We start from the raw sequence: 57,671 nt of genomic DNA, 5'->3' as shown, positions 1-57,671 counted from the left end.
CTATCTTCAGGATCGCCGGCAAGGGGATTGCAACGATTGATATTTACCCCTATCCCGTACTCTTTGGCCACCCTCTGGATGGTAGCTAAATTCTTCTTGTCGACGGATTCATGTTGTATTTGATAATAATAATTTCTTTTGTAGCGTGAACTTCCCATTTGAGTCTGAGGAATCAAGGGTATATTGCCGTTAAGTAGAACATTATAAATTTCATCGACTTTCCCCTTATTAAATTCTTCGATATTAATCTGCGAATGCCAATCAGGATCACTTTCCAAAAAGTTATTTTCCGAGAAATAGGTGATTTCGGTGCCTAAGTCGCTGGCAATAAAATGTGGGAAAAACCTGAATCCACCTTTTTCCATTTTATGTAATATTGATTCGATACTACTCCCAGTGACCCAGCCAAAGATAAGTTCTTCATCCATGCTTTTTGCTTCTAAGTAATTTTCAAGCTCATATACATCTTCCTGTCTCTCGTGACTCATGGAATGAGGATAATAGGTCTCATCGAAATCACAGAATACAATGTATTTTGGGTCTTCAACCTTTGGCAATGACTGAAACCCGCCCTTTTTTTTCAAAAACATAGCAATCCCTCCATTCGCTAAAATATAACTTTTTAAAAATACAACTCAGAAAAATTTTGATAATATATTAGGAACGGTTTAATCATAACTTCTGAAATCGATAACATGTCAACCACTTATTACAAGGATGGGATTAAATGACGAGAATTAGCGAGATAGCCAAGATATGTAATGTCTCAAAAACAACGGTATCCAGAGTCTTAAATAATCATCCATATGTATCGAAAGAAAAAAGGGAACAAATCTTAAAGGTCATGGAAGAGCTTGATTATGCACCAAGTTCACTAGCCCGGAATTTTAGGACAAATAAAACCCAAACCATTGCAATATCAGTCCCAAGTTTCGATCATCCATTCTTTGCCCAATTGGTTAAAGGAGTATCTCTAGCAGCATTGGAAAATGATTATAAGGTTCTTATTTTTCAAACCTTTTATGATTCGAAAAATGAATTGGATGTTATGGGGAAATTAAAGAATAGAGAAGTAGATGGGGTTATTTTAGGAGCGTTAGAAAATGAATGGAATGTAATCAAGCCTTATTTGAAATACGGCCCAATTTTACTGTGTAATGAATACCATCATTCCGCTTCTATACCGATTATTGGATATGACGAATTCGAAGCGACATACAAAGCTGTTAATCATTTAATAGAAAAAGGCCATAGGAAAATAGGTTTTTGCTACGATACTTCTTATAGTCAGGCCCAGGGTCAAAGAAAAGAGGGGTTTTTAAAAGCTTTAGCGGATAATGATTTACTGCATAATGACGATTGGATATTTGGGCATGGATTTAGTATTAAAGATGGATTCCGTATTTGTGATGAAATAGTAAAATTAAAAGAAAAACCTACTGCCTTATTTACTGGAAATGACCAGGTAGCAGCAGGAATTATTAAAAAGGCAACTGCGTTGGGCTACAAAATACCGGAATGCCTAGCCATAGTTGGTTATGATAATCAATCTATTTGCCAAGTCACAACCCCTACCATAACCACAATCGATATACCGATTATGGAACTAGGACAACGCACTGTAATAGAATTGATAAAATATTTAAATGAAGATTTGAAATTAAAGCGCGACATTATTAAATTGCCTACAGAACTTAAAATCAGAGAATCGACCTAACCTTCATAAAGATATAAAAGCTCCTTATTCAGTTCATTATCCTTTCAGACAGACACTAAAGAAATTCTAAGGGGAATAATTCTTCCTACCCCGGGAATAATCTGACCAACCCCCAGAATGATTCGACTTTCCCGGGAAATAATTCACCTAAACTCAACATAATTCGACTTACCACGGTATGATCCTTTCTGTACAAAAATCCGCTATTCATCTAAAGTATTCATTCTAGTTCTAGGCACCAATCATTGCATTTCATAAAGCTCCCTGGCGGGTATTCGAATTCACATTCGGAGATGAGATTGAAGCCGAGCTTGCGGCAAATTGCGTTAGATGCAGGATTAGTGATCGAAGGGAATGCGTGAATGTATTGGTAATTTCGTTCGGCTTTGATTTTCTCTATCAGTACCTTCACGGCATGAGATGCGATTCCTTTTCCTTGAAAGGAAGGGAGGACGCTCCAACCGATTTCGTAAACGAATTCATCGTTCCACACTTTTTGCCAGTAGCCAACGGAACCGGCTGCCTTTGCCTCTGGAAACGGGATGATGCTAAACATGCATCCCTTATCCCCAATCTGTAGATACCGCTGATGACGCTTCAGGATTTGTTCATTACTTTCTGGTCCGCCAAGATGTTCCATCATTTCTGGGGCATTTAGTTGAAATAGTAATTGAAGGTCTTTATCTTCCCACGGTTTAATTTCCAATCTAGTTTCCGAAATCCGACTCACCCCTGAATTTTATATTTTCTCTTATAATCTTCTTGGCTTAATGCGAGATTCCTTTATTTGACCTTATTATTCTATTACCTTTGTACTGAAGTTTGAATTAAATAAGAATAAAGAGATGAATGTTTCCCATTAAATGCTATAATTTACAGGTGATTCTATCAAATGACAGAGAACGGAGATGAAGAAATGAAATCTTCAGTAAATCAGTTTTCCACTCAATTTGAATGGATATTGAATGTGATCAATGTGGGTGTCCATATTGTGAATAAAGATGGGGATACGGTTTTTTACAATGAAATGATGGCGCATATCGACGGGCTGGATCGGGAGCAGGTGCTGGGGGAGAATATTTTTCAGCTTTATCCTTCATTGACTGATGAATCCAGTACGCTGCATGTGGCCTTGGAAAAAGGCAATGAAACGATTGAGTCCATTCAAACATATGTCAATTTAAAGGAGAAAAAAATAACGTCGATCAATAGTACGTATCCTTTGTATGAGGATGGTGAAATTATTGGGGCAGTGGAAATCGCAAAGGATATTACAAAGGTCATGAATATGTATGACCAAATTGTCGATTTGCGTTCCCAGCTGGCAGAGACGCATAGGAAAAATAAGTTTTCTGAAGGGACGGCGACCTATCATTTTAGTGATTTGATCGGCAATAGTCCTGCTTTTAAGCAAGCGATTTCCTTGGCGAAAAAAGCGGCCCGTACACATTCCCCAGTCATGATTTATGGACCAACAGGGACAGGGAAGGAACTGGTCGCGCAAAGTATACATAATGTAAGTGCTCAGCGAAATCAGCCTTTCATCGCGCAAAACTGTGCGGCCGTTCCAAAGGAATTGATGGAGGGGCTGCTGTTCGGCACGACGAAAGGGGCTTTTACCGGAGCGATGGATCGCATGGGCATTTTTGAACAGGCAAATGGCGGTACTCTTTTCCTTGATGAGCTGAATAGCCTCGACCTCGGTCTGCAGGCAAAATTGCTTAGGGTGCTTCAGGAAGGTGAAGTGCGCCGTGTTGGAGGTTCGAAGGAGCAAAAGATTAATGTGAAAATCATTGCCGCGATGAACATTTCTCCGGAAGAGGCGTTGGAGCGGGGAATCATTCGTTCGGATTTGTTTTTTCGCCTCAATGTCGTAACGATCCAGATGCCTTCTCTTTCCGAGCGTAAAACGGATATTCCGGAAATCGTCAATCACTTTATTCAAAAATTCAACAAATCATTTTTTACGGAAGTGCGCGGGATCAGTCAAAGGGCGATGCAGCGGCTTCTTCAATATCCATGGCCCGGGAACATTCGTGAACTGGGACATGCCATCGAGTTAACCTTTAACGTCATGGACGCTGGGGAAGATTTGATTGATGAACATCATCTTCCTGCTTATCTTTTCCCTTCAGGAAATTATGCTGCAGCAAATGCGCAGAGCCAGCCTTCCCCATTGAAAAACAGGATTGATTTACCTGTCGTTCTTGAAGAAATGGAAAGGGAAATGATCATCAATATGTTCGAGAAATATAACGGGAATATCAGCAAAACGGCAGAAGCCCTCAATATTAAAAGGCAGGGATTGCAATATAAGTTAAACAAGTACGGCATTGAAAAAGTTTATACGGCAGGGTCGAAGGAATCCAAGTGAATTCAGGTTTTTTGGAAACGCTGTCACTGTCATATCATGATGTAATCTAAAGAGACTTTCAGAATGTAGACAAGCTCGATGAAAATCGAGTTCGTCTACATTTTTTTTGCTTGTACAAATTTGGACGTTGATTGGAACGTAGGGTACTCGCTTTCCGCGGGCGGTCCGCCCTCGGCGCACTTACCTTGGACCCGCTATTCCCGCAGGAGTCTCGAACACCCGCTCCAATCAACTATGTTTAAAAATTTGGATAGAACTCCTTTTGTCTACAAACTGGAGGGCTCTTGTGTAAAGAGAGCCTCTTTTTTTTATTGCTTGGCGCAAAGAATTCGGCTGCAAAAAATTATGCATAATGAAAAATATCTTGCGATTTTAAGCTCGGTTTACCCCCATTTGCTTATGATTTCCTTGTTATCAATGTTGGCATCATTCTTGCGAGAGTATATAGATAAGTTCTTATAAAAAGGGGGCATTATTAATGAATTTGATGGGAATGGATGTAAAACATAAAGAATACCTAGGTGGACGCAGGCATTATAATGATATCGAATTGTGGAAGGATGTAACGGAAGAGCAGTGGAATGATTGGATCTGGCAATTGACCAATACGATTAAATCACTGGATGATCTGAAAAAAGTCGTCAACCTGACACCTGAAGAAGAGGAAGGAGTCCGGATTTCGACTCAAACGATTCCGTTGAACATTACGCCTTATTATGCTTCTTTGATGAATCCCGATGACCCTCGCTGTCCGATTCGTTTACAGTCTGTACCGCTTTCGGCAGAAATGAACAAGACTAGATATGATTTGGAGGATCCGCTCCATGAGGATGAGGATTCCCCTGTTCCAGGATTGACGCATCGTTATCCGGATCGCGTTCTATTCCTTGTAACGAACCAATGCTCCATGTACTGCAGATATTGTACGCGACGCCGTTTTTCAGGTCAGGTTGGCATGGGTGTTCCCAAGAAACAGCTTGACGGGGCGATTGAATATATCCGGAACACTCCGGAAGTGAGGGACGTCCTGATCTCTGGCGGTGACGGCCTGTTGATCAATGATAAGATCCTTGAATACGTATTGAGTAACCTACGCGCCATCCCGCATGTGGAAATCATCCGGATCGGCACACGTGCACCGGTCGTTTTCCCGCAGAGGATTACAGAAAATTTATGTAATATTCTGAAAAAATACCATCCGGTTTGGTTGAATACGCATTTCAATCATTCACTTGAACTGACGGATGAAGCGAAAAAGGCATGTGATATGCTCTCGATGGCAGGGGTGCCGCTTGGTAATCAGGCAGTCATCCTCGCTGGTATCAACGATAGTGTCCATATCATGAAAAAGCTTATGCATGACTGTGTTAAAGCAAGGGTAAGACCTTATTACATTTATCAATGTGATCTATCTGAAGGGATTGGCCATTTCCGGGCGCCGGTTTCAAAAGGACTGGAAATCATTGAAGCACTGCGCGGCCATACATCAGGATATGCAGTGCCAACCTTTGTGGTGGATGCTCCTGGCGGTGGCGGAAAGATTGCCTTGACCCCGAATTACCTTCTTTCGCAAAGTCCGGATAAAGTCGTTTTACGGAACTTTGAAGGAGTAATCACAAGCTATCCGGAGCCGAAGAACTATGTTGCCGGCAGTGCGGATGCTTACTTCGATGAAGTGTATGGTACTGCGGATAGGAAAGAAGCCGTCGGGATTTCCGCGCTCATGACGGATGAGAAATTCAACTTGGTGCCAGAGGGCCTTCGTCGTCTTGACAAGAGAAAAGCGTATGAAAGCACTGATGAACATGCTTCCTTGAAGGATCGCCGTGATAAACGGGATGAAATGAAGGAAAAATTAAGGTTGGCCCAAGAAAAAAAGAATGCCTTGGCCGCTAGTGGCTCGGTGAAATCTGATGGCAAGGAGGAATGAAGATGGACTGCTTATGGTGCAATACCCCAAACGTAGAAGAAAGCGAAAAGAAGGATTGCTACTGGATCATGCCTGACGGGAAACGTTCAATAAAAGTCCTTCAAGTTCCGGCCATAAACTGTCCTGAATGCGGAATCTATGTGTCTGATTCGATGAATCAAAAGGTTGATGAAGCCTTATCCATATATGATGTGACTGAATATCCTGATGAGTTTACGTATGAACAGCTTCTTCAGGCACCTGTCAAAAAATTATTCAATTGGAAATAGAATGCCGGGAGAAGCGGATGATAGGCATCTCTTCTCCCGAATTCTTTAAATAAGGGGGATACATGATGCCTGTTCAAAAGCTGCCTTTTTTCACCCAAATGGAGACCGGGGATTGTTATACGATGGAGCTCTATCATGATCATGCCAATCAGCGCTTGCGCATGGATGATTATCGGGGAAATATCAAAAAAGCGATCGATCGGGCCCTTGCCATCGCAAAGGAGCAGGGCTTTACAAAATTGATACTTAAAGCAAGGAATGAAGATTTATCAGCGGCGTTGGGTCAAGGATTCATGCTGGAAGGAATATTGAGCAAGTATTTCAAAGGGAATGATGCCTATTGCATGGCCTTCTATTTAACGGATGAAAGGCGGACTAGCGACTTTTGGGTCAAGGAAGATATGGTCATCCAAGATGTTACCACAGTTCCTAGACCGATTGCATCCCAGCAAATACCTGACGGTTATATCCTCCGGTCTGCTACGGAGAAAGATGCACAAGAGCTGGCGAAGCTATATGGTGCCATTTTTGAAACCTACCCTACACCGATGAATGATGAACGATATATCAAGAAAGTGATGGAGGAAGGGACGATCTTTAGTGTTATCGAATATGAAGGAACCATCGTGAGTGCTGCATCCGCTGAAGTGAATGAGATGTATCATAATGCTGAAATTACGGACTGTGCAACAATTCCCCAGCATCGAAAGCATGGTTTCATGAAGGTGCTCATTTCCGCATTGGAACAAGAATTGTACAGGAAAAACATTTATTGCTCTTATTCATTGGCCCGTTCATTGTCAATGGGCATGAACGCCGTCTTTCATCAGCTGGGATATGAATATGGCGGCAGATTAACGAAGAATTGCAATATTTGGGATAAGTATGAGGACATGAATATTTGGGGTAAAGATTTATCCCTCAAGTAGGAGGATTTTCTATGGCTAAATACACATGGGTTGATAAAGAAACGTGCATTGCGTGCGGGGCGTGCGGTTCAACAGGTCCTGAGATTTATGACTATGACGATCAAGGGATCGCTTTCGTCATCCTGGACGATAATCAGGGAATTGCCGAAGTTCCTGAAATCCTGCATGATGACATGCAAGATGCCATGGAAGGCTGCCCTACGGAATCCATCCTGATTCAGGATGAGCCTTTTAGTCTTTTAAGAACGTAATAGATTAATAGATAATGTGTACGAATGTTAAAAGGAGAGATGAAATGGAACGAAATCATTTGATTAAGCCTACTTTAGATCTGGACTATCCCACTATCTCTCATGGGAATGGAATTTATCTTTATGATACAGATGGAAAACAGTATATAGACGGCTCATCAGGAGCGGTCACGGCAAGTATTGGACATGGTGTATTGGATATTGTCGAGGCCATGACGGAGCAGGCCCGCAAGGTTTCTTTTGCATATAGGTCTCATTTTACGAGCGGAGCCGCAGAGGCATTGGCCAAAAAGCTAAGTGAGCTGGCTCCAGGGGATCTGAATTGGTCATTTTTTGTGAACAGTGGATCGGAAGCGACCGAAACGGCAATGAAGATCGCGATTCAACATTGGCAAGAAAAAGGGTTTGAGCGAAAAAATCGCATAATCTCCAGGTGGACCAGTTATCACGGGATCACGATGGGCGCTTTATCGATGTCAGGCCATGTACCAAGAAGAAAACGTTTTGTGCCGCTATTGGAGGATTTTCCTAGCATATCTGCTCCTTATTGCTATCGCTGTCCTCATAATAATGAACCTTCAGGATGCAAGCTTAAGTGTGCAGACGAACTGGAGACAGCCATTCAAAGGGTCGGCTCCGAGAATATCGCAGCCTTCATCGCAGAACCGATAATCGGGGCATCCGCTGGTGCTGTAACACCGCCGGATGGCTACTATCAAAGGATTAAGGAAATCTGCGAAACCTATGACATTCTTTTTATCGCCGATGAGGTAATGACGGGAATCGGCCGTACAGGAAAAATGTTCGCAATGGAACACTGGGGAGTCACCCCGGATATCATCGCATTGGGTAAAGGAATGAGCGCCGGGTATACTCCAATCGCAGCCACGATGATTACTGACCGTGTCATGGAGCCGATTTTAAAAGGCTCGAAATCAATCATGGCCGGACACACATATAGTGCAAACCCTTTATCGGCAGCCGTTTCATTGGAAGTGCTTTCCTACATTGAGCGCAATGACCTGGTTCGGGCAGCGGAAGAGAAAGGTCAATATCTGTTTAAGAAGCTGCAAAACTTGGCTGAGAAATTCGACATCATCGGTGATGTTAGAGGGAAAGGGCTTCTCCTTGGTCTTGAGTTTGTCTCAGATCGGGTGTCAAAAACGCCATTCGACTTGCAAATCGGCCTGACTCCTAGGCTTGTCAACAAGGCTTTTGCGAAGGGGTTGATAATCTATCCTGCTGCAGGTGCGATTGAAGGAATCGCTGGTGATGCGGTTATCATATCTCCGCCATTAATCATTACGAATGAAGAAATCGATCGCCTCGTCAAGATACTGGAAGCTTCCCTCGAAGAGTTGCAGCAAGAATTGCACGCGGAAGGTTTGATTGAAGACATGCAGGCTATTTAGGAGGAACGGTATGAAGCAGGTCATTACGAAGAAAAGCAAAATTGTGACCATGGAAGAAGCGCTGGAGCATATTTCCGATGGATGCACACTCATGTATGGCGGATTTGGCGGAGTGGGGACTCCTCCGACGCTTGTACAGGGTATCCTTGACAAGGGCGTTAAGGAATTGACCTTGATTGGCAATGATACTGGATTCCCTGATATCGGCATTGGCCGGCTTGTGACAGCTGAAAGGGCAAAGAAAGTGATCGCCTCGCATATCGGATCCAATCCTAATGCCGGCAAGCTCATGACTGAAGGAAAGCTGCAAGTCGAATTTTCACCGCAGGGTACATTAGCCGAACGGATTCGTGCCGGCGGTGTAGGCTTAGGCGGGATTTTTGTCGATGTCGGGATTGGTACGATAGCCGAAGAAGGCAAGGACAAGATTGTGATAGAAGGAAAAGAATATTTGGTGGAAACCGCTTTGACGGCAGAGGTCAGCATCGTCCATGCTAAAAAGGCCGATTCACTTGGGAATTTAGTGTACGACAAGACTGCATGTAATTTCAATCCACTGGTAGCGATGGCAGGGGCCTTCACGATTGCGGAAGTGGAGGAAATCGTTCCTGCAGGCGAATTGGATCCGGAATGTATTGCCACACCAGGCATTTATGTAGATATGGTGATTCCGACAAAAGGGGTGAATTGGAAATGGGCATGGCAGTAGATTTACGAAATCGCATCGCGAAACGTGCCGCCAAGGAAATCCATGACGGATTGATCGTAAATTTAGGCATCGGCATCCCTACCTTGGTGGCAGATCATATTCCTCAAGATATCCATGTGCTGTTCCATGCAGAAAATGGAGTTCTCGGTACGGGTCCAAGTCCTGATCCCGGAAAAGAAGATCCTGCCCTCTGTAATGCGGGAGGTTTCCCGATCACCACTGTAATGGGAGCTTCTTACTTTGACAGTGCAACGGCATTTGGGATGATCAGGAAAGGATACATCGACATCACCATCCTTGGGGCCCTGGAAGTCAGTGAAAAAGGGGATTTGGCGAATTGGATCGTCCCAGGAAAGCGGGTGCCGGGTATGGGCGGGGCAATGGAGCTTGCCCAGAAAGCCAAAAAGGTGATCGTCCTGATGAATCATGTGAATAAGCAGGGTGAATCTAAGATCTTGAAGACATGTACGCTGCCATTGACGGCAAGAAAGAGTGTGGATTTAATCATTACGGATATGGCTGTCATGGAAGTTACAGAAGAGGGATTGGTGCTTAAGGAAGTTATGGCGCCATATACCGTGGATGATGTGATAAGGAATACAGAGGCATCATTGAAAATCCATGCTGCCGTCAACACCATTGAATAGGTAAGAGGAGGAAAAAAGCTTGAATGAGGTTGTCATCGTTGCTGGGGCGCGAACTGCAGTTGGATCCTTTGGAAAATCACTCAGGAATGTTAAAGCTACCGAATTGGGCCGACAAGTATTGGAAGGTTTAATGGAGAATTCCGGTTTGGGTAAAGAAAAAGTCAATGAAGTGATTTTCGGACACGGCTATGTCCACGGAGGCGGACTTAACTCGGCACGAATTTCGTCGCAGCTGGCATGTTTCCCACACAGTGTCCCAGGACACGTTGTAATCAAAGCATGTGGATCAGGTTTAAAGGCCATTACCAACGCCGCTTTAACTATCGCTGCTGGTCAAGAAGACGTCATTATTGCCGGCGGAGTGGAGAGCATGAGCAATGTGCCTTATATCGTGAAAAATAGATGGGGCGGTAAATTTGGAAACTTAACGATGGAGGATGCCCTGCTGGCAGATGGATTAATATGTTCCTTGGAAAATGATCATATGGGAATCACTGCCGAGCGCTTGGCTGAAAAATATGGTATCCGTCGTGAAGAACAGGATCAATTTGCTTATCAAAGCCACAAGAAGGCTTGGAAAGCTATAGAAGAGGGTCGCTTTAATAGAGAAATTATTTCGCTTAAAATCAAGGGTCGAAAAGGGTTTCAAATCTTCAACCATGACGAAGGGGTACGCGAGGACATTCATCTAGATCAACTAGCCAATCTTCAGGCAGTATTCAAAAATGAAGGAACCATTACGGCAGGAAATGCCTGTCCTATGAATGATGGGGCTGCAGCTGTACTTTTAATGTCCAAGCAGCAAGCAGAAGAAAAGGGATTAAAACCGCTCTTGAAAATAAAGGCTTTTGCCAGTGCAGGAGTTGAACCTGGAGTTATGGGGATTGGACCAGTACCCGCTACTCGAAAGGCATTGGAAAAAGCAGGTCTATCGTTAGGGGATATCGGACTGATTGAACTTAATGAAGCATTTGCTGCCCAAGCACTTGCAGTGATCAAGGAATTAGATTTGAATCCGGATATTGTCAATGTCAATGGGGGGGCAATTGCACTTGGTCACCCTGTAGGAGCAACAGGTGCAAAATTGACAGTCACACTGATGCATGAAATGTTGCGTTCACAAGTTAAGTACGGAATGGTAACGTTGTGTATGGCAGGCGGAATGGGACTTTCAGTAATCTATGAGAATATGTGTAATTAAGGAGGATAATCGTGCCGGATATACAAAAACGGATAAACCAATGGATCAAGGATCATCGGGAAGAAGGAACGAACCTATTGCAAAAAATGGTACAAGCCCCGAGTACACAAGGAAATGAAGCGGGGGCACAGGCCATCGTCGCCCAAAAGCTGCAGGAAATGGGTTTGCAGATCGATAGTTGGGAACCAAACGGCAGCGAGCTGAAAAAGCATTCTTATTTCTATTCTCCGCGCAGTGAATTTTCCAACAGCCCCAATGTGGTGGGTATCATGAAAGGGACTGGAGGCGGACGTTCCATCATCTTGAACGGACACATCGATGTCGTTCCGGACGGAGACCGAGATCAGTGGGACGACGACCCATATAGCGGAGCGATTAAGAATGGAAGAATGTTTGGACGCGGCGTAACCGATATGAAGGGTGGAAATGTATCGCTGATCCTGGCGATGCAGGCTTTGAAGGAAAATGGCATCCAATTAAAAGGAGATGTTATTTTTCAAAGTGTAATTGAAGAAGAAAGCGGCGGTGCCGGAACATTAGCGGCTGTCCTTAGAGGGTATAAAGCCGATGCCGCCCTGATTCCTGAACCGACGAATATGAGGATCTTCCCGAAACAGCAGGGTTCGATGTGGTTCCGAATCCATGTTAAAGGCCGGTCAGCACATGGCGGAACAAGGTATGAAGGCGTTAGTGCGATTGAAAAAAGCATGACTGTCATCAATCATATTCGTGCCTTGGAAGACAAGCGAAATGCACGTATCAGTGATCCGCTTTATCAGAACACGCCTATTCCGATTCCGATCAATCTAGGTGTCATTGAAGGCGGTAATTGGCCGTCATCCGTTCCCGACCTTGTGAAAGTCGAAGGAAGGATGGGTGTTGCGCCGGAGGAAACGATGGAGCAGGCGAAAGACGAAATGGCTGCCTGGTTATTGCAGCTCGGGGAAGCGGACCAATGGTTCAAGGAAAACCCGCCCGTATTGGAATGGTTCGGGGCACGCTGGGTTCCAGGGTCAATTGATGTCGAGCACGAACTGATGAATGCACTTGTTCATCAATATCGGCAAGTTGCCGGACAGGACCCGGTCATTGAAGCCTCCCCATGGGGAACGGATGGGGGATTGCTGACACATGTCGGTGAAACGCCAGCTATCGTGTTCGGACCAGGAGTAACCGAGGTTGCCCACTATCCAAATGAATACATCCTGCTCGACAACGTGTTCTCCACAGCCGAAATCATTGCGCTTACTCTAATTCAATGGTGTGGAATGGAGACTGAGCAGGATGGGGTCACCCAATCCGGGACTAGGGAGACGATACCGGGAAATGGCAATTAAACTGGATGTCATCCCAGCAAGTGAAGCGAACGATTAAGTCTTTCACAAAGCGGTTGTTAAAAAACTCTTTTATTCTTGAACTTTTAACTTTAAAAGAAAATGAGGTAGGAACCTTATGGATATGAATCTCATTGATAATGAAGAACCGACAGTTAAAAGGAATCCCATTGATAATCAAGAACCGACAGTTAAAAGGCAACTGAAAGCAAGACATATGACCATGATTGCCATTGGCGGTTCAATAGGAACCGGATTATTCCTGGCGAGCGGGGCAACCATCCAGAGCGCAGGGCCCGGCGGTGCCCTCGCTGCCTATGCCTGCATTGGGATCATGGTTTATTTCCTGATGACGAGCTTAGGGGAAATGGCGACATATATGCCTGTGTCGGGATCCTTTTCCACCTATGCCACACGCTTTGTTGATCCCGCATTCGGCTTTGCACTTGGCTGGAATTATTGGTTTAACTGGGCAGTCACCCTTGCCGTGGAAATAGCTGCAGCAGCCATCATCATGAAATTCTGGCTACCTGATGTACCCAGCCTGATATGGAGTGCCTTATTTCTTGGAATCGTCTTCACCCTCAACGCCCTATCCATTAAAAGCTATGGTGAATCTGAATATTGGTTTGCACTAATAAAAGTCATTGCCATCATTTGCTTCATCATTATTGGTTTATTGACCATATTGGGGATTTTTGGCGGAAAGGTGATCGGATTTGAAAACTTCACCATGGATGAGGCACCATTCAAGGGAGGATTTTTATCGATCATCTCAATCTTTCTAATCGCGGGATTTTCTTTTCAAGGCACAGAACTGGTGGGTATTGCTGCCGGGGAAAGTGAAGAACCCGAAAAAAACGTTCCGAATGCAATCCGCCAAGTATTTTGGCGCATCCTATTATTTTACATCGGGGCCATCCTGATACTTGGTCTCTTAATACCGTATACGAGTCCAAGCTTGTTGAACGGAGATGTCGAAAACATTTCTGTAAGCCCTTTCACACTTGTCTTTGAACGGGCAGGGCTGGCATTCGCTGCATCCGTCATGAATGCAGTTGTGTTAACTTCCTTACTGTCCGCCGGAAACTCAGGGCTATATGCATCAACGCGGATGTTATGGTCGATGGCAAAAGATCATCAAGCTCCCAAATTCCTGGCCAAAGTCAACCGCAGGGGGATCCCGATGAATGCCTTGATCATGACATCCTTAATTGGAGGATTCGCCTTCTTGACCTCCATTTTCGGGGACCATGTATTTACATGGCTATTGAACGCATCTGGGCTGACTGGCTTCATCGCCTGGATTGGAATCGCCATAAGCCATTATCGCTTTAGACGTGCCTATGTTGCACAGGGTGGTGACCTAAACGAACTGAAATATAAAGCAAAATGGTTTCCATTCGGTCCGATTCTTTCATTCACCCTGTGCATGCTCGTCATAGCAGGACAGAACTATGGAGCATTCCTAAGCGGCAGCATCGACTGGTATGGCGTCGCCGTCTCCTATATCGGATTACCGATATTCCTGGCAGTCTGGCTAGGATACAAGATTTATCACAAGACCAAATTAATAGCATTGAAAGATTGTCAATTCGATAAATCAGATGTGGCTTGATACCAATGGAAAAAACCTGAGCTCCCCTTTGGGGACTCAGGTTTTTTTATGAAGATTTGTAACGAAATCCGGTTATATCTGCGAAAATCGGAATATATCTACGGAAAACCAATTATATCTCCGAAAATCGGAATATATATCTGCGAAATCCAGTTATATCTGCGAAAATCGAATTATATCTCCGAAACGGCAATTATCTCATCTTAAATCATTTTTTAAAGCTGAATAATTGGGTAAGTGGTGCAATATTATTCTATGTACGATTATACTGTGTACGAAAGGAAACTGATGATGAAAGAGGCGTTTCGCGGTTCTGGAATTGGAGTCATTTTCATGGCGGTCTTCGGAACACTGTGGGCGGGTACCGGTGTAATGGGATTGCAGGGGTGGGGGTTTCCCTACGTGGAACTCGCAGCCATATTCGTGGGAATCATCATGGTTATCGTTGGCATTTCATTAATACATGCATCACAAAAAATGTCCAATCAAGTTTCAGATGATGGGGCAAGACGTCTTAAGCGTATCGGATTTTTGTTTAATATGGTCTTCATTGCCGAAGGTTTGCTGATTGGGATTGCCATTGCCATCTGTAACTTGATCAATCAGACCGATCTTATACCGGGAGTCATCGCCATTATTGTAGGGATTCATTTTTTACCATTGGCGTCACTTTTCCAAATCAAGGTTTATTATGCAACAGGTGTGCTTCTCTGTTTATTGGTGCTTATTACATGGCTGATTGTGCCAGACACCGTCATGGTTGGGAAGCATCAAATCCTTGCACCGTTATCATTGCTCGGCTTTGGATGCGCGCTAATACTCTGGACCACTGGACTTACGCTATGGCTTGGAATAAAGAATTCAAGCCGAACGATAGCCGATGAAGAATGAATCAATGAAAAAACCCGTCATGGCGAACGGGTTTTTTCATTTAATTTTTCATCCAGGTCAAGAGCCTGACAATTTGAAATGGTTCATTCCAAACGAGAATGAAACTTAAAAGAAAGAATGCAGCCACAGCCAGAAATTTCGACAGTCCTCTTTCATTTTATACATGGCCCCTAAGCTGCATAACATACCAATTAGCAACGCACCGAATCCTGAAATCATAAGCAGCTCGGAGGATTTTGAAAAAGCAAGGGAACAGCAAAATGATAGGATACCAATCACTGCAAATACGATTGACCAATTGCTTAAACGTTTCATAGAGACTCCTTTTTTACTAATTATACCAATTTGGTATTATTAATGGTATGAAAAAAATTGAGGTTGTCACTTATGGGAATATATTGTAATATATATAACAATATAAAATTTTAGAAGCATTGATAAGGACATGAATCATTTTTACGGTCTGCAGAGAGGGAAGGGCAGCTGCGAACTTCCTGGCTTAGGAAACTGATTTACCGCCTTTGAGCTATATCGGTGAACAAGAGTAACTGATATCGTCTAAGCTGCGTTACAGCTCCAGAGCCATGAGTATTTTTTGCTTATGGGAAATTGGGTGGAATCACGGGTAAACGCACTCGTCCCTTACATAGGGATGGGTGCGTTTTTTATTATTATAATTATTGCCATGATAAGGACATGAATCATTTTTACGGTCTGCAGAGAGGGAAGGGCAGCTGCGAACTTCCTGGCTTAGGAAATTGATTTACCGCCTTTGAGCTATATCGGTGAACAAAAGTAACTGATATCGTCTAAGCTGCGTTACAAGCTCCAGAGCCATGAGTGTTTTTTGCTTATGGGAAATTGGGTGGAACCACGGGTAAGCGCACTCGTCCCTTGCATAGGGATGTGTGCGTTTTTTTCTATATAAAAATATGGCGATGATAAGGACATGAATCATTTTTACGGTCTGCAGAGAGGGAAGGGCAGCTGCGAACTTCCTGGCTTAGGAAACTGATTTACCGCCTTTGAGCTATATCGGTGAACAAAAAGTAACTGATATCGTCTAAGCTGCGTTACAAACTCCAGAGCCATGAGTGTTTTTTGCTTATGGGAAATTGGGTGGAACCACGGGTAAACGCACTCGTCCCTTGCATAGGGATGTGTGCGTTTTTTTATTATTAAAAAGGGGTGTTTATGTGATGGGTGAAAAAATGATTAAAGTACAATTCCCGGATGGGCAGCAAAAGGAGTATCCGCAAGGGATCACAGTGGAAAGTGTGGCAAGCTCAATCAGCTCAAGTTTAAGGAAAAAGGCAGTAGCTGGAAAACTGGATAAGCAACTGGTTGATCTAAGTCACAAGCTTAATAAGGATGGAGAACTGTCGATCTTGACTCTCGATTCGGATGAAGGATTACAAGTATTACGGCATACAGCGGCGCATGTTTTGGCACAGGCTGTAAAAAGATTATACAAAAATGTGGAATTAGGGATAGGACCAGTCGTGGAAGACGGTTTTTACTATGATTTTAAGTTAGACCATCCTTTGAGCTCAGAAGATCTGCAAGCCATTGAAAAAGAGATGGAACATATCATAAGTGAAAATCTGGAAATTAAAAGGATCGAAGTGACATATGAAGAAGCTGTGAAGTTATTCGAGGGCAGAGGGGAGTCATTCAAGTTGGATATAGCCAAGAACATCCCCAATGGTGAAAAATTAACGCTCTATCAACAGGGGGGATTCATCGATCTTTGCAGAGGGCCGCACCTTCCATCCACATCATTTGTAAAATCATTCAGATTGACTCGTGTATCTGGTGCCTATTGGCGGGGAGACAATCAAAATGAAGTTCTCCAAAGGGTGTATGGCGTGGCTTTTCGAAAGAACAAGGATTTACAGGATCATTTTAAATTCCTGGAAGAAGCGGCCAAACGCGACCACCGTAAATTAGGGAAGCAGTTGGAGTTATTCATGTTTTCGGAGGAAGCCCCTGGAATGCCATTTTATTTACCGAAAGGACAAATCGTTAGAAATGAATTGGAGAAGTTCTCGCGGGAGCTTCAGACTGAAGCTGATTACGACGAAGTTCGGACTCCTTTCATGATGAACCAGCGGTTATGGGAACAATCGGGCCACTGGGATCATTATCACGAGAATATGTACTTCACTGAGGTGGATCAAACAAAATTCGCGATGAAGCCAATGAACTGTCCGGGTCATATGCTTATATTCAAAAACAGTCTGTATTCTTACAGGGATTTACCCATCCGGATGGCCGAATTCGGTCAAGTCCACCGGCATGAATATAGCGGTGCATTGAACGGGATGCTGCGTGTCCGTACATTTTGTCAGGATGATGCCCACATCTATGTACGGCAGGATCAAATCGAAAGTGAAATTAAACAAGTGTTTCATCTGATAGATAAGGTGTATCGCACTTTTGGATTCGAGTATTCCGTGGAGCTCTCGACTCGTCCGGAGGATTCAATGGGCGATGAATCCCTTTGGGAAGCTTCTGAAACAGCTCTGAAAAATGTTCTGGAAAGCATCGGGATACAATATCAAGTAAATGAAGGGGACGGGGCATTTTATGGACCGAAAATTGATTTTCATATTAAAGATGCATTAAAACGAAGCCACCAATGTGCAACAATCCAACTTGATTTTCAAATGCCCGACAAATTTGATCTGACTTACATCGATGAAAATAATGAAAAAGTCCGTCCGGTCGTCATTCATCGTGCCATCTTTGGATCGATCGATCGATTTTTTGGAATCCTCATAGAACATTTTGCCGGTGCTTTTCCAGTATGGCTCGCCCCGGTGCAAGTACAGATCATCCCTGTCTCACAAGTTCATCTGGATTATTGTTTACAGGTTCAAAAAGCACTGAAGAATCAAGGCATAAGAGTGAAAATCGATGATCGGAATGAAAAGCTGGGGTATAAAGTCAGGGAAGCACAAATGGGGAAAATTCCATATATGCTGGTCCTTGGAGATAATGAAGAAAAAGAAAATGAAGTAAATGTCCGGAAATACGGGGAACAAAAATTTGAAAATGTCACAATAGAAACGTTCATCAAGAAAATGGTCCAGCAAATAAAAGCACGCAGCATCTAACAAGAAAGCAGCTTAAATTGGAATTCACGAGTAAAAGGCCGGAATTCACGAGTAAAAGCGAGAAACTCACGAGTAAAGCGCAATTCACGAGAAAAGCGAGAAACTCACGAGTAAAAGCGAGAAATTCACGAGTAAATGGAATAAAAAAAGACAGCCGAATAAATCGGCTGTTTCTTTTTATCTACAAATCCATACCCAGCCAACACCCGGAATGAACTGCTGAAAACAGTTACCCCCCCGGGCCGCCTTGTCCGCCGCCACCGACAGGGCAGGTTAATCCTAGGTATTGTAATCCAACTATATCTGTATGATGTACCTCATTTGGTATGCCACCTTCGAGTATCTGTACGATTCCAGTAGTATTATTTATCCCCATTAAAATAAAGGTGTGCTGGGTGTTACCCCAAAAAACTCTGAAGCAATGACCTTGCCGGCCTGCGTTTAAATGGCTCTGAATAGTGGCCACTGGAACCAGTGTTTGTACTGGCAGTCTGTCATCATAATAAGGCAAATTAGCATAAGAATCATCGAAAATATGGAGCAGTATAATATGGAACATTATAAGAGTAATAGCCGTAATTATACATTCAAGAAATCCTCCCTTTGTGTTTACCCTTTCAGGCTATGAACAATGAGGGATAATAAAATAGGCGGCCTATTTTATAAAAGAAATTTATTCGAATTCACGAGTTAATGCTCAACTTCTTATGTAAATAAAACCTTGGCTGCCTGGATGGCAAAGTATAGGCCGATTCCTATAAGGGATATCCCCGAAATGATCGAGATGCCCATTAGAATGGGTTTGGATAAAAAGCGTCTGAAGGTGCTGGCGATGATGGCCATTACGAAATCCCAGGTTAAGAGGCCGACAAGGATTCCTGAGCTGTATAAAAGTAAATCATCCATATCATATTTGGAAGCGGAGTTTGCGAGAATGGATCCGTAAATCCCCAGCCAAAACAATATGGATAAGGGATTCGAAAGGGACATGATGAATCCTGTCAGGAATGAAGAAAAAAGGGAATCTTTCGCTTTTCGTGCATTCACTTCAATCTTGCCTGCACTTAGCAGACTTTCGATTCCGGTATAGGTCAGGACGAAAAATCCAAAAAGCCATAAAAATGTCTTCATGAAGGAGTTGTCCAAAAAGTGGACGACACCGAAAAAGACGAGGGCTATAAAAACAAAATCCGCTAAAATGGCACCCCAGCCAAATACCCAGGCATGCCAAAAACCCTTCTTGATTCCTTTGTCCAATTGAGCAGCGTTTATGGGACCGATAGGAGCCGCCAGTGATAAACCTAATAATACAAAGCTGAAAAAAACACCCAATTCATCACCTCATCGTTTATACATCTTCGCTTATTTGAATGTATTCAAACATTTGGACTTGTACCACCTTTTTAGTCCTATTTTTTGAGTTTAGTCCGCCTTGTCTGACCTGGTATTTTTGTAACAACACAGAAAATTCCTTCATAATGTAATTTAGTCAAATGGAAAGACGCCAATTTTAGTGCATGCGCTATTCAAAGCGGAATTGGAGGAGAATTATGCCTGAATTATCGATGCCGAATAAATATAAAACAATTCTTGATATCATGCATACTGATATTGCAATAAATGAAATGAAGGATCATTTTGAAGAAGGACTTTCAAATGTTTTAAACCTTATTAAAGTATCAGCCCCTTTTGTTTTACATGAAGGTAATGGTATCAATGACAATTTAAATGGTGTGGAGCGGATTCTTACCTTTGATGCTCTGGATATTAAGAATAAACATATAGAAGTGGTTCAATCTTTGGCAAAGTGGAAAAGAATCACTCTTTCAAGGTATGGTTTGGCTTGTGATAAAGGCATTTACACAAATATGAATGCAATAAGACGTGATGAAAAACTGGATCATTTACACTCGTTATTTGTGGATCAATGGGACTGGGAGAAAGTCATAACGAAAGAACAACGTAACGTGGATACATTAATATCTGAAGTGAAAAAAATATATAGTGCCATTAAATCGACCGAACGTTATATGTTTGAATTCCATCATCTGCTTAAGCCTGTGTTACCTGAGGTCATTCACTTCATTACGACCCAGGAGTTGGAGGATTTATACCCGGATCTTACTCCGAAGGAAAGAGAGAACGAGGCAGCGAAGAAATATGGTGCAATTTTCATTGTGAAAATTGGCTGAGCGTTACAATCAGGGGAAAAGCATGATGGACGTTCACCGGATTATGATGATTGGGATCTAAATGGAGATATCGTTTTATGGAACCCACTCTTGGAATGTGCTTTTGAGGTTTCTTCAATGGGCATTCGAGTAGATGAAAAGTCATTGTTAAAACAATTAAGATTATCCAAAAACGAAAATCGTAAGGTACTCGATTATCATAAGGCCGTATTGGAAGGAAAGCTTCCGTATTCAATAGGCGGGGGAATAGGGCAATCCAGATTATGCATGTTTTTGTTGAAGAAAGCACATATTGGCGAGGTTCAAGTTTCGGTATGGAATGACCAAATAATAGAGGAATGTGAAAAAAGGAATATTATTCTTTTATAAAGACGAAAGCGGGAAACCCATTTTTAAACAGAATGGTTAGACTGTAGGCAAAAGGAGTTCTATTCAAATTTTTAAACATAGTTGATTGGAGCGGGTGTGCGAGACTCCTGCGGGAATAGCGAGTCCAAGGGAAACACCACAGTTGCAAGTGCGCCGAGGGAGGACCGCCCGCGGAAAGCGAGTGCCCTACGTTCCAATCAACGTCCAAATTTGTACAAGCAAAAAAAGATAGACCATTCTTAAAAAGTATGGTTTTTTTGTTTTAAAAGGAATAGGGGTAATTTTGGGAGAAGCGCAACTGAATAAATGTTTCTGCACTATAACATAATAATTTAAGACATCTAATATATGATGCAAAACAAATTGGTTTCACAAATGGTTACCTTTTATGCAATAAGTTGCTTTTATAATGGATGAGGAGTGTAAGTATGGAAGGTCATGAGAAGCAAAATAAAGATGTAAGCGTGTGGTGCTTGATCAGTATGGCATCGATTCCATTGGTTATGACACTTGGAAATTCAATGCTTATCCCGGTTTTGCCCATTTTCGAGGAAAAGGTGGGGATATCTTCATTTCAATCAAGTATGGTGATAACAAGCTATTCCGTTGCATCCATCTTTTTAATTCCCATAGCTGGTTATTTATCAGATCGATTCGGACGGAAAAGGGTCATTCTGCCAAGCTTGATCCTAGCCCTTATTGGTGGCTTGATAGCTGGTTATGCATCATGGAAAATGGAAAATCCCTATACATGGATCATCATTGGGAGGGTATTGCAAGGGATTGGGGCGTCTGGGGCCTCGCCCATCATTTTGCCTCTCGTGGGGGATTTATACAAAGATGATGATGAAAAAACGAGTTCTTGTTTGGGTATCATAGAAACCTCGAATACATTTGGGAAAGTGCTTAGTCCAATATTAGGTTCCCTGTTTGCTGCATTTATCTGGTTTTTACCATTCTTCTCGATTTCATTCTTCAGTTTAATATCTATTGTTTTGGTCTTTTTCTTTATAAAGGTACCAAAGGAGAAGGATGAGCCGAAGAAATTCAAAGAATTCTGGCATGATACGAAAAAAATATTCAAGCAGGAAGGAAAATGGTTATATACGGTTTTCCTGATTGGTGTCTTTGTCATGTTGGTTTTGTTCGGTGTTCTTTTCTTTTTGTCTGATAATCTGGAAAAAATCCATGATTTGCATGGAATCAAAAAAGGTTTAGTGATAGCGATCCCGCTATTTTTTCTTTGCGTATCTTCTTATGTTGCAGGGAAAAAAATCAAGGGGGAATTACCAATCATGAAAAAGATCATCATGATCAGTTTAGCTGTCCTTTCAATCAGCCTTGTATTTGTCGGTTTTACTAAAAATAGGGTCGTCCTTCTATTGGTTATAACAAGCTTGGTGGGCATAGCAATTGGTGCGTTATTGCCGACACTCGACGCAATCATCACTCAAAATATAAAAAAGGAACAGCGGGGGACGATAACCTCCTTCTACATGTCATCAAGGTTCATCGGCGTTGCGGCAGGCCCTCCGGTCATGTCCCTTGTCATGAAAAATCATATCAATTTGACCTATATCATTTCAGGGATCATTGGTATAGGCATCGTATTGGTTGTTATGAAATTCATTAGTTCAGACAAAAAAGAAGCTGCTGCCTAATCGGCTTCAATACATCTCCAAAAAGCCTGGCTTTCCCACGGCTTTTTTTGTGAATCGGGAAATTTTTTTGACATGTGGTTATAGGCAGAGGGGTGTCACATAAAATGTACAAGTCATGAACTAGCTCGAAGGAGTGATGCTTTTTGAGTGTACATTTACTGCTAAGTTACTTTTTCTTAGGACTTACCCTTGCAGCACCGATCGGTCCGGTGAACTCCGCTCGTATCGATAAAGGAATCAAGAACGGGTTTTGGCATGCCTGGATCGTTGGGGCAGGGTCGATGATTGCGGATGCCTTGTTCATGATTTTAGTATATATAGGAATGGTAAGGTTTTTAGAAATCCCGATCGTCCAGATATTTCTTTGGCTTTTTGGCGGATTTGTGCTTATTTATTCCGGGGTCGAAAGTGTATTACGGGTTAATACTATACTATTAAATGAATACAGGAATAGAGATTCTTTAATTTCCTGTTTTTTGACTGGGTTCATCATGTCCGTGACCAGTCCATTATCCATTTTATTTTGGTTGGGAATATATGGATCAGTTTTAGCTAAAACGGCTTCAAGTTATGGGACATCCCAACTTTTCATTTATAGCGGGATGATCTTTCTTGGTCTTACCTGCTGGGATTTTTTTGTAGCGGCATTAACGAATGGATTTCGCAGGTTCTTAAATGAAAAAAGCTTAATGGCCATTTCGATCATCTCTGGATTATCATTGGTCGGTTTTGGGGTTTATTTTGCTTACCAAGGCATTGATGCCATCCTATCATAAAGCAGAATGTATCAGATTATTACATAGGGTATTTGAAAACTTCTTCCTTGCATAATTCATTGTGGCATCATCAACACTATGAATGATGGAAGGGGGTAATGTTATGACAACAAAAGCCAATTGCAGTTCAGCGAAAGGAAAGGCTGTCCAAGATTCCAATGCATCGGGTGAACAACAGGGCGACATGAAATGGTGGCAGCTATCATTGGTCGGCGTAGGCTGTACGATCGGGACAGGGTATTTCCTCGGATCGACCATAGGGATTAAAACGACTGGGCCATCCATTGTATTTTCATTTGTATTGGCTGCACTGGGTACCTATATCGTTTATAATCTGCTTGCCAAGATGACGGCTGCCGATCCTCAAGAAGGCTCTTTTTGTTATTATGCCAATAAAGCATTTGGAAGATGGGCGGGCTTTAGTTGTGGCTGGAATTATTGGTCCTCCAATATATTGATCATGGGAAGCCAGCTTACTGCGCTTTCGCTATTATCTCAATTTTGGTTCCCGAAAGTGCCGCTTTGGCTATTTGCATCCGGTTTTGCCATTGTTTCAATCGTGGTGGTATTGCTCGGAACAAAAGGGTTCGACAGGGTGGAAAACATCCTTGCTGTAATTAAGACAGCAGCTATCGTAATGTTTATCATCATTGCAATATGTGCCGTTTGCGGCTGGTTCGGTCTTGCTGGAGCGAAACCGCCATCATTTCCGAATACGTACAATGAATTATTCTCCAAAGGGCTAAAGGGGTTTTGGACATCCCTTATCTATGCCTTTTATGCGTTTGGCGGCATTGAGGTCATTGGATTGATGGCGATGCAGCTTAAAAAGAAAGAAGATGCACCAAAGGCAGGGACGATCATGCTCTTGGTCCTTACCATCATATATGTGGTTTCATTGGGGTTAGCCGTAACCATGATTTCGTTAGGGGCATTCAGTGAAAAAGAAAGCCCATTCGTTTCGGCATTGGACAGTTATCACCTGACATTTTTCCCGCACGTTTTTAATGGTGCGATCATCATTGCCGGTTTCTCGACGATGACCGCTTCACTATTCGGTGTAACCAATCTATTGGTAACGCTATCCAATGATGGGAATGCACCCGCATTATTCATGCAAAAGATCAAGAAATTCAAAGACCTTCCGCTGCCTTCACTGGGTCTTGGAGCCTTAGGACTTTTAGGATCAATCATCACTGCCTTGCTCCTGCCAGGCAAGATTTATGAATACATTACAACATCTGCTGGTATATTGCTTTTGTATAACTGGGCATTCATCATTCTTTCTTCATTCAAAATCTTGGAAAATAAGATGTGGAGTAAGATTACGGCCGTTTTCGGACTTCTTTTAATTTTAGCGGCCGTAAGTGGCACACTGCTTGAAAAAGAGATACGTCCAGGATTTTTCATCAGCCTTTTATTCATTGTGATCATCGGTCTTGCAGCCGTTTTCATGAAGTTCAAGGTATGGAATAAGAACAAGGCAATGGCCGCAAAAGCGAGTAAATCAGGACTTGATTGAAAAAAGGAACTCGACTATACAAAGTTGAGTTCCTTTCGAGTTGGCGCTAAATTTCAATGATTATTGGAAGGATCATTGGTTTTTTCTTCGTTTGATTAAAGAGATATTGCCCCAGTTCCTTCTTAATGGTTTGTTTAATGATGTTCCACCGGTATATTTTTTCACTTTGTAAGTCGTTGACCGTTTTCGTGACAATACGATTCACATTCTTAAGGAGGTCCTCGGAATTTTGAACATATACAAATCCACGGGAAATGGTATCGGGTCCTGATACTATTTTTCTTTCCGTCTTGCTTAGTGTAATGACGATCACGAGCATTCCATCTTCGGAAAGCTGCTTACGGTCCCGCAGAACGATTTCTCCAACATCCCCAACGCCAACACCGTCGACAAAGGTATTGCCGGCAGCCACCTTTCTTGTTTGACGGGCAACGGAGTTTTCAATATCCACCACATCGCCATTATTGATGATGAAAGTATGGTCCTTCTCCACCCCTACAGACTCAGCTAACAATCGATGCTGGTGCAGCATCCGATACTCACCGTGAATCGGGATGAAATACTTAGGTTTCATCAGGGTAAGCATGAGCTTTAACTCTTCCTGATATGCATGTCCGGATACATGCATGCCCGTTACAGTCCCAGAACCGTAAATGACTTTGGCACCCAGTTGAACCAGGTTGTCGATGATACGTGAAACATCCCGTTCATTTCCTGGTATTGGTGTGGAGGCAAGAATCACTGTGTCATCAGGCAATATGCTCATATCCCGATAATTCGAACTGGAAAGGCGGGAAAGGGCGGCAAACGGCTCTCCTTGACTTCCTGTACATAATACCGCGACCCTTTCCGGAGCATAACTATCGACTTCTTGTGGTTGGATAAGCATCCCATCAGGAACCTCGAGATAGCCGCGTTCAATGGCAACGGTTACGACGTTCACCATGCTTCGTCCAATCAGGGCTAGTTTCCGGTTTGTCTTCTGTGCAGCGTTCACAACTTGTTGAACACGATTGACATTTGAAGCGAATGTCGAAAGGATGACTTTCTGTTTTGCCTGCATGAAGGCCTCTTCAATATGGCTGCCAACCAGATGCTCCGAGGGACTGGAGCCGGGACGCTCTGCGTTCGTGCTTTCCGATAGTAAAACGAGGACACCTTCACTCCCGATTTTGGCCATTTTATGAATATCGGGATACTGATCATTCATCGGAGTCAAGTCAAACTTGAAGTCCCCTGTATGAACGACCGTGCCTTCCGGCGTATGCATGGTGACTCCGAGGCAATCGGGAATACTATGATTCGTTTTGAAAAAGTCCAGAACCATTTCCCCGAATTCCAGCTTTGAATCCGAATTGATCTGGATTAATTCCGTATCACCCAAAAGGTTATGTTCTTTTAACTTCAATTCAATCAAACCAAGTGTTAAACGTGTGGCATAAATGGGTACATTCAATTTTTTCAAGAAATAGGGGATACCGCCGATATGATCTTCATGCCCATGAGTCACAATCAAAGCGCGGATCTTCTCCTTATTCTCCTGAAGAAAGGAAATATCAGGAATGATCAAATCGACTCCTAATAAACTTTCATCAGGAAACTTTGCACCACAATCAATAATGACGATATCGTTAGAATATTGAATCACATACATGTTTTTACCGATTTCATTCACTCCGCCCAGAGCCAATATGGACAAAGCATTCTCTTTCACACTCAAGTAGATAGACCTCCCTTTATTATGATAAGGATAGTGTTTCCTTAGGTCGCTTTTATAAAACTAACTCTTTTGTAAAATCAGGGCAATTCAAAAAGCCATAAAAAAAAACACCTGCCGCTTTCGGTAGGTGCGTATCTTCAATCTTATCGGCTCAAGCAAGAATGGATGCTTTCTTCAAAAGTCTCCATGTATGCTTGGATCTGTGAAGCATATCCAGTTTTCAAAGTGGCCAGCAGACTTTCTATCAAGAATTCTCGCGGTTTGTCTGACTGCATCAGCTCATCTTGGATGAAGTCGACCAATTCAATGGCTCTCCTTCGATCTTCATCGCAAGGAATAGCTTTGTTTATCGCTTTTTTCAATTCCGTGGTGGAATGAAGCAAATCATTATGGCAAGCATCAAGCTGGTTTGTGAATTTTGGAAACCACGTATCCATTAATTCCGGATCAATGATCTGTTCCCCGCTTTCAGCCACTTCATTGACTAAATTGACAATGCGATTCATGCAATAGCGGATAATTTGTATGTCCGGTGTACCGGCGGGATTAGCACGGTAACTAAAATGGCTCATGTGGGTCATCATCGAATGAAAGATAATGACGCTATCTAAAAGATAGGGTTTTTTACTTTCACCGAAGATATCGATAAAACGGTTATACATCCAGCGTAAGCTCAACAATAGCGTCTTATTGATGAATTGTTTTAATTCTTCATCATTGGAAACACGGACTTCTTCGATCAGGATAAGCAATTTGCTTTGCTTGTTCACCATCAATTGCAGTTCGAGCTGCCGGATGAAAATTTCAATATCGGCGGAATCTTGACCAATCAACAGTTTTTCCCGTTCATGGCGAATCTTTGTATAAAAGGAGCGGAAAATGGCTATAAATAATTCACCCTTCGAAGGGAAATAATTATAAAATGTACCTTTTGATATACCGCTGCCGTCTAAAATGTCCTGAATGGACGTAGCTTGGTAGCCTTTGTCAATAAACAGCTTATGAGCCGTATCGATGACATTCTGCCTTCGGTTGTTCATCATATCACCTGATTTTCATTATACTGCTTGTATAAATTTAATCGTACTCTATTTTTTATCACAGCACAAACCCTTATTTAAACCAGTAAATTTTTATTGCAAAAAATGAACTAGGGGTATATTATTGATTTTGTGAGATTGGAATATACCGCTCGTATAATTAAATGAACCAATAGTTTGAATGGAGGAATAGATAAAAAGTGAGTACTGCACAAATAAATGAGAAAAAGGGTTCGTATGGCATTTTGGCCATACTGATGGTCGGTGCGTTCATATCGATACTGAATTCAACCCTTTTAAATATTGCACTGCCATCAATCCAAATAGATCTGGGAATCGAGACTGCCACAGTCCAATGGCTGACAACGGGCTACATGCTCGTGAACGGAATCATGATTCCGACAACTGCCTTCTTAATAAGAAAATATTCGGTACGTAATCTGTTCCTGACAGCCATGCTCCTATTCTCAATCGGGACGATCGTTGCAGGTGTAGCGCATGTATTCCCGCTATTATTAAGCGCACGTATGGTTCAGGCTGCCGGTTCGGCAATCATGATGCCATTATTAATGAACGTACTTTTAACTTCTTTCCCTGTTGAAAAACGGGGCTCTGCAATGGGACTATTCGGTTTGGTCATGATGTTTGCCCCTGCAATCGGGCCGACGCTTTCAGGCTGGATCATCGAACATTATGATTGGAGAATGCTATTCCATTTCATTACTCCGCTTGCTTTACTAGTGCTTATTTTCGGCTTCTTTAAACTTAAAGACCACAAGGAAAAAGTCGATATCTCAATTGATAAAATATCGGTCATCCTTTCAAGCTTAGGCTTCGGCGGTTTGCTTTACGGATTCAGTTCGGCAGGCAGCAAGGGTTGGGATAGCCTTGAGGTATACGGAACACTGATTGTCGGTGCCATCTCCCTGATCCTTTTCATAACACGCCAGCTTAAAATGGAAACACCAATGCTTGAGTTCAAGATTTTCAAGCACCCGATGTTCGCTTTATCCGCAACGATCTCAATCGTACTGAACATGGCGATGTTCTCAGGGATGATCTTAATTCCGATGTACACACAAACAGTACGTGGCATTTCACCATTCGATTCTGGATTACTGATGCTTCCAGGTGCTTTATTAATGGCCCTCATGTCACCGGTTACCGGTAAGCTTTTCGATAAGTTCGGTGCCCGCATCCTTGCTTCAATCGGTTTGCTTATCACCGTGGTAACTACGTATTTGCTAAGTAAATTATCAATGGAAACTACGTATACAGAAATTATAATCCTGTTTTCCGTTCGCTCCTTCGGGATGTCAATGTCCATGATGCCGATCATGACAAATGGTTTGAACTCGCTGCCAGCCCGCATGAACCCGCACGGTACAGCCATGAATAACACACTGAACCAAATTTCCGGTGCGATCGGTACGGCATTGCTCGTTACGGTCATGTCTAACCGTGCAGCTTCTACTGCCGAAGATTTAATGACGAAAGCGATGAGCAAATTAACAAGCCAGCCCACCGCTGAGATGATGGGCCAAATGAAAGCCCAAATCGGGATGCAGGCAATGCTGGATGGAATTAACTTCTCCTTCTTTGTATCTACCTTCATTGCCGGTGTGGCGCTGATTCTGGCATTATTTATTAAGCGTGCTTGGCCGGCTGAAGAAAAACCAGCTGTGAAAAAAGATCAAACCGCTTAAATGAAACAATAAAAGGCCCTATGCCACCTGAATCGTTCAGGCAGCATAGGGCTTTTTCTATGATTTAAGGCCCGTAACGGAATGTAATTCAGGCTGCTGCGGAATGAAGCCAAAGGATGAATAAATGGATGAAGGCATAAAACGTATAATTTACTTATAGTCAACATAGTATTTTAGAGGTTTTTTTAAAATAGATCGGGGTTCAAAATGACGAATCCGATCCTGGGAGTGAACGGAGATGGAAATTCGGGTTAATCAAATTGAGTTGAATGGACTCACGTTTCAATATCGGGAGTGCGGGGATGTTTCTGCACCACCGCTTGTTGTTCTTCATGCGCTGGGAAAAAGTTCGGAATCATGGGACCAAGCGGCTGCCGCATTAGGAGAAAGTTATCGTGTTTTAGCTTTAGATCAACGGGGCCACGGTGGGAGTGCGAGAACGAATACATATACTTTTGAATCGATGCGTGATGATTTGCTTCATTTTGCGGATGCGCTTGATTTGGGAAGGTTTTCGCTAATGGGGCATTCCATGGGGGGGACGGTTTCCTATCTTTTCTCGCAAACTTTTCCTTCGAGGATAGAAAGGTTGATTGTCGAAGACACACCGCCTCCTTTCTCGGATAAACCAATGGAGGTTCCTTCCAGGCCTTCTGTTCCACTGCCGTTTGATTGGCAGGTAGTGCCTTCGATTCTACAGCAGCTTAATGAACCCGATCCCGAATGGTGGGCACGCCTCACCGATATTATGATGCCGACGCTTGTTATCGGGGGCGGGGTCAGCCATATTCCCCAAAATAAATTGCAGGAGGTTTCCGAGCTTATCCCCAATTGCGAATTGGTGACGATAGAGGATGCCGGACACTTTGTCCATGAAGATGATTTACCTGCTTTCTTGTCTGTCGTAAAAAGGTTTCTTTCCAAAGGGCAGGCGCTTTAAGGCGATAGGAGGGTTGCTGGTGCAGCCCTCTTATTTCTGCTTAAAATGGTTTATTTTAAAGACGGCATTTACCGATTTATTATTAAGGATTTCCAGCAGCTGTTCAGCCATATAGTCAGCGCTATATTTAAAGCCAGTGTTGACCCATTCGATGATCATGCCCAATATCGCATATGCTTGGTAACTGGAGGCAAGTTCTTTATTGATCTTAGGGTTCGGCCGGTAATCTTCCAGGTCCTCCACTGGAAGTTTCTTCAACTCATTACAAATCCGTTCCAGTAATGTAGGCCATGCATTCGACTTTAGGATGAGGGTATAAATGTTTGCATGGTTAGCTACATGTTCAAATATTTTGATGACCGAAGCCGTTAGTTCATTGATGGTGAAAGTTTCGGCGTTCTTATAAGGTTCCCGGTAAGATATGATCAAATCGGCAATCACATCCTCCATGACCTCTTCAAGCAGTTCCTCTTTGTACTGATAGTGTTTATAAAATGTACCCCGATTAAGGTCGGCGAGTTCTACAATATCAGTAATCGATATCTCCCTGAAATCCTTACTTTGCATTAAAGAAATGAGGGATTCTTTCAAAGCCATTTTGGATTTCCTGATCCTTCTATCAATCCCAGTATTATTATCAGTCATTTTGTTCATCCTTTGTTCGTTATTGTGCTTTTAATAAACATAATGATCACTTTCTGTTCATTATTCAACATTGAGGACAGCATTTGCTGATTGTATAAGCCTACTGAAACTAATTATACTATAAAGGAAGGTAGATAATGAACATCTGTACAATAAGTAACGCTTCACTAGAATGAATGGGGGAGTTCAAATGAAATTACAAGACAAAGTTGCCGTTGTGACAGGAGCAGCATCAGGCATGGGGAAACAAATTGCCATAGATTATGCTCGAGAAGGAGCTAAAGTCGTCGTATCGGATTTAAATCTTGATGGTGCGAACGATACGGTGGAAGAAATAAAAGCGAATGGCGGAGTGGCCTTTGCCATTAAAACGAACGTAGCGGTGGAGGAAGATATTCAACATTTAATCGATACCACGGTCAGTGCGTATGGAACGGTGGATATTTTGGTGAATAACGCGGGTATCATGGATGGCATGGAACCTGCTGGAGACATTGAAGATTCTAAATGGGATCGGATTTTTGCCATTAACACGACAAGCGTCATGCGTTCGACTAGAAAGGTGATGCCGATCTTTTTAGAAAAACAAAAAGGGGTCATCATCAATATTGCTTCTGCAGGCGGTTTGTACGGTGCCCGGGCTGGTGCGGCTTACACTGCCTCTAAACATGCAGTCGTTGGTTTCACGAAAAACACGGGCTACATGTATGCCAATAAAGGGATTCGCTGCAATGCTATAGCACCAGGCGGAGTAGAAACCAATATTGGTTCCAGCATGACGAATATCAATGAGTTTGGCTTCTCTCGCCAACAACTGGGTATGGCTATCAATCCACGAAACGGCAAACCTGAAGAAATCGCTAAAGTGGCATTATTCCTTGCTTCAGACGATTCCAGTTTTGTTAATGGTACTGTCATTACGGCAGATGCTGGTTGGAGTGCATATTAAGCCATGAATTAACAAGATAATGGTCAAATACTTGGTGATTGATGATCCATGCATTCCTGCCAGTAAGCAGGGATGTATGTTTTTTTGAGTGGAGCCTTGGCAGGATATTTGGAGGGGGATTGTGGTTAGCCAGCAATTTCCATAAGGAAGGTTTTGACTTCATCGGGTGATTTCAATCGAAAGTGGATTAGTGGGGGCTGGATAGTTCCGCTACTATCCAGTTTTTCTCAAAAAGAATTATGCTATCAATTGGATTTAAAAGATAAGTTGAACTCTGAAATCTCGGAAGCAAAATAGGTTCCCTGAAAAAATCCACTTTCCTTATGAAATAGAATCATTTAGTGATCCATTAGTTTGCTGCGGTACCTCGCAAACAATATATTAATGTTCGTGAGAATATTGAAGGACTTTCTGACGGACGTAATCAAGGTGCTTGTACATTTGGCTGAATGCTTCATGTGGATCATGTGCTGCAAGTGCAGCATAGATGGCTTTATGATACTTCACAGTCAGTTCCCGTTCTCTGAATTGAATCAAGCTATTTATTTTATTATGAGTGATCAATAAGGAATCGATCATGCCTTCAATGATGGGATTGTTTGCACTTAAAGCGATGATCTTATGGAATTCTTTATCGGCCTCTCCATAATCGTTGTCTTCACTATTGGCAATCGTGTCAATCGTAACTTGCAGTTTCTCCAGTTGCTCGTCTGTGATCTTCTCGGCAGCCATTGTTACCAATCCCAACTCCAAAGCCATTCGCGCTTCGATGATCGCTGGTAAATTATCCGTAGCCAGCGCAAGCATCACAGAGAATGGATGTGTACCGATTTTATCGTTAAAAAAGGTTCCTTCACGCGTTTTCCGTGTAATGACCCCTAGTGTATCAAGGGCACTGAGCGCCTCACGTAAAACAGGCCGGCTTACTTCAAGTTCTTTCATAAGCTCCATTTCAGGAGGCAGTTTGTCGCCCGCTTTCATTTGGCCAGTAACGAGCAGATGCACGATTTGATCCACGACTTGTTGTGAAAGAGTGTTTCGATGTACCGATTGTACGCCTAATTTCTTTGACGATTCTTCCATTGTGTAACCCCTTTTCTGTGACTTCCTATATGTATTCCTACTGTAAGACTAATTATATAATATAATACACTTATTTGCATGTAGACCTATGTCCAAAAAAAGTAAAATGCGCCGCTCTAAAGAGAGAGACGCACGCATTGTTAGTATAAAATCATCTGACAAGGCAAGGTGATTTTGGATTGAACTTCCATCCGGAAACCAAGTATTGCATAGCCATCGAATCATCACGGGCACCAAGTCCTTTTTGTTTATAAAGCTGATTTGCCTTCTCGATTTGTTCCATATCCACTTCAATTCCAAGTCCGGGTTTGGAAGGGACATCGACCATTCCGCCGACAATTTTAAAAGGTTCTTTCGTTAAACGCTGCCCATCCTGCCAAATCCAGTGGGTATCGATCGCAGTGATTTTTCCAGGTGCGGCTGCAGCAACGTGTGTAAACATGGCAAGTGAAATATCAAAGTGATTATTCGAGTGTGATCCCCAAGTCAAGCCCCAGTCGTTACACATTTGAGCGACACGGACGGAGCCTTGCATCGTCCAAAAATGCGGATCGGCAAGAGGAATGTCCACGGATTGAAGTTGAATGGAGTGCCCCATTTGCCTCCAGTCCGTTGCAATCATATTCGTAGCGGTTGGAAGGCCCGTTGCTCGCCTGAATTCCGTCATGATTTCCCGGGCGGAAAAACCATTTTCCGCTCCGCATGGATCTTCCGCATAAGCCAAAACATGATGTTGATCCCGGCAAAGTTTAATCGCATCCTCAAGCAGCCAGCCGCCATTTGGGTCAAGGGTGATCCTGGCTTCAGGGAAGCGTTCCGCAAGTGCAGTCACCGCTTCGATTTCTTCTTCCCCGCGCAAAACCCCGCCTTTCAATTTAAAATCATTGAAACCATAACGAGAGTGGGCGGCTTCTGCCAAGCGTACAATCGATTCGGGTGTCAGCGCTTCCTCATGACGGAGGCGAATCCAGTCATCTTCCGCTTCCGGTTCGCTTAAATAACCAAGATCTGTTTTATTGCGGTCACCTACATAAAATAAGTAGCCCAGCATTTCCACTTTATCACGCTGCTGTCCTTCGCCGAGAAGGGCTGCGACTGGAACACCTAAATGTTGGCCAACTAAATCAAGAAGTGCCGCTTCCAATGCTGTTACGGCATGAATGGCAATACGAAGATCGAACGTCTGAAGGCCGCGCCCTCCAGCATCTCGGTCCGCAAACTGCTTGCGGATGGTATTTAGAATGTTGTTGTATGTCCCGATGGACTGGCCGACAACCAATTCTTTAGCATCTTCGAGTGTCTGGCGGATTTTTTCGCCTCCAGGAACTTCACCGACACCCGTATTACCCGCATTGTCTTTTAGAATGACGATGTTCCGGGTGAAATAAGGAGCATGGGCACCACTCAAGTTCAAAAGCATGCCGTCATGGCCCGCAACTGGAATGACGCTCATTTCTGAAATTACCGGTGTGCCGATTTTTACATTATCCTTTAGCAATTGATTGTTCATGATTTTTTCCCCCTGCCAGAATATTTAGTTTACTATGACTTTAACTCTACACGTTTAATTTCACCAACTAGGAATAAATAACTTAAAATCGCGACAAGAGCATTAGCACAAACGAAGACTAGCGCACCATTGAACGACCCTGTCGTGGCAATGATATATCCGATGATAATCGGTGTTGTAATGCCGGCAATGTTACCGAATGTGTTGAAAAGCCCGCCGCTGACACCTGACATTTCCTTTGGTGAGGTATCGGCCACTACCGCCCAGCCGAGTGCCCCGAATCCTTTACCGAAAAACGCAAGGGCCATAACGAAAATGACAACCCATTCCGTCTCTACATAATTTGCTGACACCAAGCTCATCGATAGAATCATCCCAACAACAATTGGCAACTTTCGGGCGACAGTCAATGAGAATCCCTTCCGTAACAAGAAATCCGAGAATGTCCCTCCGAGAATGCCGCCAAAAAACCCACAAATGGCCGGAAGGGAAGCGACGAATCCAACTTCAAGAATGGTCATGCCCCTTTCTTGTACTAGGTACACAGGAAACCATGTCAGGAAAAAGTACGTTAACGTCGTAATGCAATATTGTCCGAGATAAACACCTAACAGCATGCGATTTGATAATAGCTGCTTTATATGATTCCAGTTGACGCCTTTCTTTTCCTCCTTATTAGTACTGGTTTGATCCATATTGATCAAAGCGCCGCCCGCTTCGATATATTCAAGCTCAGCTTTGTTGATGCGTGGATGTTCCTTTGGGCCATAAATCGTTTTCAGCCAGATGAAAGCAACGATGATTCCTAAAGCCCCCATAAAGAAGAAGACGTATTCCCAACCGAATTTATACGTAATGTAACCCATGATCGGTGCAAAGAGAACGGTTGCAAAATATTGGGCCGAATTGAAAGTGGCAGCCGCTGTTCCGCGTTCATGGCTTGGGAACCAGGTGGCAACGATGCGGCTGTTGGCCGGAAAGGAAGGGGCTTCTGCCAATCCAACTAAGAAGCGCAGTCCGAACAATACCATGACAGCCGTTCCCGCAGAACCGAAAAAACCGAGAAACCCTTGTAAAAGCGTAAAGGTAGACCATAACGTGATACTCCAAAAGTAAACTTTTTTCGAGCCAAAACGGTCTAAAAGCCATCCGCCTGGAATTTGTCCAGCTACATAAGACCAAGCGAAAGCGGAGAAAACATAGCCCATCATGACTGAATCGAGACCAAGCTGACCAGACATGTCCGTACCCGCAATGGATAGCGTCGCACGATCCGCATAATTCAGGGCTGTAACCAAAAAGAGCATAAAGACAATGAACCATCGTGTGCGTGTTTTTTTCTGGGCACTTGGCAGTTTAGGAGATGGTTGAAAAACTTTTTCTTCAGCGTTCATATACTCACTTCCTTAATCGTATTTAATTATATTTTTTAATTGATACCGCTTACAATGTTAACTGTTTCCTCCTTCGCGAAAATTCTTAATATTTAGTTTTGTCCAATGGTAAGACAAATAAAATTGTTTGTCAATGGCTTTTTTTCTTAAAAGTTTTTTCATTTTAGCTCCTTCATTATCGTGTTTTTTTGTATATATTAGAAGCGAAATTATCGAGGGATGAAGTAGCGCCTCATTTTTCAGAAAATAAAAAAAATACGATTGACCAGATGGTGTATTTGTCTTACAATAAAACAATAATACACAAGGGGGAATAAAAAATGAATAAGATTCGCAAGGCACCTAAAGGAATTCTCGGATTTCCCGTGGCACCATTCACAACGAGTAATAAGCTTGATGAACAAGCACTCGCCCAAAATATCCAATTTTTATTAGATGAGGGACTAGAAGCTATTTTCGTGGCATGTGCAGCAGCGGAATATCCATCATTAAGTAAAGAGGAATATGAAGCGATGGTTGAGGTAGCCGTATCCGTCACCGCTGGAAAAGTACCTGTATACACAGGGGTAGGCGGGAATATCCAAACTTCCCTCGAACTTGCCAGAATATCTGCGGATAAAGGGGCAGATGGTTATTTAATATTACCTCCATATCTCGTTACTGGAGAACAGGCAGGTCTGTCGGCTTATTTCAAAGCCATCGCAGAGAGTACAGACTTGAATTCCATCGTATATCAGCGTGATAATGTGGCATTTTCACTTTCAACTTTGGAAGCGCTTGCTGAGGTTCCGCAGGTGGTCGGCGTCAAAGACGGTCTGGGCAATATGGAGTTGAATGGACTCCTTACACAAACCTTCGGAAAACGTTTCGGCTGGCTGAACGGAATGCCGCTTGCGGAAGTTACCATGTCGGCTTACGTTCCACTTGGCTTTGATTCCTATTCATCGGCGATATCCAATTACATCCCGCATATCTCAAGAAAGTTCTATAATGGCATCTTGAGCGGAGATCAAGAAACGGTCAATGAAATTTACCAGCAGGTCATCATGCCAATCAACAACATTCGCCGTCAGCGAAAAGGATATGCCGTTTCTCTCATTAAAGCAGGTATGGAGATTATGGGAATGCCGGTTGGGCAAACAGTCAGATTACCGATTCTTCCGGTGGAAAAAGAACATTATGCAGAAATGCAAACGATATTAGAGAATGCTTTAGATCGTTTTCCAAAAGAAACACCAATTCAATCAATCTAATAAGGGTGGGGATTATATATGATAACTACAGTTCAAACAAAAACGTATCTTAACTATATTAATGGTGAATGGGTTGCTTCCATTTCAAATGAAGTTGAAAAAAGTTTAAACCCGGCAGATAAACAGGCAATTGTCGGTTATGTACAAAAATCCACTAAGGATGACTTGAACCTGGCAGTGGAATCAGCGAAAAAGGCGAAAGAAAAATGGCGCAAACTAGCTGGTTCAGAGCGCGGGGAGTATCTGTATAAAGCAGCGCAGATTCTTGAAAAGCGGATTGATGAAATCGCAGAATGTGCAACACGGGAAATGGGCAAGACATTTGCTGAAACAAAAGGGGAAACGGCACGCGGTATTGCGATCCTGAAATACTATGCAGGAGAAGGGATGCGTAAGGTGGGGGATGTCATTCCATCCACCGACAGTTCAGCACTTATGTTCACGACGCGGGTTCCGCTTGGTGTAGTCGGCGTCATTACACCTTGGAATTTCCCGATCGCCATCCCAATCTGGAAGATGGCTCCTGCCCTCGTATATGGGAATACGATTGTGGTGAAGCCAGCCACCGAGACGGCGATCACCTGTGCGAAAATCATGGAGTGTTTTGAAGAAGCCGGTTTCCCGGCGGGTGTTGTCAATATGGTTACAGGGCCGGGCAGTGTCATAGGGCAGGGCATCGCCGATCACGAAGATATAAACGGGATTACCTTTACCGGCTCAAACGGAGTCGGAAAAAGGATTGGACAAGCGGCGTTAGCACGCGGAGCGAAATACCAGCTTGAAATGGGCGGGAAAAACCCGGTAATCGTTGCAGCGGATGCGGATCTTAACCTGGCTGTAGAAGCAGTCATTACAGGTGCGTTCCGTTCAACGGGGCAAAAATGTACCGCGACAAGCCGTGTCATCGTTGCAGCTGAAGTTTATGAAGAGTTCAAGCAGCTGCTGGTGAAAGAAACAAAAGGCATTTCCATCGGGGATGGATTGGACAGCGGGACATGGATGGGACCATGTGCTAGCGAAAGTCAATTGAATACGGTTCTTTCCTATATCGAAAAAGGAGTGGAAGAAGGTGCTGCACTTCTAATTGGCGGGAAGCGTGCTGAAGAAGGCCCTCAGGCGAATGGCTTTTATGTAGAACCGACGATTTTTGATAATTGTACGTCAGATATGACAATTGTAAAGGAAGAGATTTTTGGTCCGGTGATTGCCTTATTGAAAGCTGATTCAGTTGAAGAAGCCCTGCAACTTGCGAACAGCGTGGAATATGGCCTTAGTGCTTCGATTTTCACAGCCAATATCAAACATTTACTTTCATTTGTTAATGATATGGAAGCGGGATTGATCAGGGTCAACGCCGAGAGCGCAGGCGTTGAATTACAGGCGCCATTTGGCGGCATGAAAAACTCCAGCTCCCACTCCAGGGAACAAGGAGAAGCAGCAAAAGAGTTTTTTACTTCCATTAAAACAGTGTTTGTCAAATAAGGGAAAAAAACAGTATTTTAGCTGAAAATTACCGGCTCGTGTATGTTTAGTGATGTCTGTTTGCTTTTTTAGAATGAAGGAGTGGTAAAGTGGATACGAAAACGCAACTGACGGAGGTACCGCTTTATATTAAGGTGAATGGGATCGACAATGTCGCCATCGTGGTTAATACGGGAGGCTTGGATCAAGGAACCGTATTTCCTTGTGGGCTTGAATTGAAAGAAAGAGTGCCACAAGGCCACAAAGTGGCTTTAATGGACATAGTCGAAAATGAAGCCATCATACGCTATGGGGAAGTTATCGGTTATGCGGCTAAATCAATCAGTAAGGGCTGTTGGATTGACGAATCACTGGTGATACTTCCGTCTTCTCCGGATTTAAAGGAATTGCCGGTAGCAAATGATATTCCGAAAACTTTACCCCCGCTTGAAGGGTATACATTCCAAGGATTCCGCAATGAAGATGGCAGTGTCGGGACCAAGAATATATTGGGCATTACAACAAGCGTCCAATGTGTAGTGGGCGTGCTGGATTTTGTCGTGAACCGGATAAAAAAAGAGCTGCTCCCGAAGTATCCCAATGTTGATGATGTTTTCGCCATAAATCACAACTATGGGTGCGGAGTCGCTATCAATGCACCGGAAGCGGTCATTCCCATTCGAACGATACAGAACCTTGCGAAACACCCGAATTTCGGCGGGGAAGCCTTGGTAGTTGGACTGGGGTGTGAAAAACTATCTCCAATTAGAATAAACCCAAGCGGGGACGATTCAGATATCATATCGCTTCAGGACCAGCAGGGATTTGCGGGAATGGTCCAATCCATTATGGAAATGGCCGAGGAGCGTTTAATCAAGTTGAACCGCCGGCAGCGGGAGACATTTCCGGTTTCCGAATTAGTCATCGGCACACAGTGCGGTGGAAGTGATGCATTCTCTGGTGTCACAGCTAATCCTGCCGTAGGATATGCTACTGATCTGTTAGTCAGGGCAGGGGCAACCGTTCTATTCTCTGAAGTAACAGAAGTACGGGATGCGATTCATCTATTAACGCCTCGTGCAGTGAATGAAGAAGTGGGGAGAGCTTTAATAAAGGAAATGGATTGGTATGATAACTATCTTGCTTTGGGTGATGCCGATCGAAGTGCCAATCCGTCGCCTGGAAACAAAAAGGGCGGATTGGCCAATGTAGTGGAAAAATCATTAGGCTCCATTGCCAAATCCGGAGGCAGCCCCATTTCAGGCGTTTTGGCTCCAGGTGAAAAAGCCACGGAAAAAGGGCTGATTTTTGCCGCTACACCAGCTAGTGACTTTGTTTGCGGAACACTGCAGCTTGCTTCCGGCATGCACCTTCAAGTTTTTTCAACTGGAAGAGGCACACCTTATAATCTCGCAATGGCTTCCGTCATCAAAGTATCTACACGAAATACATTGACCGAGCAATGGAAAGATCTGATCGATATAAATGCTGGAACAATCGCTACTGGTGAAGCAACCATAGAGGAAGTTGGCTGGGAAATATTTCACCTTATTCTGGAAGTGGCCAGCGGTAAAAAGAAAACCTGGGCAGAGCATTGGGGCCTGCATAATGATTTGGCACTTTTCAATCCTGCACCAATTACCTAATAATGAATGAATTGAAGGACTTCCTTTTAGAGGGGGTCCTTTTCTTGTAGATCCAATTTTTACAGCTGCGATTATTTTTCCTCCAGAAAAAAGGACCGCCGGACTATTGGCAGAAGTTATCAATGAAGGAATGATTTACATCAGGGTGATACTGAAGTACATATGAGGAGGGATCGCATGGTCACATTCAGGAATGCGAAAGCAGAAGACTTAAGTGAAATCGTAAGGATGCTTGCGGATGATGCATTGGGGAGGGAGAGGGAGCGATATGAAAATCCACTTCCCGACAGCTATCTAAAAGCATTTGAATCCATTGATGCAGATGAAAATAATGAATTGATCGTTGCATGTCTTGGTGAGGAAATCATTGGGGTACAGCAAATCACGTTCACGCCTTATATTACCCATCAAGGCGGCTGGAGAGCTACGATCGAAGGAGTTCGGACGGCATCTGCAGAACGGGGGAAAGGCATTGGCAGCAAGTTGATTCAATATGCGATTGACCGTGCAAGGAAGCGGGGCTGCCATATCATTCAGCTCACGACCGATAAAAAGCGGGAAGAAGCGCTGCGATTTTATGAACGGTTAGGATTCAAAGCCACTCATGAAGGCATGAAAATGAAGCTTTAATTCACGGTCTTTTGTCCCCTTTTTTTGTGCACGACAATTCGTCTGGCATTATATGTTAAAATTATTTGTGAGATAGTAATAGATATATATAGGAGTTAAAAACTGATGAAAGGGTGAACTCGATGGAAAACGAAGCATGTATTCAGAAGAGGTACGGTGTAATTAGTTTTACTTCATTCATCATTGGAATCATTTGCTTTTTTACTGTTTTTATTACACCTATCAGAATGACAAATATCGGGGGCATGACTGGTGGTTATATCACATTTTTCCTTACGATTGCCGGCATCGTCCTCTCTGTCATAGGAATTTTGAAGAAAACGGAGAAAAAAATGATTTCCATCATATCATTGGTTTTCTCTTCATCATTCTTTATATTTTGGGTAATCATCATCACTTTGTTGTTAACTGGTGAAATAGAATGGCCACGTAGAATAATAAGATAAAGGGATTGAATCAGGATGGTGGATATAGTTCTGACTAAAAGGGGATTAATCAATGATAAGAGGTTTATATGAAGCACATTTACCGGTTAGTAATTTGAATCATTCCATTGAATTCTATGTAGGGCTTGGTTTGCAGTTGGATCATAAGGTTGAAGACAACCTGGCTTTTCTATGGATTGAGAAGGATAAAAGTTGGTTGGGGCTTTGGGAAACGGAAAATGTGGAGGTTGAGTATCATCCCTCCCTACGGCATATCGCTTTTCAAGTATCATTGGAAGATCTAAAGAGCTCAGTCGCATGGCTTAAAGGTAGGGGCTATACGCCTAGAGAAGCTTTTGGATTTCTACCAGTTGAACCTTTCGTGATGCCTCACGGGGAATATGCCCACGCAAAAATTCACTTCAATGATCCAGACGGAAACAGTTTGGAGTTTATTAGTAAACTGGAGAATTCAAAAAAAATCAAGAATCGTATGTATTTAAGTGAATGGGAGCAGATAAATGAATGCAGAAGTGAAAATAGCAAATGACAGATGAACGGAAATTTTAAGAATAATAATCATTCAAATATGCTTTATGTCAGAACAGAATGGGAGAATCATAGAATGAATGTCAAAGCGGAATTATATTGGAATGAATATTGGCAAGGGAAAGAAGATAAACCCCAGTCAGTCAGTGCATGGCAATTCGGGGCCGATCCCGATGATTTGGCTCAGTTAGTGATGGATGGGATAAAAACGGCTACATGCTCTGGGCATGTTTTTTACGGAGAGGAAAATGAAGCATTACCATCCGTGGGTGATTACAGCATTATCTTAAGCAGTGAGGATTTGCCCTTAGCCATCATACAAACAGTGGAAGTCGAAGTATTGCCCATGAATGAAGTGAGTGAAGAGTTTGCGATTGCGGAAGGGGAAGGAGATCGGACCTATACATACTGGTGGGATGCCCATGAGAAATTTTTTAAAGAAGAACTGGACAAAATCGGCCACACCTTTAAAGAAGATATGCTGCTGGTGTGTGAGCGTTTTGAGTTGATGCATGTAAGGTGAGTGCAGACGGTTCGGTCTGAGAGAGCAATAAGTGTTTTTGTTCAGTGATTTGCTATAATAGGTCATTGAATTAAAAAACTTATAGAAAGATAGGTATTTGCATGAAAAAGAAACTGATATTCATTGGATTGGGAATCCTGGTTGTTTTCTTGCTGTTGCTTGGTACGTATAAATTAATGAATTCGAGAACCTATCAGGTGTTCGGTGGATTAACGGATAATGTCGAGACGAATGAAAAAGTGGTCGCTTTGACTTTTGATGATGGCCCATCGAAGAATGTAAATGAGATCCTGCCGTTGTTGGATAAATATGATGTGAAAGCTACGTTCTTCCTGATCGGAAATGAAATCGAAAAGTACCCGGAGGAAGCTGGGAAAATAGCGGAAGCGGGACATCAGATTGGGAATCATACGTATTCCCACAGGCGGATGGTGTTTAAATCGCCTTCTTATATCAAGGCGGAAATCGAGAAAACGGATAAATTGATTCAGAACGCTGGATATAAGGGTGAAATTGATGTCCGGCCTCCAAACGGGAAAAAAATCATAGGTTTGCCTTATTATTTAAATAAAAATGATAGAGAGACCATTACCTGGGATCTGGAACCAGATAGCTATTACACTACCGCTTCTGACAAAGTGAAGTATGTGAAGGAAAATATAAAACCAGGTTCGATCATCCTTATGCATCCGATGTATGATGATACGGGTAAAGAGCTTCAAGCGATTGAAGGGATCTTACGAGAGTTAACGAACGAAGGGTATACGTTTGTGACGGTCAATGAACTTCAGGAAATGTAGTTTTTGGTCCAGACGATTTTCGAAGAATCGGGTTGCTGCGGCAGCCCTTTTTTATTTGATATAAAGAATAGTACAAAACATGGGCTGCATATTGTTTCTTAACGGAAGGTTGTTGTCAGGGCTTGGATTCGCATGAATTTTTCCTTAGTGGAAATAAAGCTATTAAAATGGGGCTGGTTACTTGTATCGGAATAAAAACACCGCTCTGATCATGATTTTGTGTTTCCTGTTATTCCTATTTCTTGTGGTGCTCATTTTTCGCCACATCACAGTATACTTCGTGTATAGCTCGGGCATCGGCCCGTTATTACTTATTGGGGTAATGGTTTTGGCTATCGTTATGCTTTTTATCAGAGGGCATAAATAATCGAGTCTGTTTCTTTGAGGCTGCTGCGCAGCCTTTTTTTGTTTCTTTGATTCGAGAGACATAAAAAAATATAAAAATCAATAAAAAATTAACACTCCAACATTAGTAATATATGGTAATATTTTAAATGGAATTATTTTCTTATAAATTTTATTCAGGGGTGATTGGTGCGTGGAGTTTTTTACTAAGTGGTCGTTCAAGAACAAGGCTGCCGTTTCATTGGTAACCATATTTATTTTGATGATAGGAGTTGTCAGTTATTTTAAACTGCCGATGGAATTTTTACCATCTGCTGATAATCCACAAGTTACGATTATCACAATGGGGCAGGGCACCGATTCGAAAACGATGGAAGCACAAGTTACAGATCCGATTGAAAGGGCAGTTACGGGAGTTAAAGGAAAGAGTTCCATATACTCCACCACTGGAGATGGTTTTTCAAAAGTAGATCTATTCTTTGAAGCCGGATCGGATATGAAACAAGCGAAACTGGATGTTCAGGAAGCTTTAGGCAGTGTGGCATTGCCGCAAAGCATGGCAAAGCCTACTGTTACACAGTTAAATACGTCAATGATTCCCATTTCATTTGTATCAGTTACTTTTAAGGATGGGTTAACAGCTGAAAATATAGACTTTGCCAAGAAAGAATTAGAGCCTATGTATAAAGATATTAAAGGCGTTTCGGATGTACAGACATTTGGGGTTTCACAATCCATTCTTTCAGTCAAAGTGGATAATGAAGAATTGGCTAAAAAGAAAGTCTCCATTCAAGATGTCATGAGCGTCCTTAACGGTCAGAATGCAGCTCTGGCCGTAGGCGAAAAAGTGATTGATGGGAAGGCAAGTAACATCAAGGTGATTGGTGATTTAACAAGTATTGAAAAATTAGAAGCGCTGAAGGTCACTCCGAATGTCGCACTTGGAGAGATAGCAAAAGTTGAAGAAGCGAATGATGGCAACCTCATCAGTCGTTTTAATGGAAAGGAAAGCATTGATTTAAGCATTATCAAGGACAGTCAATCAAATGCTGTCACAATCAGTAAAGAGGTTGAAAAAGTAGCAAAAGAAATTAATGAAAAGTATAGTGACCAGAAATCGACCATTTATTTATCTACAGCTGATATGGTGGAGACGTCCGTTCAGACGATGGTAAAAGAAGTTCTGTTAGGTGCGCTATTCGCTACGATTGTAATCATGGTCTTTTTACGGAATGTACGATCTACATTCATTACAATCGTATCCATACCGCTATCTCTTGGCTTTACGTTATTTTTGCTGTCATTGTCGGGAGTGACGCTGAATATTTTGACACTGGGCGGTGTCGCTGTAGCGATCGGGCGCTTGGTGGACGATAGTATTGTCGTTATTGAAAACATTTTCCGGAAAATGCAGCAGGAGAAGATTTCAGTCGAATTGGTGATGGATGCAACGAAAGAAGTGGGAGTGGCAATCACAGCTTCAACCCTTACTACTGTAGCCGTTTTCTTGCCGGTTGCTTTATTGAATGGAGGGCTTCAGGAGTTTCTTCTTCCTTTTGCTTTGACTGTCACTTATTCTTTGCTGGCTTCATTAATTGTGGCATTGACGGTTGTTCCGTTAATGAGCGCAGGATTGCTGAAAAGGACGGAGCTGCCAAAACATCGACCGGCCAAGCGTTTTACGAAGCTGGTTACTTGGTCACTAAACCATAAATGGGTTGTCCTGATTGTTGCGATGCTGTTGTTTGTCGGTTCCATTGGTACATATTTTGCCATGCCAAAAGGGGCGATTGATAATTCTTCAGCAGACTATGTCTCTGTGACATTAACTTATCCAAATGATCAGCCCTATGAGAAAGTAAAGGAAAAAGCGATTGAACTCGAAGAAACGATGCAGGGTATGAGTGAAGTGGATAATATTTTCATGCAATTAGGAAACTCGCCCGAGACAGCACAATATGGCGAAGTCGCATCACCTACAGAAGCGATTTTCGGCATCCTGGTAAAGGATAAAGCAAATGTAGATGCAATCCTGAAAAAAATGGAAAAGGAACAAGAAAACTATCCTGATGCGAAGCTTACGGCCCAAGCCTCTTCCTTTATGATGGGAGCATCAAAGACGAACATTACGATAGATGTGATCGGCAGTAATGTTAAAGATTTGGAACGGACGGCCAAAAATGTCAAAGAAAGAATTCAGGATATTAAAGGAATCGAAGAAATTACAACGAACCAGGATGAAAAGAAAACCATTTATTCATTCACGGTAGATCCAGCTAAAGGCAATACAGAACAAATAGGTCAACAATTGGGTATCATGCTTAATAAAACGCCTATCGGCCATATAACTTTACAGGATAAGCAAACACCTGTCGTCCTTGAACCAATCTTGGATCCCAAAAAACCGGAGGATTTAAAAAGTATTCCGATCATGACAGACGGGGGGGGAGCCCCAGTGTCAAAAGTTGCTTCTTTAAAGAGCGAAGAGAGCGCAACAACGCAGTTCCATAAAGATGGAGAAACATATCTCCAATTAACGGCAACGGTCGATCCGGCTAAGCTTTCCGATATTGCAAGCAAAATAAATCTTGAGGTATTTGGAGATAAAGAGAACAAAGGCCTTGATATTCCGGATGATGTAGAGATTTTAGTCGGCGGAGCCAGTGCTCAGCAGACAGATGATTTTTCCGATTTATTCCTTACGATGTTAATATCGATCGGCATTGTCTTTTTAATCATGGTTATAACCTTTAAATCGATCAAAGCACCGATTGCCATTCTATTTTCCTTGCCATTCGCTGCCATTGGAGCGGTATTAGGATTGGTTATCAGTCGAATTCCAGTGGATATTACAGCACTGCTGGGTGCTCTCATGTTAATAGGAATTGTTGTGACAAACGCGATTGTGCTTCTGGATCGAGTCAAACAAAACGAAGAAAAAATGATCATCCGTGATGCGATCGTCGAAGCGACAGCCACAAGATTCCGTCCAATCATAATGACGGCTGTAGCAACGATTTGTGCCATGCTGCCGCTTTTATATAAAAAGGCGGAAACAGGAAGCTTGGTTTCACAAAGCTTGGCGATCGTTGTCATTGGAGGGCTAGCTGTTTCCACACTGCTCACACTGATCGTCATTCCATGTATATACGAATTGCTGTACTATAAAAAATCGAAAAAACAGAGAAGGAAAAAGAGAGAACCCGTTAACGAACAAATCGAGATGTAAGGAAGTTTTAATAAAAAAGTTTGTAGAGAAAAGCAACATTTTCTTTACAAACTTTTTTTATTTAAAATAATGGTTGACTTCCCTCTAACCTGTAACTAAAATGATTACAGCGGGTGATGAACAATCGCAGGGAGCAATCGACTGTACAGGTACTGAATGCCGTGTAATTATATTGATTTTTTTTTGCTCTATATTGTAACTGGTTTGGTTACAAGTTTAGCTGATATTGAAAAGTGAGGGAATATATGATGACAGTGAAAATTAAAGCGTATTCTGATTTTATTTGTCCATTTTGTTTTTTAGGTAAAGGGCCTTTGGACGAAATCGTGAAGGAAAAGGATGTAGAAGTGGAATGGATGCCATTTGAATTGCGTCCTAGTCCATATACGAAAATTGATCCATGGAAGGAACCCGATAAGCTGAATTCATGGGATTCTTACATTCTTCCTGCTGCGAAAAAGCGAGGGGTTGATATGCGTTTACCCCGTGTCTCCCCGCATCCACATTTGGCATTCGAAGGCTGCCATTTTGCAAAGGAGCACGGAAAAGGGAACGAATTCCACAACAGAGTATTTACAGCGTTTTTTCAAGAGGAACAAAATATTGAAGATATAGAAGTGTTGACAGGACTAGCCAGCAAAGAAAGGTTAGCGCAAGTCATTGAGAAGGAAGAAGTAAAAAATAAACGGAATGAATTTGATGGCTTGCAATGTGATGGTATGGGGAATTGCTAATAACGTTTTTACTGTCAGGGAAATGAGAATTTACAACAGTAAGGTCATTTCAAGCTACTTAAAATAGGGCTTGATTAGAATACTTACAGAAAAAACCCTTTTATCAAACAATAAAACCTGTTCTTTTACTGTTTAATATAAAAGGGGTATTTTAATGTAATTCTAGTTGAATTGTAGTAATAATATTAGAATCATCAACCCATATATAAGCATTTTTACACTTATGAGTGAAATATCTAATGGCAAAAGTATCTTTTAAACAATCTTTTAAAGTCCAATTGTATAAGGAGAGCGAGATTATTGGCCCCTTTGATGTGTTTTTTAAATAAGCTAACACCTTATCGAACTCCATATCTTCGTATTTCTCTATAAATTCAGGTATTATCTTGTATGATTTTTGTGGTTTCCATTCATATTGTGATTTGCTAATTGTCCCATATAGATTTTTTATTATTGGATTTATGTGACTCGACCTGACCAAGGAGAGAGATTCTTGAATCGGCTTATTTAACATTATTTCTGATGGTACTTCGTTTTCTAATAAAATCTTGGTGTTGTCAAAATGCATAATAATTTCTTCGATGACTTGATTATCAATTCTATCGACAAATAACGAAGTAACACTATTTTCATCTTGGCAACCCAACAGTAAAAAGAATTGAGTTAATAGTGAATATTTTATTTCGAAATTTGAATTAGGGGTAAATTCCCTGATCTTGAAATCTGAAAAACTGTCTGTATTGTTTTCGAACTGATTATTAGCTTCAGAAGGTTTCAACCATTCCATTAGTAGCCCACCTAGTATATTTTTTATTTAACCTCAAAATAACTATAACCATTTGCAATGGCTGAATAAGTACCATTTTTTACTGTCCTGAACGTTCCACCAAGTTTTGCACGGTATTTTCCAGCAGACAATCGGTCAGATGATTCATTTCCATTAGAAAGGCTATTTGGTGAATAATCAGTGTTTGCAAGATTTGGTAGTGAATCCAGGTCTATTGTTGGCTCTGCCTATCGGAAGGTGTTATTTTGTTTTGTTATATATAACTATATAGTTAAATTATTACATAGTGTATCATGGTTTTTTGTGAAAATATAGGTTTTTTTACCTAGATATTTTAGTTTTTTCACTTAATTTTTAGGACATTTATATTATTTTTAAGATGAAGAAGGACTGTTTAATATAATTAACGGAGGTAAATAATTGACAGTGAGAATCATTTTCATTTATAGTGAAGTGTGTAATGAAATTAATTCTCAATTAGGAAGGTGATATAGATGAAGGTATTCATTGGTTATGTCAGTTTATCCGGTAATACCGAGAAAATGGCTATAAACATAAAGAATAGAATGAAGGCCGTCGGCTGTGAAGTATATATGGAAAGATTGGATACTGTTGAAGTTGATGCTTTAAAGGATTTTGATTTGGCCTTTATTGGTTTATATACATGGAATCTTGAAGATGTACCGTATGAAGCAAACGAGTTTTATGAAGAAATTGACCAAGTGGACTTTGCTGGAGTGAAAGTTGCACTCTTTGGTGCCGGCGACCTGACCCATTCGAAACCCTGCGCCGGGTTAGATATCCTTTCCGATAAAATGAAGCGATTTGGATTTGATGTATATGATCGAGTATTGAAAATACACCATGAAAGCAGTACATACGAACAACTGAGGAAATGCGAAGACTTTGCAGAGCATGCCCTTATATGGGGAAGCAATAGGAAAAAGTGGAGATTCTTCATGTGGGATCGGTTGCTAGGCAGCCCCAAATACCAAAAGTCTGTATTTTTGTTAAGGAGGGTCCTTGATGATTACCCAATTAAGTGCAAAGGGAGAAGCAAAAAAAGAAGAACTTATACAAGAACTTCTGAAATTCGGGATTTTTAAAAAATATAATAAACAACTATACGAGCTTCCGATCGTAGTTTTACAGAAGGAATTCAATCACTTGAGAGGTGAATAAAAAATGTCTAGGAGAAGGAAATCTTATACTCAACTGCTAAAAGAAAACCGCGAGCTTCTGTTGCATGACAAAATCGAAGTGGAACGCATCTATACAAAAATCGATCAAAAAGCTATCAATGAAAAAAAGGGCAGTAAGCAAGTACAATCATGATTGGTCAAAATTTGAACGTTGCCTCCAGTAACTAGCTTTCCAAGAGTGATTAAAAGGAAAACTTGCTTATCCTTCATATTTTTTTCTGTAACCCTTAAAGGATGGAAGAAATATGCGACACTCCTGCCGAAAAACTGGCTAGCCGAGAACCCGGAGACGCTTGCGTCGAGGAGGCTTGGCAGACAGTCGGCGGAAAGGGAGCGGATTTCTGAAATCAACTGGAACTTATTTAAAACTTCAGGCAAACTGACTTTTCTTCAAGTTTGCCTGAAGTCTGAACCGAAATCCATTTTTGATTTCGGTTTTTTCTTTTGGGCTGTTATTTGCCATATTCAACAAACCGTGCAGTTAGTTGAAGAAGGAGGTATTATCCGGTTGGTTGCCGAATAAAAATCCTTTAGGTAAAACTTAGGGGGAGTGCAAATTGAAAAATGTAATAAATGGAATCAATCATTGGATAGGTTTTATACCTGAAGAGTTCAACCGGAGGACAGAAAAAGAATTAAATCATCGACCAATGCCACACAAATGGTCCAAAAAAGAGATTTTAGGACATCTATGCGATTCCGCATTGAACAATATGAATAGGTTTATCAAGATTCAGTACGAAGTACAGCCATATGTTATACAACCATATAATCAAGATCAATGGGTATTAGTCCAGAATTACCAAGAGCGACCATTGGATGAAATCGTTAACCTTTTTTGTACTTTAAATAAGCAAATCATTCATATAATAACGAATACACCAAATGATAGATTATCTAATCTTTGTGATATAGGAAATAATCAACTAAAATCAATGGAGTGGCTAATAAAAGACTATCTCGATCATATGGAACATCATATTAACAATCAAATCCTGATTAAAAAAGAGTGATCTATATAGGTAACTCTTTTTTAATTCAATTCTTCAATTTTCGCAACAGCTTGTCATGAAGTTTGGACAAGGTGAACAATACGATGATAGAGCCGATCAAGGTTAACGCCATATCCCATTGGGCGTCCCAAATATCACCTTGTGTTCCTAAAAAGTCCTTTGAAGCTTTTCTTCCTTTTGAAATGATGGCAGCTATCCATTCGATGATTTCATAGAGTGCTCCAATGGCAAGCGCAAAACTTACTGTGACAGCAAATAACCACGGTCCTTTTGTTAGGGGGGTTTTACGTATTACTATTTCCCTAATCACAATTGCAAGTAAACCTTTTATAAAATGACCGAACCGATCATAATGGTTCCGGTTTAGATCGTAATGATCTTTTATCCAATTAAATAGAGGCACTTTTGTGTACGTATAATGGGCACCGATGAACATGGTAATTGAAAGAACGGCAATAACGAAATAGGATAATGTAGTAAGGCGGAATTTATTATATGTGGCCGTTACATAAATCAGAAACACAACTGCAGGAAGGACTTCCATTGTCCATATCAAATATCCTTCAGGCTTAATCACTGACCAAATAAACACTGCAGTGACTAGCAATAGTAATAATAAATGTATCAGTCTACTTTTATCTCTTCCCAATTTTTTCACTCCATAACTTAATGATATGTACATAGCAAAAGATTGAAATTCTCAATCGGAAAAATCAATCGGATTGTGAATGGATAAAATGCTTAATACTTTCATTTAAATGATTAGCCGCTTTTGTAGGGATTTGATGCTTTACATGATCAATGAATCTTAATTCCGTATAGGGCAATTTTTCATGCAATAAATGGGCATAGCGATACATTGGTTTATCTTGTTTGCCATAGATCAGTAAAGTGGGAAGATTGATTTTCTCAAGCTGATGGGTACAGTTATAATGCAAACTATAATGGTAATACTGCTCGATATTTCGGGCATCTCCTTTTAGGGCTTCATTAAACATTTTGTTGAACAGCTTAATGGTATTTGAATTGCTCCATGAGATGGAAAGCGCAAGAATGGGAACTGCGTCTTTCTGGGCAAGTGATATGCCTAAAGAAATCTTTTGCTTTAAAGATGTATCTTTCACTTCAGACATTCCGCCTATTACAATGCCACCCAGAGCCCTATCGGCACAACTCAGCAAGAATTCCAATACGATGGAGCCGCCGGTCGAGTATCCGCATATCATTGCTTTTTTAATTTTCAAATGATCCAACAGTTGTTTGATATCTTCTATAATCAGGGGATAAGTTACTGGCTGTCTTGAGTACTGACTTCTTCCATGACCCCTAATATCAAAAGTGATGACTTTGAATTCTTCGGATAATTTCTCCAATTGGTATTCGAAATTCACACTGGTCAGTACAGGAGGATGGATAAAAACAATAGGAACCCCTTTTCCCCTAACAGAATAATGCAAGCTGATACCGTCCACATCTAACATTGGCATGAATATTCACCTCATTCGAAGAGTACTTGCATAATATCCCTCCTGAAAGAATTTTCCCTATTAAACATGTTTTTATTACTAATTGTTTTGGTAACGAACTAATTGAATTTTTAGGGTTCTTTTGAACAAGATATAAGAGTTCAGGAAATGAACAAAAATATAAAAAATAAGGTGATGTAATGAGAGCAAACATGGATAAAATTTTACCAGTTGTCGCTTCGGTCGGAGTAGGTATAGCCACTTATCAAATGTTGAGTGGAAATGGCGGGAAAATGAAAAATATGGTGCCGCTTGCCACGAACTTGATGGGGATGGGGATTGGGATGCCAGGGCAGAATCAACAACAGCCAGAAAATCAATAAAAACATCTCCTATAGGGGATGATTTCAGACTGTAGACAAACTCGATGAAAATCGAGTATGTCTACAGTTTTTTTTTGCGGTACAATTTGAACGTAATTTCCGATCCAGGCGCTCGCTTTCAGCGGGCGGTCAGGGAGCATAATCGGCTTGGGCCTGTGGGTCCGCAGGAGTTTCGCACCTTCCTCTCCAATCAACTATGTTTTTTGTTTTATTCAAAAAAACGGGACTTCCATCATATACTGGCTTTTGGAAATGACACGATGAATCGTATTTACCATTTTTTATAATTAAAGTAATAAAACACCAATGAAATAACTCCTTGCGTTATAATGAATGGGCTCCAAGGGAAGTGTCAGAAACCTGCAGGAGTGATCATTTGAATGGAGGTTATATGTGTTGAAGAAAAAATTATTGGTCATGATTCCAACAGTTGCCTTGATGTTGGCCCCTTTTTTAGGAACGGGGACTTCAATTACCGAAGCGGCATCAAAGGGAAGTCAAATCCAGAAAATCGAAACGAAGGCGGAAACACGCCCGACCCTCAGGAAAGGCTCACGTTCTAGTTATGTAAGAGACTTACAGCAAAGCCTTAAAGATGTTAAATATCATGTAGGTGTTGATGGGATTTTCGGTACCCAAACACAAAATGTGGTAAGGGAGTTCCAAGTGGATCATAACTTAGCTTCAGATGGTATCGTCGGACCGAAGACATGGGCTGCTTTAGATGAAAATAAGGTGGAAAGAAGACAGTTCACGGAGAAAGACGCGATCGCGTTAGGGAAGAAGAGGCTGGGTAACAACATCGTATTCAGCGGTGATGGCAGATTGCTGAAAGATGGCAAGGGAAAATCATATTACAACTTTAAAGCAGCTAATAAAGATTGGATCGATCAAGGCGGCACAGGAACGATTGGGTGGTTCCACATTTATAAAGATGGCCGTGTAGTGGAACAATAAAGGATATACATGCAAAAATGGTTCTCACTTTACGTGGGATTTTTTTTATGTGAAGAATCAAGAAGACTAAATGCATCTATTTTTGGCTATAAATAACAAGTAAATACAGATATAATAGTAAATGGACAGCATTTTGGTATAGTGGGCAGCGGTCACTCCTTTTTAGAAAGGGGGTGTCGCTGGTGATTTCTATTATGGACGGACTGATGCTAATGATTTCATTCGCCTCTTTAATCGTCGCAGTAATCGCGGTTACATTAAAAAAGTAACCCCCTCCATACCATCCGGCCAGATGTATGTAGGAAAAGGGTTACTTTCATGATCGAGTAGCAACTGACTTACCACAGAAAGCCGCTGCTCTTTATGCAGTTTGCTGTTCATTGAGACGCTGGTTTAACCAGTGTCTTTTTTTTATATTTATTATTATATCCTCATTTTCCCTATACATTCAACTAAAAACCTGGATGAAATCTTGAATAAAAGTAAAATCATTTAGATTTTCGTTAAATTCCTGCCGTTTTCCAGTTTGAATGATTTCATCCCTTTATAAGAAACAATCGCAGGAATCATACAAAGCAAGGCCATTGGTAAACAATAAAGCAGATAGAAATGCCCTCCGTTATCAAGCAAGGGAATGAAGGCTAAAGCAACAAAAAGTAAAGTGAAAAAAATGATCGTGAAAATCCCGAAAGATTGATGATAGAATGCATGAATTTCCCTTCTTCGTTCATCTTGGTTGGGTAAGGTCTTTACTGCATTGTGCGTTCGAAGGAATAGGTACAAGGAGAACATTAGAAATAACGCGGAAAATGGCAAAGCGATCGCAAATAATGAAACGTCAAGAATGGAAAGATAAAAGCTGGATAAAAAGAAAACCTCTGATACCCCTAATGCAAAACAATAATTGAAGATACTTATTCTATCAGGTTGTTTAAGCATGAAATCCCTCCTTCTATATCATATTATGCAACTGCTTTCATGTTCACCACTTTGTCACATTTAAAAGGTAAAAAATCCTCCCGGTTGTATCAAGCCTGCAGATGTTGAATAGAGTCTTTGCATATTACGAATAGTAATAAAATATCGCTTAAGGGGGGAGTGCTCAATGACAGTAAAAACGGCAATCAAAGGATTTTTGCTTGTTCTTCTATTATATTTCCTTTATGTAGTTGTGACGGCTGTTGTTCTTTTCCCCAAAGCAGAAAAAGAAGAAAACAGGCCGATAAAACAGGTAAATGAATATATGGGAGAGAAGGAAGCCACCGTGGACCGTGTCCTGCTTTTCGAAGACGGTTATGAGTCGGGACTCGCCAGAATGCGAATGATCCAGGAAGCCCAGCATTCAATCGATATTGTCTACTATGCTTTTGGAAAAGGCGAATCAACCGAGCTTTTTCTTGGAGCCTTGATCGATGCGGCTGACCGAGGTGTCAAAGTCCGAATCCTTCTGGATGGAATATCTCATGGACTCAGAGGTCAATTAAGCAGTGCCCGTTATGCATTGGCTTCACATGAAAACATTGAATTAAGATATTACGAAACCTTTAAGCCTTTTAAGCCGTGGACCTGGCATAATCGCCTTCATGACAAGATCATCACGGTAGATGGAAAGTTAGGCATCATCGGAGGGAGGAATATTGCCGATAAGTACTTAGCAAGCAAGCCGCCGAGGAATTTTGTCTATGACAGGGATGTACTCATTTTCAATGCTAAAGAGGAGAAAGATAGTGTAATCGTTGAAATGAAGGGCTATTTGGATGAATTATGGACCCATCCGTATACGAGCGATGTTTTTTCGGACCTGTCGAAAAGGCAAACGGAAAAAGGAAAACGCGAAAGAGATGCATTAGCGAAAAAATACAGCAAAGCTTTGCGCACTGAAACCGATTTCGTGAACCCAGTCGTCGATTGGAGCAAGGCTACAACCCCTACTAAAAAAGTGTCCTTCATTCATAATCCGATCGAACGGTTCAACAAATACCCTATTGTGTGGAGATCTTTATTGGATATGGCTGCGAACGCCAATCAATCGGTATACATCCAAAGCCCCTATATTGTCCCTGCGGATGCCTTGAAGGAATATGTACCGAAGCAATTGGATTCAAAGGCTGATTGGACCATACTTACCAACTCGGCTGAATCAACCCCGAATATGATCGCTTTTTCCGGTTACTTGGCTCGTAGGGATAGCGTCGTCGAGATAGGGGCAAGGCTTTATGAATATTCAAAGCCTTATTCTTTGCATGGTAAATCGGTTGTCTATGATCAACGATTAAGTGCAGTGGGTTCCTACAATTTGGATTCTCGATCTGCCTTTTTAAATACGGAATCGATGGTGGTCATCGATAGTGAAAGATTTGCAGCGCAGTTGATAGGAGCGATGGATTCAAAAATCAAAAATAGTACACTCATTGCGGACAATAAAAAATATATACAACCGCCTGAAGATCAGAAAAAGGAAGAGTCCTTTTTTAAGGCCACCTTTTTAAATGCCCTCTCGAAAATTACGGTATATTGGAATAGGTTCATTTGAAACATGACTAAAAAGACAGCAATCTCAGTGATTGTTGTCTTTTTAGCCTTTTGCGGAGATTATCTTATGAATACATATGTAATTTGCTATACTTGAGCAAGCTAATCACAACAATCGTAAGGAGAACAGAAACATGCAAACATTACAGCACCTATCGAAACATATTGTCTACCTGCCGCCAGTTCAGGAAACGGATCGCCCGGTTCTTGCCGCCGTGACGGGAAACAAGAAAACGCTCATCATCGATGCCGGTAACTCTGTCAGGCATGCACAGCTCTTTGAGGACGAATTGCTTCGGAATGATATAAGCGGCAATTTCCTCGTTCTTACCCATTCACACTGGGACCATGTATTCGGACTGGAGAATATCGGGATTCCGGTGATTTGTCAGGAAAAAACATACACGAACATTAAAGATATGCAGCAGCTTTCATGGGAAGATCGGGCCCTTGATCAACGTGTCGAAGAAGGGACGGAGATTGCCTTTTGTGCCGATGCAATCAAATTGGAACATGGGACGAATAGAGAGATTTCCCTCCCCCTGCCCGATATCATCTTTGAAAAAACGATGACGATCGATCTCGGCAAGATAACCTGTGTCATCGAACATGTTGGCGGCGACCATGCTAAAGATTCCTGCATCATTTATATACAGGAGGAAAAGACCTTATTTCTGGGAGACTGCCTGTATGCCAATCTTTATGCGGAAAAATGGAATTATACGGCTGAACAAGCTTTGCTGCTCATTGAGAAAATTGAAGCCTACGATGCCGAAACATTTATACTTTCCCATCATGATCAGCCTCGCACGAGACTGGAGATGGAGGCGGAGCTTAAGCTAATGAAAGAATGTGCCAGAGCGGTGGTCGCACATCGGGGAAACCGGGCTTTAATGGAGCAGGAATTGGCTAAAGAATTAAAGCGGGATTTAACTGAGGACGAGCTCGAAACGATTGGATTTTTCGTGAATGGGTATGTTGAGTGACTGAACTCTAAAGTGGGTTATGAGCTCGGCATTATTGGGCTCATACCCAGGCCTATACAAAAGAGATAATAAACGTAATTAGTGCTGAAAGGATGAGAACTGATAGGATGCCTGATATGATTTTCCCTGCTTTTGCTCCTCTATTATCGGGATATATATGACCAATAATAAAGGAGGGGATGAAAAATATAGCCGAATAGAACACGGTATAATGAATACCTGAATCTCCATTTGACCAGCCGCTAATTCCGATAGTATGTAAAATATGATCTCCCATGCAAGATTTATCGCCAAATTCAAACGTAAACAATATTCCCAATAAACATAGCACGAAAGAAAGTGAACCTAATCCGATATCTTTTGTTTTCTTAACTTCTATGGTTGTCATGTTCTTTTTGCTCCGTGTATTAAAAACCAAATTATGGTTTTTATTGTAACATAACTCAGCAAGTACTTAAATCCTACACCTGTACCAGAACCCCAATATATTAAAAACTGCACCTCCAATTGTCTAACAATTAGGGTGCAGTTCAAATTAATTATGAGCTTTTTCTAGAGCTAGCTTTATCCCGAAACCAATCAAGACCGTCCCGGTTATCCCCTCGAATATCGCTTGGGTTCTAGGCTTTTTCATAAAAGCACTGATTTGGTTCAGCAGATAGATATAAAATACAAACCACAACGCAGTTAAAACGGTATACGTGATGCCCATGATCAGGAATGGTAAAAACGTATCATTCCCCGGATTCACGAACTGAGGCAGAAACGTTAAAAAGAAGACGGCCACTTTAGGGTTCAGCAGATTGGTAAGGAACCCTTGCTTAAAGCATGACTGGTTTTCG

The 57,671-nt window shown here is 41.9% G+C and carries 54 protein-coding genes, 1 pseudogene and 3 other annotated features (2 of these 58 cut by a window edge); of the genes and pseudogenes, 39 read left to right on the top strand and 16 right to left on the bottom strand.

The window, feature by feature from the left end; translation table 11 throughout:
* Window positions 1-590 carry the 5' portion of an HAD-IIB family hydrolase gene (locus ACZ9AO_RS16885; RefSeq protein ID WP_476109518.1) on the bottom strand. It extends 259 nt beyond the left edge of the window, so the window shows 590 of its 849 coding nt (coding positions 1-590); it begins with the start codon at window positions 588-590; the stop codon falls past the left edge of the window.
* Window positions 591-727: 137 nt separating this feature from the next.
* On the opposite strand from ACZ9AO_RS16885, the gene ACZ9AO_RS16880 reads away from it, so the two are divergent.
* Window positions 728-1,717: a LacI family DNA-binding transcriptional regulator gene (locus ACZ9AO_RS16880; RefSeq protein WP_476109517.1), complete on the top strand. Its 990-nt coding sequence runs from the start codon at window positions 728-730 to the stop codon at window positions 1,715-1,717.
* 220 nt (window positions 1,718-1,937) lie between these two features.
* On the opposite strand, the gene ACZ9AO_RS16875 is transcribed toward ACZ9AO_RS16880, so the two are convergent.
* Entirely contained in the window at window positions 1,938-2,423 is a 486-nt protein-coding gene (locus ACZ9AO_RS16875; protein ID WP_476109516.1) for a GNAT family N-acetyltransferase, read from the bottom strand.
* 186 nt (window positions 2,424-2,609) lie between these two features.
* Here ACZ9AO_RS16875 and ACZ9AO_RS16870 point away from each other — a divergent pair, with 186 nt between their 5' ends.
* The 12 genes from ACZ9AO_RS16870 (at window position 2,610) to ACZ9AO_RS16815 (ending at window position 15,282) form a co-directional block, all read left to right on the top strand.
* Window positions 2,610-4,091 (top strand): sigma-54 interaction domain-containing protein, encoded by a 1,482-nt coding sequence (locus ACZ9AO_RS16870; RefSeq protein ID WP_476109515.1) that lies wholly within the window; start codon window positions 2,610-2,612, stop codon window positions 4,089-4,091.
* Window positions 4,092-4,584: 493 nt separating this feature from the next.
* Window positions 4,585-6,021: a lysine 2,3-aminomutase gene (gene kamA, locus ACZ9AO_RS16865; protein ID WP_048688615.1), complete on the top strand. Its 1,437-nt coding sequence runs from the start codon at window positions 4,585-4,587 to the stop codon at window positions 6,019-6,021.
* 2 nt (window positions 6,022-6,023) lie between these two features.
* Window positions 6,024-6,290 carry a YokU family protein gene (locus ACZ9AO_RS16860; RefSeq protein ID WP_289350773.1) on the top strand — a complete coding sequence of 89 codons (267 nt, stop codon included), beginning with the start codon at window positions 6,024-6,026 and terminating at the stop codon, window positions 6,288-6,290.
* 65 nt (window positions 6,291-6,355) lie between these two features.
* Window positions 6,356-7,219: a putative beta-lysine N-acetyltransferase gene (gene ablB, locus ACZ9AO_RS16855; RefSeq protein WP_082196486.1), complete on the top strand. Its 864-nt coding sequence runs from the start codon at window positions 6,356-6,358 to the stop codon at window positions 7,217-7,219.
* A gap of 11 nt (window positions 7,220-7,230) precedes the next feature.
* A complete protein-coding gene (locus ACZ9AO_RS16850) occupies window positions 7,231-7,470 on the top strand; it encodes a ferredoxin (protein ID WP_063594590.1) in 240 nt (79 codons plus the stop codon).
* A gap of 44 nt (window positions 7,471-7,514) precedes the next feature.
* A complete protein-coding gene (locus tag ACZ9AO_RS16845) occupies window positions 7,515-8,882 on the top strand; it encodes an aspartate aminotransferase family protein (RefSeq protein WP_476109514.1) in 1,368 nt (455 codons plus the stop codon).
* Window positions 8,883-8,892: 10 nt separating this feature from the next.
* Window positions 8,893-9,591 (top strand): CoA transferase subunit A, encoded by a 699-nt coding sequence (locus ACZ9AO_RS16840; RefSeq protein ID WP_285856689.1) that lies wholly within the window; start codon window positions 8,893-8,895, stop codon window positions 9,589-9,591.
* The gene (locus ACZ9AO_RS16835; RefSeq protein WP_476109513.1) at window positions 9,576-10,238 is read left to right on the top strand and encodes a 3-oxoacid CoA-transferase subunit B; all 663 of its coding nucleotides are present in this window, start codon (window positions 9,576-9,578) and stop codon (window positions 10,236-10,238) included. The genes ACZ9AO_RS16840 and ACZ9AO_RS16835 overlap by 16 nt, the downstream gene beginning before the upstream one ends.
* A gap of 19 nt (window positions 10,239-10,257) precedes the next feature.
* A complete protein-coding gene (locus tag ACZ9AO_RS16830) occupies window positions 10,258-11,439 on the top strand; it encodes a thiolase family protein (protein WP_476109512.1) in 1,182 nt (393 codons plus the stop codon).
* Window positions 11,440-11,450: 11 nt separating this feature from the next.
* Entirely contained in the window at window positions 11,451-12,776 is a 1,326-nt protein-coding gene (locus ACZ9AO_RS16825; RefSeq protein WP_476109511.1) for a peptidase, read from the top strand.
* A gap of 115 nt (window positions 12,777-12,891) precedes the next feature.
* A complete protein-coding gene (locus ACZ9AO_RS16820) occupies window positions 12,892-14,391 on the top strand; it encodes an amino acid permease (protein WP_370027425.1) in 1,500 nt (499 codons plus the stop codon).
* Between the two features lie 291 nt (window positions 14,392-14,682).
* Entirely contained in the window at window positions 14,683-15,282 is a 600-nt protein-coding gene (locus ACZ9AO_RS16815; protein WP_476109510.1) for a DUF7010 family protein, read from the top strand.
* 105 nt (window positions 15,283-15,387) lie between these two features.
* Here the strand turns inward: ACZ9AO_RS16815 and ACZ9AO_RS16810 are convergent, their stop codons facing one another.
* Window positions 15,388-15,597 (bottom strand): hypothetical protein, encoded by a 210-nt coding sequence (locus ACZ9AO_RS16810; protein WP_476109509.1) that lies wholly within the window; start codon window positions 15,595-15,597, stop codon window positions 15,388-15,390.
* Window positions 15,598-15,707: 110 nt separating this feature from the next.
* Window positions 15,708-15,928: a binding site (T-box leader), on the top strand.
* 30 nt (window positions 15,929-15,958) lie between these two features.
* Window positions 15,959-16,180, top strand: a binding site (T-box leader).
* Between the two features lie 31 nt (window positions 16,181-16,211).
* Window positions 16,212-16,434: a binding site (T-box leader), on the top strand.
* A gap of 59 nt (window positions 16,435-16,493) precedes the next feature.
* On the opposite strand from ACZ9AO_RS16810, the gene thrS reads away from it, so the two are divergent.
* Window positions 16,494-18,401, top strand: a complete 1,908-nt coding sequence (gene thrS / locus ACZ9AO_RS16805; protein WP_476109616.1) for a threonine--tRNA ligase — start codon at window positions 16,494-16,496, stop codon at window positions 18,399-18,401.
* A 705-nt stretch (window positions 18,402-19,106) separates the two neighbouring features.
* On the opposite strand, the gene ACZ9AO_RS16800 is transcribed toward thrS, so the two are convergent.
* Window positions 19,107-19,733 (bottom strand): LysE family transporter, encoded by a 627-nt coding sequence (locus ACZ9AO_RS16800; protein WP_340877364.1) that lies wholly within the window; start codon window positions 19,731-19,733, stop codon window positions 19,107-19,109.
* A 233-nt stretch (window positions 19,734-19,966) separates the two neighbouring features.
* Here ACZ9AO_RS16800 and asnA point away from each other — a divergent pair.
* The 4 genes and pseudogenes from asnA (at window position 19,967) to ACZ9AO_RS16780 (ending at window position 24,921) form a co-directional block, all read left to right on the top strand.
* A pseudogene (asnA, locus tag ACZ9AO_RS16795) lies at window positions 19,967-20,962 on the top strand (aspartate--ammonia ligase).
* A gap of 428 nt (window positions 20,963-21,390) precedes the next feature.
* Window positions 21,391-22,623, top strand: a complete 1,233-nt coding sequence (locus ACZ9AO_RS16790; RefSeq protein WP_476109508.1) for an MFS transporter — start codon at window positions 21,391-21,393, stop codon at window positions 22,621-22,623.
* Between the two features lie 143 nt (window positions 22,624-22,766).
* Entirely contained in the window at window positions 22,767-23,399 is a 633-nt protein-coding gene (locus ACZ9AO_RS16785; protein WP_476109507.1) for a LysE family transporter, read from the top strand.
* Window positions 23,400-23,583: 184 nt separating this feature from the next.
* The gene (locus ACZ9AO_RS16780; RefSeq protein ID WP_476109615.1) at window positions 23,584-24,921 is read left to right on the top strand and encodes an amino acid permease; all 1,338 of its coding nucleotides are present in this window, start codon (window positions 23,584-23,586) and stop codon (window positions 24,919-24,921) included.
* Between the two features lie 46 nt (window positions 24,922-24,967).
* Here the strand turns inward: ACZ9AO_RS16780 and ACZ9AO_RS16775 are convergent, their stop codons facing one another.
* Entirely contained in the window at window positions 24,968-26,641 is a 1,674-nt protein-coding gene (locus ACZ9AO_RS16775; protein ID WP_476109506.1) for a ribonuclease J, read from the bottom strand.
* Between the two features lie 143 nt (window positions 26,642-26,784).
* A complete protein-coding gene (locus ACZ9AO_RS16770; RefSeq protein ID WP_476109505.1) occupies window positions 26,785-27,684 on the bottom strand; it encodes a TetR/AcrR family transcriptional regulator in 900 nt (299 codons plus the stop codon).
* Window positions 27,685-27,938: 254 nt separating this feature from the next.
* Here ACZ9AO_RS16770 and ACZ9AO_RS16765 point away from each other — a divergent pair, with 254 nt between their 5' ends.
* Window positions 27,939-29,387 (top strand): DHA2 family efflux MFS transporter permease subunit, encoded by a 1,449-nt coding sequence (locus ACZ9AO_RS16765; protein ID WP_251542009.1) that lies wholly within the window; start codon window positions 27,939-27,941, stop codon window positions 29,385-29,387.
* Between the two features lie 238 nt (window positions 29,388-29,625).
* Window positions 29,626-30,327, top strand: coding sequence for an alpha/beta fold hydrolase (locus ACZ9AO_RS16760; protein WP_476109504.1), 702 nt, complete (start codon window positions 29,626-29,628; stop codon window positions 30,325-30,327).
* 30 nt (window positions 30,328-30,357) lie between these two features.
* Here the strand turns inward: ACZ9AO_RS16760 and ACZ9AO_RS16755 are convergent, their stop codons facing one another.
* A complete protein-coding gene (locus tag ACZ9AO_RS16755; protein ID WP_048683368.1) occupies window positions 30,358-30,972 on the bottom strand; it encodes a TetR/AcrR family transcriptional regulator in 615 nt (204 codons plus the stop codon).
* A 190-nt stretch (window positions 30,973-31,162) separates the two neighbouring features.
* Between ACZ9AO_RS16755 and ACZ9AO_RS16750 the strand changes: the two genes are divergently transcribed.
* Window positions 31,163-31,921, top strand: coding sequence for an SDR family oxidoreductase (locus tag ACZ9AO_RS16750; RefSeq protein WP_476109503.1), 759 nt, complete (start codon window positions 31,163-31,165; stop codon window positions 31,919-31,921).
* Window positions 31,922-32,302: 381 nt separating this feature from the next.
* On the opposite strand, the gene ACZ9AO_RS16745 is transcribed toward ACZ9AO_RS16750, so the two are convergent.
* The 3 genes from ACZ9AO_RS16745 to ACZ9AO_RS16735 form a co-directional block, all read right to left on the bottom strand.
* Window positions 32,303-33,004 carry a FadR/GntR family transcriptional regulator gene (locus ACZ9AO_RS16745; protein WP_034309657.1) on the bottom strand — a complete coding sequence of 234 codons (702 nt, stop codon included), beginning with the start codon at window positions 33,002-33,004 and terminating at the stop codon, window positions 32,303-32,305.
* A gap of 151 nt (window positions 33,005-33,155) precedes the next feature.
* Window positions 33,156-34,514 carry a glucarate dehydratase gene (gene gudD / locus ACZ9AO_RS16740; protein ID WP_476109502.1) on the bottom strand — a complete coding sequence of 453 codons (1,359 nt, stop codon included), beginning with the start codon at window positions 34,512-34,514 and terminating at the stop codon, window positions 33,156-33,158.
* A 32-nt stretch (window positions 34,515-34,546) separates the two neighbouring features.
* The gene (locus tag ACZ9AO_RS16735) at window positions 34,547-35,908 is read right to left on the bottom strand and encodes an MFS transporter (RefSeq protein WP_476109501.1); all 1,362 of its coding nucleotides are present in this window, start codon (window positions 35,906-35,908) and stop codon (window positions 34,547-34,549) included.
* Window positions 35,909-36,228: 320 nt separating this feature from the next.
* Between ACZ9AO_RS16735 and kdgD the strand changes: the two genes are divergently transcribed.
* From kdgD to ACZ9AO_RS16685, 10 genes are all read left to right on the top strand, one after another.
* Window positions 36,229-37,161 carry a 5-dehydro-4-deoxyglucarate dehydratase gene (gene kdgD / locus ACZ9AO_RS16730; protein WP_034309652.1) on the top strand — a complete coding sequence of 311 codons (933 nt, stop codon included), beginning with the start codon at window positions 36,229-36,231 and terminating at the stop codon, window positions 37,159-37,161.
* An 18-nt stretch (window positions 37,162-37,179) separates the two neighbouring features.
* Window positions 37,180-38,643, top strand: coding sequence for an alpha-ketoglutaric semialdehyde dehydrogenase GucD (gene gucD / locus ACZ9AO_RS16725; RefSeq protein WP_251541968.1), 1,464 nt, complete (start codon window positions 37,180-37,182; stop codon window positions 38,641-38,643).
* A gap of 89 nt (window positions 38,644-38,732) precedes the next feature.
* Complete coding sequence (gene garD / locus ACZ9AO_RS16720; RefSeq protein WP_063594572.1) at window positions 38,733-40,268, top strand: galactarate dehydratase; 1,536 nt, start codon at window positions 38,733-38,735, stop codon at window positions 40,266-40,268.
* A gap of 177 nt (window positions 40,269-40,445) precedes the next feature.
* Window positions 40,446-40,898, top strand: a complete 453-nt coding sequence (locus ACZ9AO_RS16715; RefSeq protein ID WP_251541965.1) for a GNAT family N-acetyltransferase — start codon at window positions 40,446-40,448, stop codon at window positions 40,896-40,898.
* Window positions 40,899-41,020: 122 nt separating this feature from the next.
* Window positions 41,021-41,344: a hypothetical protein gene (locus ACZ9AO_RS16710; RefSeq protein WP_251541964.1), complete on the top strand. Its 324-nt coding sequence runs from the start codon at window positions 41,021-41,023 to the stop codon at window positions 41,342-41,344.
* Between the two features lie 52 nt (window positions 41,345-41,396).
* The gene (locus tag ACZ9AO_RS16705) at window positions 41,397-41,873 is read left to right on the top strand and encodes a VOC family protein (protein WP_251541963.1); all 477 of its coding nucleotides are present in this window, start codon (window positions 41,397-41,399) and stop codon (window positions 41,871-41,873) included.
* Between the two features lie 75 nt (window positions 41,874-41,948).
* Window positions 41,949-42,395 carry an ASCH domain-containing protein gene (locus tag ACZ9AO_RS16700; protein WP_476109500.1) on the top strand — a complete coding sequence of 149 codons (447 nt, stop codon included), beginning with the start codon at window positions 41,949-41,951 and terminating at the stop codon, window positions 42,393-42,395.
* A 101-nt stretch (window positions 42,396-42,496) separates the two neighbouring features.
* Window positions 42,497-43,195, top strand: a complete 699-nt coding sequence (locus ACZ9AO_RS16695; protein ID WP_202316973.1) for a polysaccharide deacetylase family protein — start codon at window positions 42,497-42,499, stop codon at window positions 43,193-43,195.
* Between the two features lie 538 nt (window positions 43,196-43,733).
* Entirely contained in the window at window positions 43,734-46,769 is a 3,036-nt protein-coding gene (locus tag ACZ9AO_RS16690) for an efflux RND transporter permease subunit (RefSeq protein ID WP_476109499.1), read from the top strand.
* Window positions 46,770-47,017: 248 nt separating this feature from the next.
* The gene (locus ACZ9AO_RS16685; protein ID WP_476109614.1) at window positions 47,018-47,503 is read left to right on the top strand and encodes a DsbA family oxidoreductase; all 486 of its coding nucleotides are present in this window, start codon (window positions 47,018-47,020) and stop codon (window positions 47,501-47,503) included.
* Window positions 47,504-47,654: 151 nt separating this feature from the next.
* On the opposite strand, the gene ACZ9AO_RS16680 is transcribed toward ACZ9AO_RS16685, so the two are convergent.
* Window positions 47,655-48,290 carry a hypothetical protein gene (locus ACZ9AO_RS16680; protein WP_476109498.1) on the bottom strand — a complete coding sequence of 212 codons (636 nt, stop codon included), beginning with the start codon at window positions 48,288-48,290 and terminating at the stop codon, window positions 47,655-47,657.
* Between the two features lie 494 nt (window positions 48,291-48,784).
* Between ACZ9AO_RS16680 and ACZ9AO_RS16675 the strand changes: the two genes are divergently transcribed.
* From ACZ9AO_RS16675 to ACZ9AO_RS16660, 4 genes are all read left to right on the top strand, one after another.
* Window positions 48,785-49,396: a flavodoxin domain-containing protein gene (locus ACZ9AO_RS16675; protein WP_336865515.1), complete on the top strand. Its 612-nt coding sequence runs from the start codon at window positions 48,785-48,787 to the stop codon at window positions 49,394-49,396.
* The gene (gene fbpA, locus ACZ9AO_RS16670) at window positions 49,365-49,472 is read left to right on the top strand and encodes a Fur-regulated basic protein FbpA (RefSeq protein ID WP_235568245.1); all 108 of its coding nucleotides are present in this window, start codon (window positions 49,365-49,367) and stop codon (window positions 49,470-49,472) included. Before ACZ9AO_RS16675 ends, fbpA begins: the two co-directional genes overlap by 32 nt.
* Window positions 49,473-49,475: 3 nt before the next feature.
* Complete coding sequence (locus ACZ9AO_RS16665; protein ID WP_095679135.1) at window positions 49,476-49,625, top strand: FbpB family small basic protein; 150 nt, start codon at window positions 49,476-49,478, stop codon at window positions 49,623-49,625.
* A 424-nt stretch (window positions 49,626-50,049) separates the two neighbouring features.
* On the top strand, window positions 50,050-50,505 hold the full coding sequence (locus ACZ9AO_RS16660) for a DinB family protein (protein ID WP_476109497.1): 456 nt from the start codon (window positions 50,050-50,052) through the stop codon (window positions 50,503-50,505).
* 25 nt (window positions 50,506-50,530) lie between these two features.
* Here the strand turns inward: ACZ9AO_RS16660 and ACZ9AO_RS16655 are convergent, their stop codons facing one another.
* Together ACZ9AO_RS16655 and ACZ9AO_RS16650 are read right to left on the bottom strand one after the other, a co-directional pair.
* Entirely contained in the window at window positions 50,531-51,187 is a 657-nt protein-coding gene (locus tag ACZ9AO_RS16655; protein ID WP_375541194.1) for a DUF2238 domain-containing protein, read from the bottom strand.
* A gap of 31 nt (window positions 51,188-51,218) precedes the next feature.
* Window positions 51,219-51,992 (bottom strand): alpha/beta fold hydrolase, encoded by a 774-nt coding sequence (locus tag ACZ9AO_RS16650; RefSeq protein WP_476109496.1) that lies wholly within the window; start codon window positions 51,990-51,992, stop codon window positions 51,219-51,221.
* Window positions 51,993-52,183: 191 nt separating this feature from the next.
* Between ACZ9AO_RS16650 and ACZ9AO_RS16645 the strand changes: the two genes are divergently transcribed.
* Window positions 52,184-52,354 (top strand): hypothetical protein, encoded by a 171-nt coding sequence (locus ACZ9AO_RS16645; RefSeq protein WP_251541947.1) that lies wholly within the window; start codon window positions 52,184-52,186, stop codon window positions 52,352-52,354.
* Between the two features lie 393 nt (window positions 52,355-52,747).
* Window positions 52,748-53,311 carry a peptidoglycan-binding domain-containing protein gene (locus ACZ9AO_RS16640; protein ID WP_476109495.1) on the top strand — a complete coding sequence of 188 codons (564 nt, stop codon included), beginning with the start codon at window positions 52,748-52,750 and terminating at the stop codon, window positions 53,309-53,311.
* A gap of 492 nt (window positions 53,312-53,803) precedes the next feature.
* Here ACZ9AO_RS16640 and ACZ9AO_RS16635 read toward each other — a convergent pair whose 3' ends face one another.
* Window positions 53,804-54,250, bottom strand: coding sequence for a hypothetical protein (locus ACZ9AO_RS16635; protein WP_048679536.1), 447 nt, complete (start codon window positions 54,248-54,250; stop codon window positions 53,804-53,806).
* A 166-nt stretch (window positions 54,251-54,416) separates the two neighbouring features.
* Here ACZ9AO_RS16635 and ACZ9AO_RS16630 point away from each other — a divergent pair, with 166 nt between their 5' ends.
* Both ACZ9AO_RS16630 and ACZ9AO_RS16625 read left to right on the top strand, forming a co-directional pair.
* Window positions 54,417-55,844, top strand: coding sequence for a phospholipase D-like domain-containing protein (locus ACZ9AO_RS16630; protein ID WP_476109494.1), 1,428 nt, complete (start codon window positions 54,417-54,419; stop codon window positions 55,842-55,844).
* Window positions 55,845-55,977: 133 nt separating this feature from the next.
* Window positions 55,978-56,829, top strand: a complete 852-nt coding sequence (locus tag ACZ9AO_RS16625; protein WP_476109493.1) for an MBL fold metallo-hydrolase — start codon at window positions 55,978-55,980, stop codon at window positions 56,827-56,829.
* A gap of 52 nt (window positions 56,830-56,881) precedes the next feature.
* Here the strand turns inward: ACZ9AO_RS16625 and ACZ9AO_RS16620 are convergent, their stop codons facing one another.
* The gene (locus ACZ9AO_RS16620) at window positions 56,882-57,217 is read right to left on the bottom strand and encodes a hypothetical protein (RefSeq protein WP_251541939.1); all 336 of its coding nucleotides are present in this window, start codon (window positions 57,215-57,217) and stop codon (window positions 56,882-56,884) included.
* Window positions 57,218-57,364: 147 nt separating this feature from the next.
* Window positions 57,365-57,671, bottom strand: the 3' portion of a protein-coding gene (locus ACZ9AO_RS16615) for a LysE family translocator (RefSeq protein WP_251541936.1). Its footprint extends 326 nt past the window's final position; only the last 307 of its 633 coding nucleotides appear in the window; its start codon lies off the right edge, out of view; its stop codon occupies window positions 57,365-57,367.

This window comes from Peribacillus sp. TE19612 (assembly GCF_056279465.1).
This window is presented reverse-complemented; position numbering and strand designations above follow the sequence as displayed.

Coding starts and splice junctions, on each gene's coding strand:
- ablB (WP_082196486.1), top strand. CDS start 6,356: ATGCCTGTTCAAAAGCTGCCTTTTTTCACCCAAATGGAGACCGGGGAT.
- ACZ9AO_RS16715 (WP_251541965.1), top strand. CDS start 40,446: ATGGTCACATTCAGGAATGCGAAAGCAGAAGACTTAAGTGAAATCGTA.
- ACZ9AO_RS16820 (WP_370027425.1), top strand. CDS start 12,892: ATGGATATGAATCTCATTGATAATGAAGAACCGACAGTTAAAAGGAAT.
- ACZ9AO_RS16745 (WP_034309657.1), bottom strand. CDS start 33,004: ATGGAAGAATCGTCAAAGAAATTAGGCGTACAATCGGTACATCGAAAC.
- ACZ9AO_RS16705 (WP_251541963.1), top strand. CDS start 41,397: ATGATAAGAGGTTTATATGAAGCACATTTACCGGTTAGTAATTTGAAT.
- ACZ9AO_RS16655 (WP_375541194.1), bottom strand. CDS start 51,187: ATGTACATATCATTAAGTTATGGAGTGAAAAAATTGGGAAGAGATAAA.
- ACZ9AO_RS16645 (WP_251541947.1), top strand. CDS start 52,184: ATGGATAAAATTTTACCAGTTGTCGCTTCGGTCGGAGTAGGTATAGCC.
- ACZ9AO_RS16630 (WP_476109494.1), top strand. CDS start 54,417: ATGACAGTAAAAACGGCAATCAAAGGATTTTTGCTTGTTCTTCTATTA.
- ACZ9AO_RS16790 (WP_476109508.1), top strand. CDS start 21,391: ATGGAAGGTCATGAGAAGCAAAATAAAGATGTAAGCGTGTGGTGCTTG.
- ACZ9AO_RS16665 (WP_095679135.1), top strand. CDS start 49,476: ATGTCTAGGAGAAGGAAATCTTATACTCAACTGCTAAAAGAAAACCGC.
- ACZ9AO_RS16880 (WP_476109517.1), top strand. CDS start 728: ATGACGAGAATTAGCGAGATAGCCAAGATATGTAATGTCTCAAAAACA.
- ACZ9AO_RS16735 (WP_476109501.1), bottom strand. CDS start 35,908: ATGAACGCTGAAGAAAAAGTTTTTCAACCATCTCCTAAACTGCCAAGT.
- ACZ9AO_RS16710 (WP_251541964.1), top strand. CDS start 41,021: ATGGAAAACGAAGCATGTATTCAGAAGAGGTACGGTGTAATTAGTTTT.
- kdgD (WP_034309652.1), top strand. CDS start 36,229: ATGAATAAGATTCGCAAGGCACCTAAAGGAATTCTCGGATTTCCCGTG.
- ACZ9AO_RS16870 (WP_476109515.1), top strand. CDS start 2,610: ATGACAGAGAACGGAGATGAAGAAATGAAATCTTCAGTAAATCAGTTT.
- gudD (WP_476109502.1), bottom strand. CDS start 34,514: ATGAACAATCAATTGCTAAAGGATAATGTAAAAATCGGCACACCGGTA.
- ACZ9AO_RS16755 (WP_048683368.1), bottom strand. CDS start 30,972: ATGACTGATAATAATACTGGGATTGATAGAAGGATCAGGAAATCCAAA.
- ACZ9AO_RS16780 (WP_476109615.1), top strand. CDS start 23,584: ATGAAATGGTGGCAGCTATCATTGGTCGGCGTAGGCTGTACGATCGGG.
- ACZ9AO_RS16685 (WP_476109614.1), top strand. CDS start 47,018: ATGACAGTGAAAATTAAAGCGTATTCTGATTTTATTTGTCCATTTTGT.
- gucD (WP_251541968.1), top strand. CDS start 37,180: ATGATAACTACAGTTCAAACAAAAACGTATCTTAACTATATTAATGGT.
- ACZ9AO_RS16770 (WP_476109505.1), bottom strand. CDS start 27,684: ATGATGAACAACCGAAGGCAGAATGTCATCGATACGGCTCATAAGCTG.
- ACZ9AO_RS16635 (WP_048679536.1), bottom strand. CDS start 54,250: ATGCTTAAACAACCTGATAGAATAAGTATCTTCAATTATTGTTTTGCA.
- ACZ9AO_RS16765 (WP_251542009.1), top strand. CDS start 27,939: ATGGTCGGTGCGTTCATATCGATACTGAATTCAACCCTTTTAAATATT.
- ACZ9AO_RS16750 (WP_476109503.1), top strand. CDS start 31,163: ATGAAATTACAAGACAAAGTTGCCGTTGTGACAGGAGCAGCATCAGGC.
- ACZ9AO_RS16695 (WP_202316973.1), top strand. CDS start 42,497: ATGAAAAAGAAACTGATATTCATTGGATTGGGAATCCTGGTTGTTTTC.
- ACZ9AO_RS16700 (WP_476109500.1), top strand. CDS start 41,949: ATGAATGTCAAAGCGGAATTATATTGGAATGAATATTGGCAAGGGAAA.
- ACZ9AO_RS16815 (WP_476109510.1), top strand. CDS start 14,683: ATGAAAGAGGCGTTTCGCGGTTCTGGAATTGGAGTCATTTTCATGGCG.
- ACZ9AO_RS16810 (WP_476109509.1), bottom strand. CDS start 15,597: ATGAAACGTTTAAGCAATTGGTCAATCGTATTTGCAGTGATTGGTATC.
- ACZ9AO_RS16840 (WP_285856689.1), top strand. CDS start 8,893: ATGAAGCAGGTCATTACGAAGAAAAGCAAAATTGTGACCATGGAAGAA.
- kamA (WP_048688615.1), top strand. CDS start 4,585: ATGGATGTAAAACATAAAGAATACCTAGGTGGACGCAGGCATTATAAT.
- ACZ9AO_RS16850 (WP_063594590.1), top strand. CDS start 7,231: ATGGCTAAATACACATGGGTTGATAAAGAAACGTGCATTGCGTGCGGG.
- ACZ9AO_RS16675 (WP_336865515.1), top strand. CDS start 48,785: ATGAAGGTATTCATTGGTTATGTCAGTTTATCCGGTAATACCGAGAAA.
- ACZ9AO_RS16650 (WP_476109496.1), bottom strand. CDS start 51,992: ATGCCAATGTTAGATGTGGACGGTATCAGCTTGCATTATTCTGTTAGG.
- ACZ9AO_RS16625 (WP_476109493.1), top strand. CDS start 55,978: ATGCAAACATTACAGCACCTATCGAAACATATTGTCTACCTGCCGCCA.
- ACZ9AO_RS16620 (WP_251541939.1), bottom strand. CDS start 57,217: ATGACAACCATAGAAGTTAAGAAAACAAAAGATATCGGATTAGGTTCA.
- ACZ9AO_RS16845 (WP_476109514.1), top strand. CDS start 7,515: ATGGAACGAAATCATTTGATTAAGCCTACTTTAGATCTGGACTATCCC.
- ACZ9AO_RS16835 (WP_476109513.1), top strand. CDS start 9,576: ATGGGCATGGCAGTAGATTTACGAAATCGCATCGCGAAACGTGCCGCC.
- ACZ9AO_RS16860 (WP_289350773.1), top strand. CDS start 6,024: ATGGACTGCTTATGGTGCAATACCCCAAACGTAGAAGAAAGCGAAAAG.
- ACZ9AO_RS16760 (WP_476109504.1), top strand. CDS start 29,626: ATGGAAATTCGGGTTAATCAAATTGAGTTGAATGGACTCACGTTTCAA.
- ACZ9AO_RS16680 (WP_476109498.1), bottom strand. CDS start 48,290: ATGGAATGGTTGAAACCTTCTGAAGCTAATAATCAGTTCGAAAACAAT.
- thrS (WP_476109616.1), top strand. CDS start 16,494: ATGATTAAAGTACAATTCCCGGATGGGCAGCAAAAGGAGTATCCGCAA.